This window comes from Streptomyces sp. NPDC031100 (genome assembly GCF_055570785.1).
This window is the reverse complement of sequence record NZ_JBVIGN010000005.1, coordinates 214191-270242: the sequence shown is the minus strand read 5'-3', so window position 1 is coordinate 270242 and position 56052 is coordinate 214191. Positions and strand designations below refer to the sequence as shown.

Annotated in this window: 55 protein-coding genes and 3 pseudogenes (2 of these 58 running past the window's edge); 39 read left to right on the top strand and 19 right to left on the bottom strand. The window is 71.0% G+C overall.

Annotated elements, in window-relative coordinates:
* A protein-coding gene (locus tag ACZ5DS_RS17070) for a DUF1844 domain-containing protein (RefSeq protein ID WP_468238781.1) crosses the window boundary here: on the bottom strand, positions 1 to 223 show its 5' portion. 134 nt of this gene lie to the left of the window's left edge; only the first 223 of its 357 coding nucleotides appear in the window; its start codon is at positions 221 to 223; the stop codon falls past the left edge of the window.
* Between the two features lie 363 nt (positions 224 to 586).
* On the opposite strand from ACZ5DS_RS17070, the gene infC reads away from it, so the two are divergent.
* The 10 genes from infC to ACZ5DS_RS17020 all read left to right on the top strand — a co-directional run bounded on the left by infC (position 587) and on the right by ACZ5DS_RS17020 (position 11299).
* Complete coding sequence (gene infC, locus ACZ5DS_RS17065; protein WP_468238779.1) at positions 587 to 1267, top strand: translation initiation factor IF-3; 681 nt, start codon at positions 587 to 589, stop codon at positions 1265 to 1267.
* Between the two features lie 111 nt (positions 1268 to 1378).
* Positions 1379 to 1573 carry a 50S ribosomal protein L35 gene (rpmI, locus tag ACZ5DS_RS17060; protein WP_004933563.1) on the top strand — a complete coding sequence of 65 codons (195 nt, stop codon included), beginning with the start codon at positions 1379 to 1381 and terminating at the stop codon, positions 1571 to 1573.
* 98 nt (positions 1574 to 1671) lie between these two features.
* A complete protein-coding gene (gene rplT / locus ACZ5DS_RS17055; RefSeq protein ID WP_055492778.1) occupies positions 1672 to 2055 on the top strand; it encodes a 50S ribosomal protein L20 in 384 nt (127 codons plus the stop codon).
* 93 nt (positions 2056 to 2148) lie between these two features.
* Positions 2149 to 3009, top strand: a complete 861-nt coding sequence (locus tag ACZ5DS_RS17050; RefSeq protein WP_468238776.1) for a TrmH family RNA methyltransferase — start codon at positions 2149 to 2151, stop codon at positions 3007 to 3009.
* Positions 3010 to 3059: 50 nt separating this feature from the next.
* On the top strand, positions 3060 to 4202 hold the full coding sequence (locus ACZ5DS_RS17045; RefSeq protein WP_468238774.1) for a sensor histidine kinase: 1143 nt from the start codon (positions 3060 to 3062) through the stop codon (positions 4200 to 4202).
* Between the two features lie 127 nt (positions 4203 to 4329).
* Positions 4330 to 5451 carry a phenylalanine--tRNA ligase subunit alpha gene (pheS, locus tag ACZ5DS_RS17040; protein WP_468238772.1) on the top strand — a complete coding sequence of 374 codons (1122 nt, stop codon included), beginning with the start codon at positions 4330 to 4332 and terminating at the stop codon, positions 5449 to 5451.
* Complete coding sequence (gene pheT / locus ACZ5DS_RS17035) at positions 5451 to 7973, top strand: phenylalanine--tRNA ligase subunit beta (RefSeq protein WP_468238770.1); 2523 nt, start codon at positions 5451 to 5453, stop codon at positions 7971 to 7973. The genes pheS and pheT overlap by 1 nt, the downstream gene beginning before the upstream one ends.
* A gap of 167 nt (positions 7974 to 8140) precedes the next feature.
* Entirely contained in the window at positions 8141 to 9190 is a 1050-nt protein-coding gene (locus ACZ5DS_RS17030) for a PP2C family protein-serine/threonine phosphatase (protein ID WP_468238768.1), read from the top strand.
* Positions 9191 to 9356: 166 nt separating this feature from the next.
* Positions 9357 to 10697: a transcriptional regulator gene (locus ACZ5DS_RS17025; RefSeq protein WP_468238766.1), complete on the top strand. Its 1341-nt coding sequence runs from the start codon at positions 9357 to 9359 to the stop codon at positions 10695 to 10697.
* Between the two features lie 65 nt (positions 10698 to 10762).
* Positions 10763 to 11299: an NUDIX hydrolase gene (locus ACZ5DS_RS17020; protein WP_468238764.1), complete on the top strand. Its 537-nt coding sequence runs from the start codon at positions 10763 to 10765 to the stop codon at positions 11297 to 11299.
* Here ACZ5DS_RS17020 and ACZ5DS_RS17015 read toward each other — a convergent pair.
* Both ACZ5DS_RS17015 and ACZ5DS_RS17010 read right to left on the bottom strand, forming a co-directional pair.
* The gene (locus ACZ5DS_RS17015; RefSeq protein ID WP_468238761.1) at positions 11296 to 11553 is read right to left on the bottom strand and encodes a hypothetical protein; all 258 of its coding nucleotides are present in this window, start codon (positions 11551 to 11553) and stop codon (positions 11296 to 11298) included. The genes ACZ5DS_RS17020 and ACZ5DS_RS17015 overlap by 4 nt on opposite strands.
* A gap of 194 nt (positions 11554 to 11747) precedes the next feature.
* Complete coding sequence (locus tag ACZ5DS_RS17010; RefSeq protein WP_468238759.1) at positions 11748 to 12623, bottom strand: 3-hydroxybutyryl-CoA dehydrogenase; 876 nt, start codon at positions 12621 to 12623, stop codon at positions 11748 to 11750.
* 172 nt (positions 12624 to 12795) lie between these two features.
* Here ACZ5DS_RS17010 and ACZ5DS_RS17005 point away from each other — a divergent pair, with 172 nt between their 5' ends.
* The gene (locus ACZ5DS_RS17005) at positions 12796 to 14058 is read left to right on the top strand and encodes a glycoside hydrolase family 10-like protein (protein ID WP_468238757.1); all 1263 of its coding nucleotides are present in this window, start codon (positions 12796 to 12798) and stop codon (positions 14056 to 14058) included.
* Between the two features lie 2 nt (positions 14059 to 14060).
* On the opposite strand, the gene ACZ5DS_RS17000 is transcribed toward ACZ5DS_RS17005, so the two are convergent.
* Together ACZ5DS_RS17000 and ACZ5DS_RS16995 are read right to left on the bottom strand one after the other, a co-directional pair.
* The gene (locus tag ACZ5DS_RS17000) at positions 14061 to 14258 is read right to left on the bottom strand and encodes a DUF1918 domain-containing protein (RefSeq protein WP_468238754.1); all 198 of its coding nucleotides are present in this window, start codon (positions 14256 to 14258) and stop codon (positions 14061 to 14063) included.
* Positions 14259 to 14274: 16 nt separating this feature from the next.
* The gene (locus ACZ5DS_RS16995) at positions 14275 to 15186 is read right to left on the bottom strand and encodes a DMT family transporter (protein WP_468238752.1); all 912 of its coding nucleotides are present in this window, start codon (positions 15184 to 15186) and stop codon (positions 14275 to 14277) included.
* Between ACZ5DS_RS16995 and ACZ5DS_RS16990 the strand changes: the two genes are divergently transcribed.
* The 3 genes and pseudogenes from ACZ5DS_RS16990 to ACZ5DS_RS16980 all read left to right on the top strand — a co-directional run bounded on the left by ACZ5DS_RS16990 (position 15185) and on the right by ACZ5DS_RS16980 (position 17673).
* Complete coding sequence (locus ACZ5DS_RS16990) at positions 15185 to 16657, top strand: aminotransferase-like domain-containing protein (protein ID WP_468238749.1); 1473 nt, start codon at positions 15185 to 15187, stop codon at positions 16655 to 16657. The two genes, ACZ5DS_RS16995 and ACZ5DS_RS16990, sit on opposite strands and share 2 nt — an antisense overlap.
* Positions 16658 to 16682: 25 nt before the next feature.
* A pseudogene (locus ACZ5DS_RS16985) lies at positions 16683 to 17006 on the top strand (GNAT family N-acetyltransferase); the annotation flags it as partial.
* 73 nt (positions 17007 to 17079) lie between these two features.
* The gene (locus tag ACZ5DS_RS16980) at positions 17080 to 17673 is read left to right on the top strand and encodes a histidine phosphatase family protein (RefSeq protein WP_468238747.1); all 594 of its coding nucleotides are present in this window, start codon (positions 17080 to 17082) and stop codon (positions 17671 to 17673) included.
* Here ACZ5DS_RS16980 and ACZ5DS_RS16975 read toward each other — a convergent pair.
* Positions 17655 to 18098, bottom strand: a complete 444-nt coding sequence (locus ACZ5DS_RS16975) for a DUF6314 family protein (protein WP_468238746.1) — start codon at positions 18096 to 18098, stop codon at positions 17655 to 17657. The genes ACZ5DS_RS16980 and ACZ5DS_RS16975 overlap by 19 nt on opposite strands.
* Before the next feature lie 114 nt (positions 18099 to 18212).
* Here ACZ5DS_RS16975 and ACZ5DS_RS16970 point away from each other — a divergent pair, with 114 nt between their 5' ends.
* The 11 genes from ACZ5DS_RS16970 to ACZ5DS_RS16920 all read left to right on the top strand — a co-directional run bounded on the left by ACZ5DS_RS16970 (position 18213) and on the right by ACZ5DS_RS16920 (position 31556).
* Positions 18213 to 20699, top strand: coding sequence for an alpha-L-arabinofuranosidase C-terminal domain-containing protein (locus tag ACZ5DS_RS16970; protein WP_468238743.1), 2487 nt, complete (start codon positions 18213 to 18215; stop codon positions 20697 to 20699).
* A gap of 274 nt (positions 20700 to 20973) precedes the next feature.
* Positions 20974 to 23775 carry a YfhO family protein gene (locus ACZ5DS_RS16965; protein ID WP_468238741.1) on the top strand — a complete coding sequence of 934 codons (2802 nt, stop codon included), beginning with the start codon at positions 20974 to 20976 and terminating at the stop codon, positions 23773 to 23775.
* A gap of 22 nt (positions 23776 to 23797) precedes the next feature.
* A complete protein-coding gene (locus ACZ5DS_RS16960; RefSeq protein WP_468238738.1) occupies positions 23798 to 24748 on the top strand; it encodes a glycosyltransferase family 2 protein in 951 nt (316 codons plus the stop codon).
* Entirely contained in the window at positions 24745 to 25119 is a 375-nt protein-coding gene (locus tag ACZ5DS_RS16955) for a GtrA family protein (protein WP_468238736.1), read from the top strand. The genes ACZ5DS_RS16960 and ACZ5DS_RS16955 overlap by 4 nt, the downstream gene beginning before the upstream one ends.
* 45 nt (positions 25120 to 25164) lie before the next feature.
* Positions 25165 to 26193 (top strand): N-acetyl-gamma-glutamyl-phosphate reductase, encoded by a 1029-nt coding sequence (gene argC / locus ACZ5DS_RS16950; protein ID WP_468238734.1) that lies wholly within the window; start codon positions 25165 to 25167, stop codon positions 26191 to 26193.
* Between the two features lie 88 nt (positions 26194 to 26281).
* Positions 26282 to 27433 carry a bifunctional glutamate N-acetyltransferase/amino-acid acetyltransferase ArgJ gene (gene argJ / locus ACZ5DS_RS16945; RefSeq protein ID WP_468238732.1) on the top strand — a complete coding sequence of 384 codons (1152 nt, stop codon included), beginning with the start codon at positions 26282 to 26284 and terminating at the stop codon, positions 27431 to 27433.
* Positions 27430 to 28347: an acetylglutamate kinase gene (gene argB, locus ACZ5DS_RS16940; RefSeq protein ID WP_468238730.1), complete on the top strand. Its 918-nt coding sequence runs from the start codon at positions 27430 to 27432 to the stop codon at positions 28345 to 28347. The genes argJ and argB overlap by 4 nt, the downstream gene beginning before the upstream one ends.
* A complete protein-coding gene (locus ACZ5DS_RS16935) occupies positions 28344 to 29561 on the top strand; it encodes an acetylornithine transaminase (protein ID WP_468238728.1) in 1218 nt (405 codons plus the stop codon). The genes argB and ACZ5DS_RS16935 overlap by 4 nt, the downstream gene beginning before the upstream one ends.
* 7 nt (positions 29562 to 29568) lie before the next feature.
* Positions 29569 to 30114 carry an arginine repressor gene (locus ACZ5DS_RS16930; protein WP_468238726.1) on the top strand — a complete coding sequence of 182 codons (546 nt, stop codon included), beginning with the start codon at positions 29569 to 29571 and terminating at the stop codon, positions 30112 to 30114.
* Between the two features lie 97 nt (positions 30115 to 30211).
* Entirely contained in the window at positions 30212 to 30799 is a 588-nt protein-coding gene (locus tag ACZ5DS_RS16925; RefSeq protein ID WP_468238724.1) for an RNA polymerase sigma factor, read from the top strand.
* Positions 30789 to 31556, top strand: coding sequence for a zf-HC2 domain-containing protein (locus ACZ5DS_RS16920; protein ID WP_468238722.1), 768 nt, complete (start codon positions 30789 to 30791; stop codon positions 31554 to 31556). The genes ACZ5DS_RS16925 and ACZ5DS_RS16920 overlap by 11 nt, the downstream gene beginning before the upstream one ends.
* A gap of 286 nt (positions 31557 to 31842) precedes the next feature.
* Here the strand turns inward: ACZ5DS_RS16920 and ACZ5DS_RS16915 are convergent, their stop codons facing one another.
* The 10 genes and pseudogenes from ACZ5DS_RS16915 to ACZ5DS_RS16870 form a co-directional block, all read right to left on the bottom strand.
* Positions 31843 to 32736, bottom strand: a complete 894-nt coding sequence (locus tag ACZ5DS_RS16915) for a serine/threonine-protein kinase (protein ID WP_468238720.1) — start codon at positions 32734 to 32736, stop codon at positions 31843 to 31845.
* Positions 32733 to 34568, bottom strand: a complete 1836-nt coding sequence (locus ACZ5DS_RS16910; RefSeq protein ID WP_468238717.1) for an ABC transporter ATP-binding protein — start codon at positions 34566 to 34568, stop codon at positions 32733 to 32735. Before ACZ5DS_RS16910 ends, ACZ5DS_RS16915 begins: the two co-directional genes overlap by 4 nt.
* Before the next feature lie 74 nt (positions 34569 to 34642).
* Entirely contained in the window at positions 34643 to 34819 is a 177-nt protein-coding gene (locus ACZ5DS_RS16905; RefSeq protein ID WP_468238715.1) for a hypothetical protein, read from the bottom strand.
* Positions 34820 to 34965: 146 nt separating this feature from the next.
* On the bottom strand, positions 34966 to 35706 hold the full coding sequence (locus tag ACZ5DS_RS16900; RefSeq protein WP_468238713.1) for an FAD:protein FMN transferase: 741 nt from the start codon (positions 35704 to 35706) through the stop codon (positions 34966 to 34968).
* Positions 35707 to 35761: 55 nt separating this feature from the next.
* The gene (locus ACZ5DS_RS16895) at positions 35762 to 36532 is read right to left on the bottom strand and encodes an FMN-binding protein (protein ID WP_468238710.1); all 771 of its coding nucleotides are present in this window, start codon (positions 36530 to 36532) and stop codon (positions 35762 to 35764) included.
* A 17-nt stretch (positions 36533 to 36549) separates the two neighbouring features.
* A complete protein-coding gene (locus tag ACZ5DS_RS16890; RefSeq protein ID WP_468238708.1) occupies positions 36550 to 37932 on the bottom strand; it encodes a ferredoxin reductase family protein in 1383 nt (460 codons plus the stop codon).
* Positions 37933 to 37991: 59 nt separating this feature from the next.
* Positions 37992 to 38066 (bottom strand): annotated as a pseudogene (locus tag ACZ5DS_RS16885) (FMN-binding protein); the annotation flags it as partial.
* Between the two features lie 136 nt (positions 38067 to 38202).
* Complete coding sequence (locus ACZ5DS_RS16880) at positions 38203 to 38904, bottom strand: L,D-transpeptidase family protein (RefSeq protein WP_468238705.1); 702 nt, start codon at positions 38902 to 38904, stop codon at positions 38203 to 38205.
* Positions 38905 to 38907: 3 nt separating this feature from the next.
* Positions 38908 to 39495 carry a pyridoxamine 5'-phosphate oxidase family protein gene (locus ACZ5DS_RS16875; protein ID WP_468238702.1) on the bottom strand — a complete coding sequence of 196 codons (588 nt, stop codon included), beginning with the start codon at positions 39493 to 39495 and terminating at the stop codon, positions 38908 to 38910.
* A 120-nt stretch (positions 39496 to 39615) separates the two neighbouring features.
* On the bottom strand, positions 39616 to 40467 hold the full coding sequence (locus tag ACZ5DS_RS16870; RefSeq protein ID WP_468238699.1) for a hypothetical protein: 852 nt from the start codon (positions 40465 to 40467) through the stop codon (positions 39616 to 39618).
* A 168-nt stretch (positions 40468 to 40635) separates the two neighbouring features.
* On the opposite strand from ACZ5DS_RS16870, the gene ACZ5DS_RS16865 reads away from it, so the two are divergent.
* The 6 genes from ACZ5DS_RS16865 to ACZ5DS_RS16840 all read left to right on the top strand — a co-directional run bounded on the left by ACZ5DS_RS16865 (position 40636) and on the right by ACZ5DS_RS16840 (position 47448).
* A complete protein-coding gene (locus tag ACZ5DS_RS16865) occupies positions 40636 to 41829 on the top strand; it encodes an argininosuccinate synthase (protein WP_468238696.1) in 1194 nt (397 codons plus the stop codon).
* Positions 41830 to 41869: 40 nt separating this feature from the next.
* Positions 41870 to 43297 carry an argininosuccinate lyase gene (argH, locus tag ACZ5DS_RS16860; RefSeq protein WP_468238694.1) on the top strand — a complete coding sequence of 476 codons (1428 nt, stop codon included), beginning with the start codon at positions 41870 to 41872 and terminating at the stop codon, positions 43295 to 43297.
* A gap of 58 nt (positions 43298 to 43355) precedes the next feature.
* On the top strand, positions 43356 to 44198 hold the full coding sequence (locus ACZ5DS_RS16855; RefSeq protein ID WP_468238692.1) for a hypothetical protein: 843 nt from the start codon (positions 43356 to 43358) through the stop codon (positions 44196 to 44198).
* A gap of 122 nt (positions 44199 to 44320) precedes the next feature.
* On the top strand, positions 44321 to 45292 hold the full coding sequence (locus ACZ5DS_RS16850) for an aldo/keto reductase (protein ID WP_468238690.1): 972 nt from the start codon (positions 44321 to 44323) through the stop codon (positions 45290 to 45292).
* Positions 45293 to 45376: 84 nt separating this feature from the next.
* Positions 45377 to 45928: a TetR/AcrR family transcriptional regulator gene (locus ACZ5DS_RS16845; protein WP_468238687.1), complete on the top strand. Its 552-nt coding sequence runs from the start codon at positions 45377 to 45379 to the stop codon at positions 45926 to 45928.
* Positions 45925 to 47448, top strand: a complete 1524-nt coding sequence (locus tag ACZ5DS_RS16840; protein WP_468238685.1) for an MFS transporter — start codon at positions 45925 to 45927, stop codon at positions 47446 to 47448. The genes ACZ5DS_RS16845 and ACZ5DS_RS16840 overlap by 4 nt, the downstream gene beginning before the upstream one ends.
* Positions 47449 to 47468: 20 nt before the next feature.
* Here the strand turns inward: ACZ5DS_RS16840 and ACZ5DS_RS16835 are convergent, their stop codons facing one another.
* Positions 47469 to 48140, bottom strand: a complete 672-nt coding sequence (locus ACZ5DS_RS16835) for a lysophospholipid acyltransferase family protein (protein ID WP_468238682.1) — start codon at positions 48138 to 48140, stop codon at positions 47469 to 47471.
* Positions 48141 to 48486: 346 nt separating this feature from the next.
* Here ACZ5DS_RS16835 and ACZ5DS_RS16830 point away from each other — a divergent pair, with 346 nt between their 5' ends.
* From ACZ5DS_RS16830 to ACZ5DS_RS16820, 3 genes are all read left to right on the top strand, one after another.
* Entirely contained in the window at positions 48487 to 49662 is a 1176-nt protein-coding gene (locus ACZ5DS_RS16830; protein ID WP_468238680.1) for a glycerophosphodiester phosphodiesterase, read from the top strand.
* Between the two features lie 101 nt (positions 49663 to 49763).
* On the top strand, positions 49764 to 50270 hold the full coding sequence (locus ACZ5DS_RS16825; protein WP_468238677.1) for an RNA polymerase sigma factor: 507 nt from the start codon (positions 49764 to 49766) through the stop codon (positions 50268 to 50270).
* Positions 50271 to 50315: 45 nt separating this feature from the next.
* Positions 50316 to 50813, top strand: a complete 498-nt coding sequence (locus ACZ5DS_RS16820) for a GNAT family N-acetyltransferase (RefSeq protein ID WP_468238674.1) — start codon at positions 50316 to 50318, stop codon at positions 50811 to 50813.
* Here ACZ5DS_RS16820 and ACZ5DS_RS16815 read toward each other — a convergent pair.
* Together ACZ5DS_RS16815 and ACZ5DS_RS16810 are read right to left on the bottom strand one after the other, a co-directional pair.
* The gene (locus ACZ5DS_RS16815) at positions 50803 to 51243 is read right to left on the bottom strand and encodes a hypothetical protein (protein WP_468238672.1); all 441 of its coding nucleotides are present in this window, start codon (positions 51241 to 51243) and stop codon (positions 50803 to 50805) included. The two genes, ACZ5DS_RS16820 and ACZ5DS_RS16815, sit on opposite strands and share 11 nt — an antisense overlap.
* On the bottom strand, positions 51224 to 51583 hold the full coding sequence (locus ACZ5DS_RS16810; protein ID WP_468238670.1) for a hypothetical protein: 360 nt from the start codon (positions 51581 to 51583) through the stop codon (positions 51224 to 51226). The genes ACZ5DS_RS16815 and ACZ5DS_RS16810 overlap by 20 nt, the downstream gene beginning before the upstream one ends.
* Positions 51584 to 51652: 69 nt before the next feature.
* Here ACZ5DS_RS16810 and ACZ5DS_RS16805 point away from each other — a divergent pair.
* The 5 genes and pseudogenes from ACZ5DS_RS16805 to ACZ5DS_RS16785 form a co-directional block, all read left to right on the top strand.
* Positions 51653 to 52335, top strand: a pseudogene (locus tag ACZ5DS_RS16805) (HAD family hydrolase).
* Positions 52336 to 52705: 370 nt separating this feature from the next.
* A complete protein-coding gene (locus tag ACZ5DS_RS16800) occupies positions 52706 to 53749 on the top strand; it encodes a methionine ABC transporter ATP-binding protein (protein WP_468238667.1) in 1044 nt (347 codons plus the stop codon).
* Positions 53746 to 54486, top strand: coding sequence for a methionine ABC transporter permease (locus ACZ5DS_RS16795; protein WP_468238665.1), 741 nt, complete (start codon positions 53746 to 53748; stop codon positions 54484 to 54486). Before ACZ5DS_RS16800 ends, ACZ5DS_RS16795 begins: the two co-directional genes overlap by 4 nt.
* Positions 54487 to 54555: 69 nt before the next feature.
* Positions 54556 to 55389 (top strand): MetQ/NlpA family ABC transporter substrate-binding protein, encoded by an 834-nt coding sequence (locus ACZ5DS_RS16790; protein ID WP_468238663.1) that lies wholly within the window; start codon positions 54556 to 54558, stop codon positions 55387 to 55389.
* A gap of 142 nt (positions 55390 to 55531) precedes the next feature.
* Positions 55532 to 56052, top strand: the 5' portion of a protein-coding gene (locus ACZ5DS_RS16785) for a GNAT family N-acetyltransferase (RefSeq protein ID WP_468238661.1). Its footprint extends 118 nt past the window's final position; only the first 521 of its 639 coding nucleotides appear in the window; it begins with the start codon at positions 55532 to 55534; the stop codon falls past the right edge of the window.

Here is a 56052-nt window from a genome sequence, read left to right as displayed (position 1 = left end):
TCTCGGTCGCGCTCGCGTCCAGCAGACCGGCGAGCGCGGTCACCAGCTTGCGGGCCTCGTCCAGGTCCTTGTGCTTCTCGCCCTCCTCGGTCAGACCGAGCTTCACGGCCGCGGCGCTCATCAGGTTGACGGCGACCGTCACGATCACCTCGACGGCGGGGACCTCGGCGATGTCCCGGGTCATCGCGTCGAAGTCGGTGTTCTCAGGAGGGGTCTCACTCATGCCCCACACGATAGGCGAGGCCGGACGGGGGGCCTTGAACAGCCCCACGTGGCTTCAATTAGCCGTCCCTCGGCTTTGCTGCTAACCTCGTGTAACGACCGGCTGGACATGACTGTGCCCAGCCCACAAGTGGAGGCTCCGATCTCCCACCTGACCGTCCTCCGGGACGGCGGGTCACCCGGTCAGGCGGCCACCATCGTTCCGTACGGACGATGGAGTCGCCCGAGTCGCGCCCCGCGGTCACCGCGTCGGTGCTCCGGTAGGTATGGGAGCCCCGCCTGTGATCGTCCGGGGCATTTTTTGTGCTTCGGCGCGGTTAGGTCCAAAGAACACAGACGTTACGCGGCTGTCCGCCAGACCGCCGTGTGGTGCTACCGAGGAGGATCCATCAGCGCCGAGCCCCGCATCAACGACCGGATTCGCGTTCCCGAGGTGCGACTTGTCGGTCCCAGTGGCGAGCAGGTCGGCATCGTGCCACTCGCGAAGGCACTGGAGCTTGCCCAGGAGTACGACCTCGACCTCGTCGAGGTAGCGGCGAACGCCCGTCCGCCCGTGTGCAAGCTCATGGACTACGGGAAGTTCAAGTACGAGTCGGCCATGAAGGCCCGTGAGGCGCGCAAGAACCAGGCGCACACGGTCATCAAGGAGATGAAGCTCCGGCCGAAGATCGACCCGCACGACTATGACACCAAGAAGGGTCACGTCGTCCGGTTCCTCAAGCAGGGCGACAAGGTCAAGATCACGATCATGTTCCGTGGTCGCGAGCAGTCCCGGCCGGAACTCGGCTACCGACTGCTGCAGCGTCTTGCGGAGGACGTCCAGGACCTCGGCTTCGTGGAGTCGAACCCGAAGCAGGACGGCCGCAACATGATCATGGTTCTCGGTCCGCACAAGAAGAAGACCGAGGCGATGGCCGAGGCCCGCCAGGCGCAGGAAGCCCGCAAGGCTGAGGCGAAGGCCAACCCCGGCCGCTCGCAGAACGCCGCGGACTCCGAGAACGCCGTGGAGACCGAGGCGCCTGCCGAGGCTTCCGCCGAGGCGTGATCCCGGGGGACGCCAGTCCCCAGGATGTAACCGAAACAAGAACGACGCTCCACCGTGCCCGGTTTTCGTGACCGGGCACCGGAACGCCACCGACGAGGAGAGAACGGCGCTATGCCGAAGAACAAGTCGCACAGCGGTGCCAGCAAGCGCTTCAAGGTCACCGGCTCCGGCAAGGTGCTCCGTGAGCGCGCCGGCAAGCGCCACCTGCTCGAGCACAAGTCGTCCCGCGTGACGCGTCGCCTGACCGGCAACGCCGAGATGGCCCCGGGCGACGCCGCGAAGATCAAGAAGCTTCTCGGCAAGTGACGTCACGGCGCCCTCCGAGCGCCGTACGTCTGGACCGGGACCCAATCGTTTCCGGGTCGTGTGAGTACCCCCACGACCCCGCTACAAGGAGTTAACAAGTGGCACGCGTCAAGCGGGCAGTCAACGCCCACAAGAAGCGCCGGGCGATCCTCGAGCAGGCCTCCGGCTACCGCGGTCAGCGTTCGCGCCTGTACCGCAAGGCCAAGGAGCAGGTCACCCACTCGCTGGTCTACAACTACAACGACCGCAAGAAGCGCAAGGGCGACTTCCGTCAGCTGTGGATCCAGCGCATCAACGCCGCTGCCCGCGCCAACGGCATCACCTACAACCGCTTCATCCAGGGTCTGAAGGCCGCGAACGTCGAGGTCGACCGCAAGATCCTGGCCGAGCTGGCCGTCAACGACGCGGGTGCCTTCGCCGCCCTCGTCGAGGTCGCTCAGAAGGCGCTGCCGGCGGACGTGAACGCGCCCAAGGCTGCGTGACGCTGCGCCGGCCCTAGGCCGACGTGACTGAAGGGACCCGCAGGCTGCGGAAGCCTGCGGGTCCGCTTGTGTTCCGAAGCAGAGGTGACTTTCATGCCCCCCGTCAGCCCCGAGCTGATCTCCCCCCGGTCCGCGCGTGTGAGTGCCGCACGGCGGCTCGCCAAGCGGAACTTCCGGGGCAAGGACCGGCTCTTCCTCGCCGAGGGGCCGCAGGCCGTGCGGGAGGCTGCCGGACACCGGGCCGGCGGGCAGGCGACCCTCGTCGAGCTGTTCGCCACCGTGGAGGCCGCGGAGCGGTACGCCGACATCATCGGGGAGGCCCGCAACGCCGGCGCCCGCGTCCACCTCGCCTCCGAAGAGGTCATCGCCGACATCTCCACCACCGTCACCCCGCAGGGTCTCGTCGGTGTCTGCCGGTTCCTGGACACCCCCTTCGAGGACGTCCTCGCCGCCCGGCCGAAGCTCGTCGCCGTGCTCGCCCACGTCCGCGACCCGGGCAACGCCGGGACCGTGCTGCGCTGCGCCGACGCCGCCGGCGCCGAGGCGGTCGTCCTCACCGACGCCTCCGTCGACCTGTACAACCCCAAGGCCGTACGCGCCTCCGTCGGCTCCCTGTTCCATCTCCCGGTCGCCGTCGGCGTGCCCGTCGAGCGGGCCGTGGCGGGGCTGAAGGACGCCGGGGTGCGGATCCTCGCCGCCGACGGGGCCGGTGACCGCGACCTGGACGAGGAACTGGACAAGGGCACCATGGGCGGGCCGACCGCCTGGGTGTTCGGCAACGAGGCCTGGGGGCTCCCGGAGGAGACCCGCGCCCTCGCCGACGCCGTCGTACGCGTCCCCATCCACGGGAAGGCCGAGAGCCTGAACCTCGCCACGGCCGCCGCCGTATGTCTCTACGCGTCAGCCCGAGCACAGCGCGCCTCCGGAGGGTGCCGAACCGTCACCGAGAGCTAGTAGGGTGGCCAGCTCGGGGCCCTGCGCCGTCTGAGAGGTGGGGTACGGGGATGAGTGTCGGCACGAGCAGCGCGTCCGGCGGGCGGGACGTACGCCCCGCACCCGCGCCCCGGCACGGCGACCGCGTCGACACCGGCCTCGTCGTCGACCCGGACGAGCTGCCCGACGGCCTGGTGGTCGCCGACGACGAGGGCCGCCTCATCTGCTTCAACGCCGCCGCCGAACGCATCACCGCCGTCCGCGCCGCCGACGCCCTCGGGCAGCACCTGGAGAAGGCGCTGCCCCTGGAGGACCTGGAGGGCAGGCGCTGGTGGCAGCTCACCGACCCCTACGGCGGCCTCGCCATCCGGGTACGGCAGCCCGAGCGCAACCTGCTGCTGCCCGGCGGGCGGGAGGTCCTGGTCTCCGCCCGGTACATCCGTGTGGAACCCCTCGGGGCCGTCCGCCGTGTCGTCGTCTGTCTGCGCGACACCGAGGCCCGCCGCCGCACCGAGCGCAGCCACGCCGAGCTGATCGCCACCGTCGCCCACGAGCTGCGCTCGCCGCTGACGTCCGTGAAGGGCTTCACCGCCACGCTCCTCGCCAAGTGGGAACGCTTCACCGACGACCAGAAGCGGCTGATGCTGGAGACCGTCGACGCCGACGCCGACCGCGTCACCCGGCTCATCGCCGAGCTGCTGGACATCTCCCGGATCGACAGCGGGCGGCTGGAGGTCCGGCGTCAGCCCGTCGACATAGGCGCGGCCGTCGGCCGGCACATCCAGGCCTATGTCGCCGCCGGACAGCGCGCCGACCGCTTCCTGCTCCGCATCGAGCAGCCGCTGCCCGCCCTGTGGGCCGACCCCGACAAGGTCGACCAGGTGCTGAGCAATCTGATCGAAAATGCCGTGCGTCACGGCGAGGGAACCGTCACCATTGACGTCACGCCCTCGGCATCCCCGCGCGAAGGCGAGGAAACCGGCACGTCGGTCACGGTGAGCGACGAGGGGCCCGGCATCCCGGAGGAATCCATGAACCGCGTCTTCACCCGCTTCTGGCGGGGCAGCAAGCGCGGCGGCACGGGTCTCGGGCTCTACATCGTCAAGGGCATCGTCGAGGCCCACGGCGGCATCATCACGGTCGGCCGCGCGTCCACCGGCGGCGCCGAGTTCCGATTTACGTTGCCCGTGGCGGCCCCGGCGTATCTCGCCTGACGGCCCACGGGCTCTTCGTACACCTCCGCCCCGTTAGACTCGGCCTTTGGCACCTTTGTGTCCTGCCCGCGGCCCTCCCAGTCGGTGACGGGGACCTTCAGCCAGCCAATCGGAAGCACGGGAAGAGATGTCGGCACCCAATAAGTCGTACGACCCAGTCGAGGTCGAGGCGTTGAAACCGGAAGAGATCGAGCGCATGCAGGGCGAGGCGCTCGCCGCCTTCGCCGCAGCGGGCTCCCTCGACGCGCTCCACGAGGCCAAGGTCGCCCACACCGGCCCCGCCTCCCCGCTGGCCCTTGCCAACCGCGAGATCGGCGCCCTGCCCCCGCACGCCAAGGCCGAGGCCGGCAAGCGCGTCGGCATGGCCCGCGGCGCCGTGAACAAGGCCCTCGCCGCCCGCCAGGGCGAGCTGGAGGCCGAGCGTGACGCACGCGTGCTCGTCGAGGAGGACGTCGACGTCACGCTGCCCCACGACCGCGTGCCGGCCGGCGCCCGCCACCCGCTGACCACGCTCTCGGAGCGCATCGAGGACGTCTTCGTGGCCATGGGCTACGAGGTCGCCGAGGGCCCGCAGGTCGAGGCCGAGTGGTTCAACTTCGACGCCCTCAACATCGGCCCGGACCACCCGGCCCGCGGCGAGGCCGACACGTTCTTCGTGGCGGGCCCCGACGGCGGCACCGAGTCCGGCGTCGTGCTGCGCACCCACACCTCGCCGGTCCAGATCCGCTCCCTGCTGGAGCGCGAGCTGCCGGTCTACGTGATCTGCCCGGGCCGCGTGTACCGCACCGACGAGCTGGACGCCACCCACACCCCGGTCTTCCACCAGGTCGAGCTGCTCGCCGTGGACGAGGGCCTGACCATGACCGACCTCAAGGGCACCCTGGACCACATGGTCCAGGCCCTGTTCGGCGAGGGCATGAAGACCCGGCTGCGGCCGAACTTCTTCCCGTTCACCGAGCCGAGCGCCGAGATGGACATGCTCTGCTACGTCTGCAAGGGCGAGTCCGTCGGCAACCCCGACCGGCCCTGCCGCACCTGCTCCAGCGAGGGCTGGATCGAGCTGGGCGGCTGCGGCATGGTCAACCCCAAGGTGCTGGCCGCCTGCGGCGTGGACCCGGAGAAGTACAGCGGCTTCGCCTTCGGGTTCGGCATCGAGCGGATGCTGATGTTCCGCCACAACGTCGAAGACATGCGAGACATGGTCGAGGGTGACGTCCGGTTCACCCGGCCGTTCGGGATGGAGATCTGATGCGGGTCCCGCTTTCTTGGCTGCGGGAGTACGTCGACCTGCCGGCGACCGAAACCGGCCGTGACGTCCAGGCCAAACTCATTTCGGCAGGCCTCGAGGTCGAGACCGTCGAGCAGCTCGGCGCCGACCTCAAGGGTCCGCTGGTCGTCGGCCAGGTGCTGACCATCGAGGAGCTGACGGAGTTCAAGAAGCCGATCCGCTTCTGCACCGTCGACGTCGGCCAGGCCAACGGCACCGGCGAGCCCCAGGAGATCGTCTGCGGCGCCCGTAACTTCGCCGTCGGCGACAAGGTCGTCGTGGTCCTCCCCGGCGCCACGCTGCCCGGAGGCTTCTCCATCGCCGCCCGCAAGACGTACGGCAAGACGTCCCACGGCATGATCTGCTCCACCGACGAGCTGGGCATGGGCGACGACGGCACCCACGGCATCATCGTGCTGCCGCCGGAGACCGAGGTCGGCAAGGACGCCATCGAGCTGCTGGAGCTGGTCGACGAGGTCCTGGACATCGCCGTCACCGCCAACCGCGGCGACTGCCTGTCCATCCGCGGTGTCGCCCGCGAGACCGCCATCGCCTACGGCCTGCCGCTGCGCGACCCGGCCCTGATCGACGTACCGGCCCCGAACGCCTTCGGCTACCCGGTCCAGGTCTCCGACCCGGCCGGCTGCGACCGCTTCACCGCCCGCACGGTCACCGGCCTCAGCCCCGAGGCGCGCTCCCCGATCTGGCTGCGGCGCCGCCTGCAGAAGGTCGGCATGCGCCCGATCTCGCTCGCCGTCGACGTCACGAACTACGTGATGATGGAGCTGGGCCAGCCCCTGCACGCCTACGACCGCCGGCTGGTCCAGGGCACCATCGGCGTGCGCCGGGCCGAGGAGGGCGAGAAGCTCGTCACCCTCGACGGCGTCGAGCGCAAGCTGCACGCCGAGGACCTGGTCATCACCGACGAGCGCGGCCCGATCGGCCTGGCCGGCGTCATGGGCGGCGCCAACACGGAGATCGCCGACCACGATGCCACCGAGAACGGGGCGAACGCCACGAGCGACGTGGTCATCGAGGCCGCCCACTTCGACGAGGTCGCGATCGCCCGTACGGCCCGCCGTCACAAGCTGTCGTCCGAGGCCTCCCGCCGCTTCGAGCGCGGCGTCGACCCGCAGGCCGCCGCTGCCGCCGCGCAGCGCACCGTGGACCTGCTGGTCCTGCTCGCGGGCGGCACGGCCGAGGCCGGCGTCACGGAGGTCAGCGCGCCTTCCACCCCGCACACGATCACGGTCCCGGCGAACCACCCGGACAAGGTCGCGGGCGTGGACTACGGCCGCGAGACCGTCGTCCGCCGCCTGCAGGAGATCGGCTGCGACGTCTACGGTCAGGACGAGCTGCTCGTCACCGTCCCCTCGTGGCGCCCCGACCTGCTCGAGGCCAACGACCTGGCCGAAGAGGTCATCCGCCTCGAGGGCTACGAGAACCTGCCCTCCACGCTGCCCAAGCTGCCCTCGGGCCGCGGCCTGACCCACCGCCAGCGGCTGCACCGCCGGGTCGGCCGCGCGCTGGCCGGCGCGGGCTACGTCGAGGCGCCGAACTACCCGTTCGTCGGAGAGCAGGTCTTCGACCAGCTCGGCCTGGCGGCCGACGACCCGGCCCGCCGCGTCGTGAAGCTGGTCAACCCGCTCAACGACGAGGAGCCCGCGCTCCGTACGACGCTGCTGCCGGGCCTGCTGGGTGCCCTGCGGCGCAACGACGGGCGGGGCTCGCACGATCTGGCCCTGTTCGAGACGGGCCTGGTCTTCCTGCCGGGTTCGGAGCAGCGCGCTGCCGGGCATCTGCCCGTCGACCGGCGTCCCACCGACGTGGAGATCGCCGGGCTGAACGCCGCGCTGCCCGAGCAGCCGCGCCACGTGGCCGTCGTCCTCGCGGGCGCTCGCGAGCAGGCCGGCTGGTGGGGCAAGGGCCGCCCGGCGGACTGGGCCGACGCGATCGAGGCGGCGCGTGTCGTCGCCCGCGAGGCCGGTGCGGAGCTGGTCGTGCGCAAGGGCCAGTACGGTCCGTGGCACCCCGGCCGCTGCGCCGAGCTGGTGGTCGTCGCCGACGGCACGGAGCAGGTCGTGGGCCATGCGGGAGAACTGCACCCGCGTGTCCTCAAGGCCCTGGGCCTGCCCGAGCGCACCTGCGCGATGGAGCTGAACCTGGACGCCCTGGAGGCGGTGGGCGACGGCGCCCCGCAGGCGCCGAGCATCTCCTCCTTCCCGGTCGCCACGCAGGATGTCGCCCTCGTCGTCGACAAGCCGGTCCCGGCCGCGGAGGTCGAGGCGGCGCTGCGCGAGGGTGCGGGTGAGCTTCTCGAGTCCATCCGGCTGTTCGACGTGTATGTGAACGAGGAGCAGCTGGGTGAGGGCAGGAAGTCGCTGGCGTATGCGCTCCGCTTCCGGGCGGGGGATCGTACGTTGACCGTGGATGAGGCGTCCGCTGCTCGGGATGCTGCCGTTGCCCTGGCCGGCGAGCGGACCGGTGCGGTTTTGAGGGGTTAGGCATGCCGTCTGCTGCATAAATGCAGGTTGGCTGGGGTTGGGTCACTCGTTTGAGTGGGAATCAGAGGTGATCTGGCCCTTCCGGACCATGCCTCTGGACAGAATCGGACCGGCCTTTCGGGGTCGGTCCGTCTGCTCTGTCAGGGCCCACTTGGGGGACCAGAGGCATGATCCGCATCAAGGCACGGGCACCCACCGCTCGGGGCGCCTTATGGCCCACGGTCTGGGGAGCCGTGGCCCTCGCGTACAAGTTCGGCTGCCCGCTCGCCCAGCAGGACGGGCTCGGCGCGCGCATCGTCACCAGCGCCGTGTTCTTCGCGGTCGGCACCGGACTGATATTCCATGTCCGCCATGCCCTGCTGCGCGAGCTGCGGCAGGCCCGCCGGGTCGCCGGTCTCGCCCAGAGCGTGCTGCTACGGCCCCTGCCGCCCCGCCTCGACGGGCTGAACGTGGCGGCCGCCCAGCTGTCCGCCGACCGCGGCGCGGCCATCGGCGGCGATCTGTACGAGGCCGTCGCCACCGAGCACGGCGTCCGGGTGGTGATGGGCGACGTACGCGGTCATGGGCTCGCCGCCCTCGGCACCGTGGCCGCCGTCCTCGGCAGTTTCCGCGAGGCGGCGCACGACGAGGCCGAACTCGCCTGCGTACTCCGGCGGTTGGAGCGGGCCCACGCCCGCCACCTGCGCGAGCGCTCCCGCGCCGAGCACCCGTCGAGCGGGGCTCAGGAGCCCGAGCACCCGGTGGGCGAGGAGTTCGTCACCCTGCTGCTCCTGGAGATCACCCGGGACGGCGAGGTACGCGCGCTCAACTGCGGTCACCCGTGGCCGTACCTGCTCAGCGGCACCCGCGTGGAGCCTTTCACCGGAGGCGACCCGCTCCCGCCCCTGGGCCCGTTCCCGCTCCCCGCGGAGCTGGAGGTGTACCCGTGCGGACAGTTGCCCCCGGGGGACTCCCTGGTCCTCTTCACGGACGGAGCGGAGGACGCCAGGAACGCCCACGGCCGGTTCTTCTCCCTCCCCACAGCACTGCGTGAGGCCGTACGCGATCACCCGGTGACACCCCAGACGGTCCTCCGAACGGTCTTCAGGGCTCTCATGCACCACACAGCCGGCAGACCCACGGACGACGTGGCGGTACTGGTCCTGCGGAACGACCGGGACAGAGCGAGGTCTCACTCCCCACAACACACCGCCAGCGGCCAAGCCGCCGCGTTCTGAGGGGGAGCCGGCGGCTTGGCCGGCCTCTTGCGAGGAATTTCAGTCAACCGGCAGAACACTCTCCGCAACAGCGTGCACACGCTGCGGATGCGCGCACTCCGTTCACACCCCGTGTGAAAGCGGACGCACTACGCTGACGGCACCAGGCCACTCGGGGGGCACTCCCATGCAGCCCAACACTCTGCTCGACGCGATCCTGGACGAGGCGGGGATCTCGCACGCCGGTCTCGCCGCCCATGTCAACCAGGCGGGCCGGAAGCGGGGCCTCGTGCTCCGGTACGAACACACCGCCGTGGCACGGTGGTTGAAGGGCCAGCGGCCACGCGGTCAAGTCCCCGACCTGATCTGCGAGGTGCTGGCCGGACGGCTGCACCGGCCGGTCACCCTGGACGACATCGGCCTCGGGGTCCCCGGCGAGCCGAGCACTCCGCACACCGGCTCGCTCTCCGGCTTCGTGGAGCGCGCCACCGCCCTGTGGCGCTCGGACGAACAGCAGCGCCCGCATCTGCTCGGCGCTCCCGCGGTCACCGGCACCCCCGCGGTGATGCCGGTGTGGGAGTGGGAGAACCCGCCCGAGGACGTGGACGTCTCCCGGGGCGGCCGGCACCGGGTCACCGCGGCCGACATCGAGATGCTGCGCGCCGCCCGCACCCACTACGAGCAGATGTACCGCAAGGCCGGCGGCATCGCGACCCGCACCCGCATCGTCGGCTTCCTCAACGCCGAGGCGGCCCCGCTGCTGCGCGGCAGCTACACCGACGCCACCGGCCGCCAACTGCACCGCGCCACCGGCGGGTTGGTGGCGATCGCGGGCATCTGCGCGTACGACTCCGACGCGCACGGTCTCGCCCAGCGCTACTTCCACCAGGCGCTCAGGCTGGCAAAGGCCAGCGGGGACCGGGGACTCGGGGCCTACGTCATCGCGCTGCTGGTCAACCAGGCGCTGTTCATGAAGGAGTACCGCCAGGCCGTCGCCTTCGCCGAGGCGGCGCTGCGCGCCGCAGGCCCGCACATCACCCCGGCGCTCGCCTCCGACCTGTACGCGATGCAGGCCAAGGCCTACGCCCACCTCGGCGACAGCAGCAGCGCGCTGTCCTGCATCCGCCGCGCCGAGACGGCCGCCGACCGCATCCGGCGCGGGTACGAGCCCGACGAGACCGGCTACGTCCAGCCGGGCCTGGTCAACGTCCAGGTCGCCGAGGCGCTGCTCAGCCTCGGCGAACTCGCCGCCGCCCAGGAGCACGCGGCGGCCGCGGTCGACAATCCCGCCCACGACCGGGGCCGGGTGCACCGGCTGGCCATGCTCAGCACGATCGAACTGCGCCGGGGCAACGCCGACAAGGCCGTGGCCACCGCCGTGCAGATGGCCGAGCAGGCCCGCGGGATGGAGTCCCAGCGGCTGCGCGACAGACTCCGCGCGGTACGCGAGCACCTGGTGCGCTGCGGCTCGGCCGGAACCGCAGAAGCCGCCGAACTCATCGACGGTGCACTGCGCGTACCGCTGTAGGCGCACTGTAGGTACACAGTCCCTGCTGCGATATTGCCACTTACTCGTCGGAAGGTGGCAGAACCGTGCAGTGGACGAAACAGAACGAACAAACTGTGTATGAAAACCGCTGGTTCAGCGTCAACCTCGCAGATGTCGAGCTGCCGGACGGCCGGCATCTCGACCACTTCCTGATCCGGCTGCGGCCGGTCGCCGTCGCCACGGTGGTCAACGAGGCCAATGAAGTCCTGCTTCTGTGGCGCCACCGGTTCATCACCGACAGCTGGGGCTGGGAGCTGGCCGCGGGTGTGGTGGAGGACGGCGAGGACATCGCGAGCGCGGCCGCCAGAGAACTGGAGGAGGAGACCGGCTGGCGGCCGGGACCCCTGCACCACCTGATGAGCGTGGAGCCGTCCAACGGCCTCACCGACGCCCGGCACCACATCTACTGGTCCGAGCGGGGCGAGTACGTCGGACATCCCGTGGACGACTTCGAGTCGGACCGCCGTGAATGGGTCCCGCTCAAAGTCGTCCCCGACCTGATCGCGCGAGGGGAGGTCCCGGCCGCCAACATGGCGGCCGCGTTACTCCTGCTGCACCACCTCAGGCTCGCCGACGGCTAGTGGGCCAGCACCTGCCAGAGCGTCACGAACAGCGCTCCCAGAGCCGTGAGCGCGGCGACCGACGGCAGTGGCCAGCGTGCGTGTTCCAGCGAGCTCATGCGCGTGTGCAGCTCGTCCACTTCCTTGGCGGTCTCCTCGGTGCGGTGGCTCAGCAGGGCGAGTCCTCCCTCGACTCGGGCGTACGCCACATCGAGGCGGCGCCGTAACTCTGCGAGTTCTCCATGGACCACGGGATGCTCCGGATCGGCGGTCACGGGTCCACTCCTTTCCGTAGTCGAACGTTGTTGTTTCCGCATCCCTTGCATGCGCATGAGGAGTCAACTCGGCTGGTGGGCGCGTGGGGAGCGTGTGCGAAGGGCATATGCGTGCCCGGCGCGCACACGGTGTGTGAAACAGATGTGCCCGGCACAGAGTTCGGTGCCGGGCACACAGGTGTCGCGGAGCGTAATCAGCCGTACGTGTAGAAGCCCGAGCCGGTCTTCCGGCCGAGCCGGCCCGCCTCGACCATGCGCTGGAGCAGCGGGGGAGCGGCGTACAGCGGCTCCTTGTACTCGGCGTACATCGAGTTGGCGATGGAGACGACGGTGTCCAGGCCGATCAGGTCGGCCAGCTTCAGCGGGCCCATCGGGTGCGCGCAGCCCATCTCCATGCCGTTGTCGATGTCCTCGCGGCTCGCGATGCCCGACTCGAACATGCGGATCGCGGACAGCAGGTAGGGCACCAGCAGCGCGTTGACGACGAAGCCGGAGCGGTCCTGGGCGCGGATGGCGTGCTTGCCGAGAACCTTCTCGGCGAAGAGCTGCGCGCGGCTGAGCGTGCCCTCGGAGGTGGTGAGCGCCGGGATCAGCTCGACCAGGTTCTGCACCGGGGCCGGGTTGAAGAAGTGGATGCCGACGACCTGGTCCGGGCGCGAGGTGGCGACCGCCAGCTTCACCAGCGGGATGGAGGAGGTGTTGGAGGCCAGGATCGCGTCCGCGCGGGTCACCACCTGGTCGAGCACCTGGAAGATCTCCGTCTTCACCTGCTCGTTCTCCACGACGGCCTCGATCACCAGATCGCGGTCGGCGAACTCGCCGAGGTCGGTGGTGAAGCTGAGACGCGCGAGCGTGGCGTCGCGCTCCTCCTCGCTGATCTTGCCGCGCTGGGCGGCCTTGGACAGGGAGTTGAACAGCCGGGTACGGCCGAACTCCAGGGCCTCGCCGGTGGTCTCGGCGACCTTCACGTCCAGTCCTGCGCGGGCGCACACCTCGGCGATGCCCGCGCCCATCTGGCCGCAGCCCACGACTCCGACGCGCGCAATGTCTCCCGTTGGGATGCCCGTCACATCGTCCCCTTCGCTGGTGTTTCTCCGGCTCGGCAGGACCTCCGGGTTCGGTGCCCTGCTCCGATCGTGCACGTTACCGCCAAGTATCGATGATCGATCGCCCGGGTGGGTGCATCCTGGGGCGCGAAACGATCCGTGACGACACGGATCCGGAGCGTATGGGGGTGTGCAGATGGGTGGACTGTCACGGCGTGCGTTTGCGTTGGCGGCGCTGTCGACGCTGGCGCCGCCGGCGACGGCCCGGAGCGCCGCGGCGGACCAGGGGGCGACCGGCCGGCACCGTCCGGACGGCCGAGGGCCACGCGCGGCCGGCGAGATGCGGGGCATGTGGCTGGCGACCGTGTCCAACCGCGACTGGCCCTCACGGCCCGGCCTGAGCGCCGACGCACAGCGGGGGGAGCTGATCGCCCACCTGGACAGGGCGGTCCGCGACCGGCTCAACACGGTGGTGTTCCAGGTGCGGCCCACGGCGGACACGTTCTGGCCCTCGCCCTACGAGCCCTGGTCCGAGTACCTCACCGGCACGCAGGGCAGGAACCCGGGCTGGGACCCGCTGGGCACCGCGGTCAAGGAGGCCCACGCCCGCGGGCTGCGCCTGCACGCCTGGTTCAACCCGTACCGCATCGCCAACCACACCGACCCCGGCCGGCTGGCCGCCTCGCACCCGGCCCGCAGGCATCCGGACTGGGTGGTGCCGTACGGCGGGAAGCTCTACTACAACCCGGGGCTGCCCGAGGTCCGGGCCTTCGTGCAGCAGGCCGTGCTGGACGCGGTCGACAGGTACCCGGTCGACGCCGTCCACTTCGACGACTACTTCTACCCGTACCCGGTCGCCGGACAGACCTTCGACGACGATGACGCCTACGACGCGTACGGTGGCGACTTCCCCACCCGGGCCGCCTGGCGCCGCGACAACATCGACCAACTGGTCCAGGAGACGGCGGCGGGCATCAAGCGGATCCGGCCCGCCACCCGGTTCGGGATCAGCCCCTTCGGGGTGTGGCGCAACGCCACGACCGATTCCCGCGGCTCGGACACCCGGGCGGGCGTGCAGACGTACGACGATCTGCACGCGGACACCCGCAAATGGGTGCGCAACCACTGGATCGACTACATCGTCCCGCAGCTCTACTGGCACATCGGCTTCGCCGCCGCCGACTACGCGACCCTCGTCGCCTGGTGGGCGGAGGTGGCCAAGGGCACGAAGACGCAGCTGTACATCGGTGAGGCCCTGTACAAGGCCGGGGCCGCGGGGCAGCCGTCGGAGTGGCGGGACCCGGTCGAACTCTCCCGGCACCTCACACTCGCCGCCGGGTATCCGCAGGTGCGCGGGCATGTGTTCTTCGCCGCCCGGGACGTGGCGGCGGATCCGATCGGGGCGATGGCGCGGGTGGTCGCCGACCACTACGGGCAGCCGGCGAAACCACCCCGCTGAGCCTACGAGGGTCGGGTTTCCTTGTGCCGGATCTCGGTGTCGGGGCCGGGGGAGCAGATGCCCTCGTGCCCGTCCTCGAAGCGGACGCGGAACGGCGGCTCGCCCTTCTGGCCCATCACTTCGACGATCTCGCCGATCTTGTCGTGTTGGCCGACCACCCTGCCGTGCTGGACAAACTTGTCGCCCACGCTTGCGCGCATCAGGCCCTCCTCACGGTCACGACCGTTGGGTGACGGCGATGCAGACGAGTACGGCGACGGCGGTCAGCGGAGCGGCCGCCGCGAGGTGCTCGCCCAGCAGCAGCGCCGACCACACCAGTGTGAGCAGCGGCTGGGCCAACTGCAACTGGCTGGCCTTCGGGATCCCGACGGCCGCCATCCCGCGGTACCAGACGACCAGACCGAGGAACTGCGAGACCACCGACACCCACACCACACCCGCCACACCGTGCCCGGTCAGCTGCACCGGCTCGTACGACAGCGCCAGCGCGGCGGCCGGCAGGCTCAGCGGCAGGCACAGCACCAGTGCCCAGCCGATGACCTGCCAGCCGGGCATGACCCGGGCCAGCCGCCCGCCCTCGGTGTACCCGGCCGCGCACACCAGCAGCGCGGCGAACAGAAAGCCGTCGGCGGCGGTGAGCGCGCCGCCGCTCTGGCCGACGGTGAAGGCGAGCACGGCGGCCGCGCCCGCCAGCGCCGCGAGCCAGAACCGCCGGGAGGGCCGGTGGCCCATGCGCAGGGCCGAGCAGACGGCGGTGGTCAGCGGCAGCAGGCCCACCACGACGGCCGCGTGGGACGTGGTCGAGGTCTCAAGGGCGAGCGTGGTCAGCAGCGGGAAGCCGAGCACCACCCCGGCGGCGACGACCGCGAGGCCCGGCAGATGCCGCCGCTCGGGCAGCGGCACCCTGAGAACCAGCAGACACGCTCCCGCGACCAGCGCCGCGAGGACGCTGCGCACGGCCACCAGCGACCAGGGACCGAAGCTCTCCAGGCCCCAGGCGGTGGAGGGGAAGGTGAGGGAGAAGGCGATCACGCCGAGGGCGGCCTGGGCGGTGCCGAGGGACCGGTGCTCGCGCGGAGCGGGGACCGCTATCGCCGTCGGGATAGTAGCGCTACTCTGTGTTCTCATGCATGAGCGTAGCAGTGTCGGTGAACTGGCAGAACAGCTGCGACGGGAACTGGACCGCTACTCACCCGGCGGAAAGCTCCCGTCGAGCCGGGCCCTGGTCGAGCGGTTCCGGGTGAGCCCGGTGACCGTCTCCCGGGCCCTGGCCCAGCTGGCCGCCGAGGGTCTGGTGGTCACCCGGCCCGGCGCCGGCGCCTTCCGTGCACGGCCGCACACCGTCGCCGCGCCCGCCGGGGACACCTCCTGGCAGCAGGTCGCACTGAGCGCCGACGGCGCCGCCGACCTCGTACCGCGCACGGTGGACGCCTCCGGGGTCACCGTCTCGCTCACCACCCCGCCGCCCGGCGTGCTCGAGTTCAACGGCGGCTACCTGCATCCCACGCTGCAGCCCGAGCGGGCCATGGCCGCGGCCCTCGCCCGGGCCGGCCGGCGGCCCGGCGCCTGGGGGAGGCCGCCGCTGGAGGGGCTGCCGGAACTGCGGGAGTGGTTCGCGCGCGGTATCGGCGGGTCCGTCACCGCGGCCGAGGTGCTGATCGCCGCCGGCGGCCAGGCCGCGCTGGCCACGGCCCTGCGGGCGCTGGCCCCGCCCGGCGCACCGGTCCTCGTGGAGTCGCCCACCTACCCGGGCATGCTGGCCCTGGCCCGCGCGGCCGGCCTGCGCCCGGTCCCGGTGCCGCTCGACCCCGACGGCGTACGCCCCGACCTCCTGGCCGACGCCTTCCGCGCCACCGGCGCCCGGGTCTTCGTCTGCCAGCCCCTGTTCCAGAACCCGACCGGCGCGGTCCTCGCCCCCGACCGCCGCGCCGAGGTGCTGCGCATCGCACGGTCGGCCGGCGCGTTCGTCATCGAGGACGACTTCGTACGGCGTCTCGTGCACGCCGACGCAGGCCCGCTGCCCCGCCCGCTGGCCGCCGACGACCCCGACGGCGTCGTCGTCCACGTCGGCTCGCTGACCAAGGCGACCTCGCCCAGCTTCCGGGTGAGCGCGCTGGCCGCCCGCGGTCCGGTACTGGAGCGCCTGCGCGCCATCCAGGTCGTGGACAGCTTCTTCGTCCCCCGGCCGCTCCAGGAGGCCGCCCTGGAACTCGTCGGCTCCCCGGCCTGGCCCCGCCATCTGCGGGCGCTGTCGGCCGAGCTGAAGACCCGCCGCGACACCATGGCGACGGAACTCGCCCGCCACCTCCCCGAGCTCGCCCTGCCCCACATCCCGTCAGGCGGCTACCACCTCTGGCTCCGCCTCTGCGAGGGCACTTCGGGCACCTCCCAGGCTTTCGGCTCCGGGGGAGAGGCGTCCCTGACCGCCGCCGCCCTGCGCGCGGGCGTGGCCCTCACCCCGGGCCGCCCCTACTTCAGCGCCGAGCCTCCCGCTGCCCACCTGCGCCTGAGCTTCGCGGCGGTGGCCGGGACGGGGGAGATCGTGGAGGGGGTACGGCGGTTGCGGGCGGCGTATGACGAGGTGTTCCGGGCAGGCTGACCGGAAAATCCGGTCGACGCCGGTCCGCCCCCGCTGTGATGATCAACGCATGATGGCGTCCTCGATCAACTTCGGGGTGTACGCCACGGTCTCGGGCGAGCAGGTGGCGTACGCGCGCGTGGTGACCGACCGGGCGCTGTTCGCCTGGCTCGCCGACGTCTACGTCGACCCCTCGGTGCGCGGCAAGGGCGTCGGCACGGCCTTCGTCGGCCGCATCCGGGACCATCTGCGGCCCTTCGGCCTGCGCCGCATCCTGCTCGCCACGGAGGATGCGCACGGGGTCTACGAGAAGCTGGGCTTCCGGCCGCTGGACCGTCCGGACCAGTGGCTGGTTCACCCCTTCGAGTAAGCGCTCGCACACCACGGGTAGCTCACAGGCGGCAGACCTTGACCTGCGGACACCCGAGGCACACCATCACCGCATGCCACTTCGGGTGACGTTCGTCGCGGCCGCGCGCAGTTCCCCCCTGCTCGCGGAGCGCTTCGAGGACGACCGGCCGCTGGACCAGGCCGGCTGGGACGAGGTGCAGCGCGTCGCCGGCGACCTGCTGCCGCTGGCGGCGGCCGAGCTGCGCTACTGCTCCCCGACCCCGCGCAGCCGTGCCACCGGCGACGCCCTGGGATACGCGCCGCTGGTCCAGCTCGGCCTGCGCGACTGCGACATGGGCCGCTGGCGCGGGCTGACGCTGGGCGAGGCGATGGCCCGGGAACCGGACGCCGTGGACGCCTGGCTCGCCGACCCGCGCTCGACCCCGCACGGCGGTGAGTCGCTGCTGGCCTTCATCTCCCGGGTCGGCGGCTGGCTGGACACCCGGCCGGTGGACGACGGCGGCCGGATCGTCGCCGTCGCCGAGCCCTCGGTGATCCGCGCCGCCCTGGTGTACGCCCTGAAGGCACCGCCCGCGTCCTACTGGAACATCGACGTCCGCCCGCTGTCGACGACCATGGTGACGGGCCGGGCGGGCCGCTGGAACCTCCGCTTCGACGGCGCGCCGACTCAGCGCACGCGCGCGTAGTCGGTGGTCAGCACCAGGTCCTTGGCCGGTCCGCGCACCCGCCACACCGTGCGCCAGTGGTCGGCGTCCAGGACGGTGAACTCGCCCCGGTAGAGGTCGGCCGAGCAGGGGTGATCGGCGACGTACCGGCCCGTGGTCAGGTCCAGGTCGTGGAAGGGCCGGCCGTCCGCGAACCGCACGTCCGCCGTGCCCGGGGCGGCCCCGGGCAGAAAACGCAGGGTCCGCGTCGCGGGCCGCGCCACTCCCTGCCAGGTGAAGGTCCCCGACTCCTCGTGCAGCAGCCCGCCGCCGTCGAGCGGACTGAAGAGGGCGGCTCCTTCGAAGCGCCCCTCGTCCCCGCCCGACAGGTCGCGCACCGTCCGCTCCACGCGCCAGCTCCCGGCCAGATAGGCCGGCACGTCGGCCACGGGCCAGAACTCGCCCATCATCACCCCTGTCCGCACGCCCCATTGACGTGCTCATACCCCTTCCCTATCTTGCCGTTCGAAGTGCTGACCATTGTCTGATATTTCGAACGAACCACGAGCCGCGGAGTATCCATGTCACGCACCACCCGCACCAGGCTGAGACTCGGCCTCACGGCAAGCGCTTTCCTGCTGGCCGCCACCGCCGTCCCGCCCCCTGCCCACGCCGCCGACGTCACCGACTACTCGATCACCGTCGACCCCTCTGCCCAGGGCGCCCAGATCGACAAGACGATGTACGGCGTCTTCTTCGAGGACATCAACCGCGCCGCCGACGGCGGCCTGTACGCCGAGCTCGTGCAGAACCGGTCCTTCGAGTACTCCACCGACGACAACCGGTCGTACACGCCCCTGACCGCCTGGACGGTCACCGGCACCGCCCAGGTCGTGAACGACGCAGGCCGCCTCGACGACCGCAACCGCGACTACCTCACCCTGGGCGCCGGTTCGTCGGTCACCAACTCCGGCTACAACACCGGCATCGCCGTGCAGGACGGCAAGAAGTACGACTTCTCGGTGTGGGCCCGCGCGGAGGCGGGCACCACCCTCACCGTGTCCCTGCAGGACGCGGGCGGCACACTGGCCGCCGCGCGGCAGATCGCCGTCGGCAAGAGCGGCTGGGCCCGGTACCGGGTCACCTTCACCGCGACCCGCACCAGCACCACCGGCCGCCTCACCGTCGCCTCCTCGGCCGCCGCCGCGCTCGACATGGTCTCCCTCTTCCCGCGCGACACCTACAAGCACGAGCCGAACGGCCTGCGCAAGGACCTCGCCGAGAAGGTCGCCGCCCTGCACCCGGGCTTCGTCCGCTTCCCCGGCGGCTGCCTGGTCAACACCGGCTCCATGCAGGACTACAGCGAGGCCTCCGGCTGGCAGCGGGCGCGCTCCTACCAGTGGAAGGACACCGTCGGCCCGGTCGAGCAGCGGGCGACGAACTCGAACTTCTGGGGCTACAACCAGTCCTACGGCCTCGGCTACTACGAGTACTTCCGCTTCGCCGAGGACATCGGCGCGATGCCCCTGCCCGTCGTCCCGGCCCTGGTGACCGGCTGCGGCCAGAACAAGGCCGTCGTCGACGACGCCCTGCTCAAGCGGCACATCCAGGACACCCTCGACCTCATCGAGTTCGCACGCGGTCCGGCGTCCTCGGCCTGGGGCAAGCTGCGCGCCGAGATGGGGCACCCGAAGCCCTTCCGCCTCACCCACATCGAGGTCGGCAACGAGGAGAACCTGCCGAACGAGTTCTTCGCCCGCTTCCAGCAGTTCCGCGCGGCCATCCAGGCGAAGTACCCGTCCGTGCAGGTCATCTCCAACTCCGGCCCGGACGACTCCGGCGCGACCTTCGACACGGCCTGGAAGCTCAACCGGGACGCCGAGGTCGACCTGGTCGACGAGCACTACTACAACAGCCCGCAGTGGTTCCTGCAGAACAACGACCGCTACGACTCCTACGACCGCAGCGGCCCGAAGGTCTTCCTCGGCGAGTACGCCTCCCAGGGCAACGCCTTCAAGAACGGCCTCGCCGAGGCGGCCTACATGACCGGCCTGGAGCGCAACGCGGACGTCGTCGAGCTCGCCTCCTACGCCCCGCTGTTCGCCAACGAGGACTACGTCCAGTGGCGGCCGGACCTGGTGTGGTTCAACAACCACGCCTCCTGGGGCTCGGCCAACTACGAGGTCCAGAAGCTGTTCATGAACAACGTGGGCAACCGGGTGGTGCCGTCCACGGCCACCACGACCCCGGACGTCAGCGGCCCGATCACCGGCGCCGTCGGCCTGTCCACCTGGAACACCAGCGCCGCCTACGACGACGTGTCGGTAACCGCCGCCGACGGGAGCACCCTGCTCGGCGACGACTTCTCCGGTGACGCCTCGAAGTGGACCCACACGGGCACCGGCAGCTGGAGCATCCAGGACGGCCAGTACGTGCAGGCGAACGACACCGCCGAGAACACCATGGTGCAGGCGGGCGACCCGGCCTGGCACGACTACGACCTGCACGTGAAGGCCACCAAGAAGTCCGGCAAGGAGGGCTTCCTCGTCGCCTTCGGCGTCAAGGACACCGGCACCTACTACTGGTGGAACCTGGGCGGCTGGAACAACACCCAGAGCGCGGTCGAGCAGGCCGTGGACGGCGGCAAGTCCACGCTGATGGCGAAGGCGGGCTCGGTCGAGACGGGCCGCGCCTACGACATCGACATCAAGGTGCGCGGCCGCCAGGTCACCCTCTTCCTCGACGGGCAGCAGTGGGGCAGCTTCACCGACGACCGGCCGGCCGAGCCGTTCCGCCAGGTCGTCACCCGGGACACGAAGACCGGTGAGCTGATCGTCAAGGTCGTCAACGCGCAAGACTCCGCGGCCCGTACGGCGATCGACCTGGGTGGCCCCGAGGTGGCCTCCCGGGCCGAGGTGACCACGCTCGCCGCCGCGCCCGGCGCGGTGAACACCGAGACGTCCACGGCGGTCGCCCCTCAGACGTCCACCTTCACCGGAGTCGCGGGGACGTTCACGTACACCTTCCCGGCGAACTCCGTCACCTTCCTGCGGATCAGGCAGAGGTAGCCACGGCGTCGTCCGCGGGCTGCTGTCCGAGAGGCAGCGGCCCGCTGCTCGATTCACCTTGAAAACACCTTCCGGAAAGCCTGAGTTCTCCTGCCCGTCACGAAATTCACGCGGTGTTTCCCATATTCGGAAGAAGTCGCCTCAGTTTTCGGTGAGCGCACAACCAACGGGAAACGAGTCCCGTCTAAGACGGCGAATCCATGAGGCGTACATTCCGTGGGGGACCGTCAGAAATGCGATGCAACGCGCGGCGACACCCGGACAGGAACAGGGTGTGAAAGAGATATCCCGACCGAGGCGGGCCGCCGCCCTGCTCGCCGCGGCCGTCACGATCACGGCGTTCTGCGCCGGTGACGTCATCGCCCGCAGCTACCCCTTCGGCCCCCGCACCCGCAGCGTCAACGACCTGGGCAACCAGTACGTGCCCTTCCACGCGCACCTGTGGGACCTCCTGCACGGCAGGGCCGACGGCGGTCTCCTCGTCAACTGGCAGTCGGGCTACGGCTCCAGTTTCCTGCCCGACCTCGGCACCTATCTCGGCAGCCCGTTCGCCCTGCTCGTGGCCCTCTTCCCGCGGGACGAGATCGACCTCGCGGTGTACGTGATCACCGTCCTGAAGATCGCGGCGGCCGCGGCCGCCATGGCCTGCCTGCTGCTCGCCCTGCGCCCTAGGGGGTGTCTTCTGGATCATGTCGGCGACGCGGGGTCTGGCACGCCCATCTGCCGCGTTGTCGTCGGTCCCCGACGCTCCGCGTCGACTCCCTCCTCCGCCTTGCAGCTGCACGCACCAGACCCCGCTCAGGTCGGCCGCAACGGGCCGTCGCTTTCCGCCGACCTGATCCAGAAGACACCCCCCGGCCGCTGGTGGGCGGCCGGCCTGCTCGGTGCCTCGTACGCCCTGTGCGGCTGGAGCGTCGCCGACGCCTCCTACAACCCGATGTGGCTCGACGGCCTCATCGCGCTGCCCCTGCTCTGCCTGGTCGGCGAATGGGCCCTCGCCGGACGCCGCCGCCACCTCGGCGTCCTCGTCGTGGCCCTCGCCTGGATCGCGAACTTCTACACCGCCTACATGGCCACGCTCGGCGCCGGCCTGGTGCTGCTGCTCCGTCTGCTGCTGGCGGACCTGCCCCGCCGGCGGGCGCTCGCCGCGGCGGGCCGCGCCGCCCTCACCGTCGCCCTCGGCGTGGGCCTCGCCGCCCCGCTGGTGACGGTGGTCTACTTCGGCACCCAGCACGCCTACCCGGGCCGCGTCCGTCAGTTCGCCCCGGTGGCGAGCGAGGACCTGCTCGCCCGGCTGCTGCCGACGACGTACGGCTTCGGCTCCCCGGCCGTCTACGTGGGCATCACGGCCCTGCTGCTCGCCCTCGCCCTGCCGTTCCACCGGGGGGTCCCCGCCCGGGTGCGCACGGGCTGGACCCTCCTCGTGCTCGCCGTGACCCTGTCGCTGCAGTGGGCGCCGACCCACCTGGTCTGGCACGCCTTCGCCACCCCGCAGGGCAGCCCATACCGCCAGGCCTTCGTGCTCTGCGGACTGCTGGTGATCGCCGCCTGGCACACCCTGTCCTACGGCCCGCCCGACCGGCGCGCGCTCGCGGCGGCCGCCGGGCTCCTCGCCCTCATCACCCTCGTCGCGAGCCGAAGCCACCTGGTCCGGTTCTTCGCCTGGCCGGTACTGCTGCTCGCCACCGTCGGCGCGCTCGGCGGACTGGCCCTGCTGGCCCGCGCCGACGCCGGGCAGCGCTCCCGGCTGGCCGGCCTGGCCGTCGTACTCCTGCTCGGCGCGCAGCTCGGTGAGACCGCCGCCACCTCCGCCGTGGCCACGCGGCTGCGCCTCGCGCACATGGACGACTACCTGCCCTGGGGACAGCGGCAGCAGCGGCAGGCGGAGGCGATCGCCGGCGCCGACGGCTGGCCCCGCTACCGCACCGACCCCGGGCGCGAGCAGACCGTCGGCAACGACCCGATGCTGGTCGGGGGCCAGGGCGCCCAGTACTACAGCAGCGTGACCTCCGACGTCCTCAGCCGGACGCTCACCGCGCTCGGGGACGGCTGGACCTCGCGCGGCCGGAACCTGCAGAGCCTCGACAACGCCGTCACCGACGCCATCTTCTCCGTGGGCGCGCGGGTGCACTCTCCGCCCGACCCGCACCAGAACTGGTTCCCGCAGGACGGCAGCGGGGTGACGGTGTCCCGCCAGGACGTACCGCCCCTGGTGACGGTTCGTTCGACCGGCTCCGCCACTCATGCCGGCCTCTCCGCGTTCGGTCCGTCGCCGTACCGCAACCAGGAACTGCTGCTGGGCACCCGCGTCTACACCGTGCCCCGCCCCACCGTGCGCACCAGCGCAGGGCGGGTGCCGAGCCGCGACGTCGACGACCGGCCCGGCCTGCTCATCGGTGCGCTGCCCTTCGCGACCGCCCCGCACAAGCCGGCCATCACGGCCCGGTGCCCGGCCGGCAGCGAGGTGTACCTGTGGGCGCCGCACCTCTCGGGCACCGCGCGGCTCACCGGTGCCACGGCGCAGGACCCGACCGGGCGGTTCCGCTCCGACCACCCCGTCACCAAGATCGCGCCCATGCAGCGGCTCGGCACGGTGCCGGCCTCCGGCCGCCTGCGGATCGAACTGTCGCCGGACAAGCCGAGCGTCATCCCGGACGGTGCGGTCGGCTGCCTGGACACCGCCCGGCTGCACACCGCGGTCGAACGGCTCAAGGCCACCGGCGCCACCGAGGTGACCGTCTCCGACGGCACCATCCGGGCCGAACTCCCGCCCGGCAGCAGGGGAACCGCCGTCGTCGCGGCCCCCCGGATCGCCGGCTGGCGCTGCGCCGTGGGCGACGGACCGCAGCGGCCCGCGGGGGAGTACCACGGCTTGATCGCCGTCCCCCTCGACGGCACCTCGACCTCGCTGACCTGCACCTTTCATCCGCCGGGCCTGCGCCTGGGCGCGGCCGTCGGGGGTGCTTCGCTCCTCACGCTCGGCCTGCTCGCCACCTTCACCGCCGTCCGCCGCCGACGCGTCCCGGCACCGTCCACGACCACACCGCCACACGAGCGCGTGACCGCCGCACTCTGACCGCGCCCCTGGGGGGACCACCATGCTGATATCGATCGTCGCACCCTGCTACAACGAGCAAGACGTCCTCGAACGCTTCCACGAGCAGATCCAGAAGATCGCGGACGAGCTGCTGCCGCTCGGCCACGACATGGAGTTCGTGTACGTCGACGACGGCAGCCGGGACCGCACACTCGCCGTCCTCAAGCACCTCGCCGAGTGCGACTCCCGGGTGCGGTACGTCTCCTTCAGCCGCAACTTCGGCAAGGAGGCGGCCCTGCTCGCCGGCCTGAGGCACGCCTCGGGCGACTCGGTGGTCGTCATGGACGCCGACCTCCAGCACCCGCCGGCGCTGATCAAGCGGATGGTGGAGCTGCGCGGCCGGGGCTACGACCAGGTCATCGCCAAGCGCACCCGCACCGGCGACGGCCTCGCCCGCACCGTCACCGCCCGCCTGTACTACCGGCTCATCAACCGCATGGTCGACGTCGAACTCGCCGACGGCGTCGGCGACTTCCGCCTGCTGTCGCGCCGCGTGGTGGACGCGATCCTGAACCTGACCGAGTACAACCGCTTCTCCAAGGGCCTGTTCGCCTGGGTCGGCTTCCCGAGCACCACCTTCGAGTACGAGAACGCGGTGCGCGAGGCCGGCAGCAGCTCCTGGTCCTTCCGCAGCCTGCTCAACTACGGCCTCGACGGCCTGCTGTCCTTCAACAACCGGCCGCTGCGCGCCGCCCTGTGGCTGGGCATGGGCCTGCTGCTGTGCGCCGGGCTGTACACCGCCTGGATCGTGGGCGCCGCGCTCGTCAACGGGGTCCAGACACCCGGGTACGTGACCATCATCACCGCCGTCACGGCCCTGGCGGGCGTGCAGATGGTCATGCTGGGGGTCATCGGGGAGTACACGGGCCGCATCTACTACGAGGTGAAGGGGCGCCCGCACTTCCTGGTGAAGGCCACCAACGTGGAACGGACGAAAGACCTCATCCCTTGATCTCGAGACAGATCTTCACCTTCGCGGTGGTCGGTGTCGTCAACACGGCCACCTACTACGGTCTTTACCTATTGTTTCTGACGTGGTTGCCGTATCTTGCCGCGCACATTCTGGCATTTCTGCTCAGCATGATCGGATCCTTTTTCCTGAACGCGCGTTTCACCTATCGGACCCCGCCGACCTGGCGGAAATTCCTGCTGTTCCCGCTGACCAACGCCACCAATTTCCTGATCACCACCGCCGGTGTCTATGTGATCGTCGACGTCCTCCACGCCGGCAGCCGCTTCGCCCCGCTGCTCGCCTCGGCGACGGCGATCCCGGTCACCTTCGTCGTGTCCCGCTGGGTGATGCTCCCCAAGTCGATTGCATAAACGTGCAGCGATACGTATAGTCATGCCATCCAGAGGAGGATGGACATGGCGGTACGTGCGGCGGTGGCCGGAGCGAGCGGATACGCGGGCGGAGAGGTCCTGCGCCTGCTCCTCGCACACCCCGAGGTCGAGATCGGTGCCCTGACCGGCAACTCCAACGCCGGCCAGCGGCTCGGCGCGCTCCAGCCGCATCTGCTGCCGCTGGCCGACCGCGTGCTGACCGAGACCACGGCCGAGGCCCTCGCCGGGCACGACGTCGTCTTCCTGGCGCTGCCGCACGGGCAGTCCGCCGCCGTCGCCGAGCAGCTCGGCCCGGACGTCCTCGTGGTCGACATGGGCGCCGACTTCCGGCTCGAGGACCCGGCCGACTGGGAGCGGTTCTACGGCTCCCCGCACGCCGGCACCTGGCCCTACGGCCTTCCCGAACTTCCGGGCGCCCGCCGCGCGCTGGAGGGGTCCAAGCGCATCGCGGTGCCCGGTTGCTACCCGACCGCCGTCACCCTCGCCCTGTTCCCGGCCTACGCCGCCGGGATCGCCGAGCCGGAGGCCGTGATCGTCGCCGCGTCCGGCACCTCCGGCGCGGGCAAGGCGCCCAAGCCGCACCTGCTCGGCAGCGAGGTCATGGGCTCCATGTCGCCGTACGGCGTCGGCGGCGGCCACCGGCACACGCCCGAGATGATCCAGAACCTCAGCTCGGTCGCCGGGGAGCGGATCGCCGTCTCCTTCACGCCGACCCTCGCGCCGATGCCCCGCGGCATCCTCGCCACCTGCAGCGCCACCGCCAGGGAAGGGGTCACCGGCGAGTCCCTGCGCGCCGCCTACGAGAAGGCCTACGCCGACGAACCGTTCGTCCACCTGCTCCCCGAGGGCCAGTGGCCCGCGACGGCGTCCGTCTACGGTTCCAACGCCGTTCAGGTGCAGGTCGCATACGACGACGCCGTGGGCCGCATCATCGCGATCAGCGCCATCGACAACCTGACCAAGGGCACCGCGGGCGGTGCCGTCCAGAGCATGAACATCGCCCTGGGTCTCGACGAGACCACCGGGCTTTCCACGATCGGAGTCGCGCCGTGAGCGACGCACGTGCAGCCGCCGGGCCGCAGACGACGACGAAAGCCGCACCGCTGCGCTGCACGGGCGGAGAAGCGAACAAGGAGATGCAGTGAGTGTCACGGCAGCCAAGGGGTTCACGGCGGCGGGCATCGCCGCCGGGATCAAGGAGAACGGCAACCCTGACCTGGCCCTCGTGGTCAACAACGGGCCGCGCCGTGCCGCCGCGGGCGTCTTCACCTCCAACCGTGTGAAGGCCGCGCCGGTGCTCTGGTCCGAGCAGGTCCTCAAGGGCGGTCAGGTGTCGGCCGTGGTCCTCAACTCCGGCGGCGCCAACGCCTGCACCGGCCCCAAGGGCTTCCAGGACACCCACGCCACCGCCGAGAAGGCGGCCGAGGTGCTCGGCCGCGGCGCCATCGAGGTCGCCGTCTGCTCCACCGGCCTCATCGGCGTGCTGCTGCCCATGGACAAGGTCCTCGCGGGAGTGGAGACGGCGGCCGGCTCCCTGAGCGAGCACGGCGGCGAGAAGGCCGCCATCGCCATCAAGACCACCGACACCGTCCACAAGACGTCCGTGGTGACCAGGGACGGCTGGACCGTCGGCGGCATGGCCAAGGGCGCGGGCATGCTCGCCCCCGGCCTCGCCACCATGCTGGTCGTGCTCACCACGGACGCGGAGCTGGAGAGCGGCGTACTGGACAGGGCGCTGCGCGCGGCGACGCGCACGACCTTCGACCGCGTCGACTCCGACGGCTGCATGTCCACCAACGACACGGTGCTGCTGCTCGCCTCCGGCTCGGCCGGGGTCACCCCGGAGTACGAGGAGTTCGCCGAGGCCGTACGGCAGGTCTGCGACGACCTCGGGCAGCAGCTGATCCGCGACGCCGAGGGCGCCAGCAAGGACATCAAGGTCGAGGTGATCAACGCCGCGACCGAGGACGACGCCGTCGAGGTGGGCCGCTCCATCGCCCGCAACAACCTCCTCAAGTGCGCGATCCACGGCGAGGACCCCAACTGGGGCCGCGTCCTGTCGGCGATCGGCACCACCAAGGCCGCCTTCGAGCCCGACCAGCTCAATGTCGCCATCAACGGCGTCTGGGTCTGCAAGAACGGCGGCGTCGGAGACGACCGCGAGCTGGTCGACATGCGCTACCGCGAGGTGCACATCGTCGCCGACCTCGCGGCCGGCGGCGAGACCGCCACCATCTGGACCAACGACCTCACCGCCGACTACGTCCACGAGAACAGCGCGTACAGCTCATGACCACTCGCAAGCACACGGCCCTGCCGAAAGCCCAGATCCTCATCGAGGCGCTGCCCTGGCTGACCCGGCACCACGGCAAGATCGTCGTCATCAAGTTCGGCGGCAACGCCATGGTGAACGAGGAGTTGAAGGCCGCCTTCGCCCAGGACGTCGTCTTCCTGCGGCACGCCGGCCTCAAGCCGGTCGTGGTGCACGGCGGCGGCCCCCAGATCAGCGCCGCCCTCGACCGGCACGGCATCGTCAGCGAGTTCAAGGCGGGCCTGCGCGTCACCACCGAGGACGCCATGGACGTCGTACGGATGGTGCTGGCCGGACAGGTGCAGCGCGAGCTGGTCGGCCTGCTCAACCAGCACGGCCCGCTCGCCGTGGGCCTGACCGGCGAGGACGCCCACACCATCACCGCCACCAAGCACCAGCCCGAGATCGACGGCGAGCCGGTCGACATCGGGCGGGTCGGCGAGATCACCGCGATCGACACGGGCGCGATCGAGGCCCTGCTCGCCGACGGCCGCATCCCGGTCGTGTCGTCGATCGCCCGGTCCCAGGACGCCTTCGACAAAGGGGGCCAAGTCTACAACGTCAATGCTGATACGGCGGCTGCGGCACTCGCTGCGGCACTGGGGGCCGAGACCCTCATGGTCCTCACCGACGTCGAGGGCCTCTACGAGGACTGGCCGAACTCCGACGAGGTGATCAGCCGCCTCACCGCTTCCCAGCTGGAGAAGCTGCTGCCGGAGCTGTCCTCCGGCATGGTGCCGAAGATGGAGGGCTGCCTGCACGCCGTGCGCAACGGCGTGACGACCGCCCGAGTCATCGACGGCCGGGTCCAGCACTCGATCCTGCTGGAGATCTTCACCGACGAGGGCATCGGCACGATGGTCGTGCCCGACGGAGCCGAGGGGGAGCAGTCATGACGGGGACCGCGACCAACGCAGAGCTGACCGCGCGCTGGCAGGGCGCGCTCATGAACAACTACGGCACCCCGCGACTGCCCCTCGTCCGCGGCGAGGGCACAAGGCTCTGGGACGCCGACGGCAAGGAGTACCTGGACTTCGTCGGCGGCATCGCGGTCAACGCGCTCGGCCACGCCCACCCGGCCGTCGTCGAGGCGGTGAGCCGGCAGATCGCCTCTCTCGGGCACGTCTCCAACCTGTTCGTCGCCGAACCGCCCGTCGCCCTCGCCGAACGCCTCCTCCAGCTCTTCGGCCGGGACGGCAAGGTCTTCTTCTGCAACTCCGGCGCCGAGGCCAACGAGGGCGCCTTCAAGATCGGCCGGCTGACCGGGCGCACCCACATGGTGGCCACCACGGGCGGCTTCCACGGCCGCACCATGGGCGCCCTCGCGCTCACCGGCCAGCCCGGCAAGCAGGCGCCCTTCCTGCCGCTGCCCGGCGATGTCACCCACGTCCCCTACGGCGACGCCCAGGCACTGGCCGCGGCGGTCACCGAGGAGACGGCCCTCGTGATCATCGAGCCGATCCAGGGCGAGAACGGGGTCGTGGTGCCCCCGGCCGGCTACCTCAAGGCGGCCCGGGCGATCACCGCGGCCACCGGGGCGCTGCTCGTCCTGGACGAGGTGCAGACGGGCATCGGCCGTACCGGGAGCTGGTTCGAGTACCAGGCCCACGAGGGCGTCCTGCCCGACGTGGTCACGCTCGCCAAGGGGCTCGGCGGCGGGCTGCCGCTCGGCGCCACCGTGGCCTTCGGGCGGGCCGCCGACCTGCTCCAGCCCGGCCAGCACGGCACGACCTTCGGCGGCAACCCGGTCGCCTGCGCCGCGGGACTCGCCGTCCTCGACACCATCGCGGCCGAGGGGCTGCTGGAGAACGTGAAACGGCAGAGCGGCGCACTACAGGAGGGAATCGAGGCGCTCGACCACCCGTTGATCGATTATGTCCGGGGTGCGGGCCTCCTCCTGGGTATCGTGCTCACCGGGCCGCACGCACCGCAGGTGCAGCAGGCGGCCCAGGAGGCCGGGTTCCTGGTGAACGCGCCCGCTCCCGACGTCGTACGGATCATGCCGCCGCTGAACCTGACCGACGACGAGACAGGCGCCTTCCTCCGGGCGCTGCCCGGCATCCTCGACGCAGCGAACCCAGCGAATGGGGACGGACGATCCGGAGAATGAGACGACGATGAGCCAGGCGCAGGACCACGAGCAGGGGGCCGGGGCCGGGCCCGCCGTGCCGCAGACCCGCACCGCACGGCACCGCCGGATCGTGGACATCCTCAACCGGCAGCCGGTGCGGTCGCAGAGCCAGCTGGCGAAGCTCCTCGCCGACGACGGGCTGAGCGTCACGCAGGCGACGCTGTCGCGGGACCTCGACGAGCTGAACGCGGTCAAGATCCGCAACACCGACGGCGAGCTGATCTACGCGGTGCCCAGCGAGGGCGGCTTCCGCACGCCGCGCGCTCCGCTCGGGGAGTCGGCGAAGGAGGAGCGGATGCGGCGCCTGTCCCAGGAGCTGCTGATCTCCGCGGAGGCCTCCGCCAACCTGGTGGTCCTGCGCACTCCGCCCGGGGCAGCGCAGTTCCTCGCCTCGGCCATCGACCAGGCCGAGCTGCACGACATCCTGGGCACCATCGCCGGTGACGACACCCTGCTGCTGATCAGCCGGGAACCGACCGGGGGACAGGCCCTCGCGGACCATCTGCTGCGGCTGGCGCAGAACGGACACTGACCCGCATGCGGGGCCCGGCCCGCCGACGGAGAATGGGAATGTGATCTTCCGCGGTGAGCGGGCAATCCCCTGGCGGCGGCCGACCGTATCCAAAGGTGTGTCGGGTTCCCGGTTCCCCGTGGGCCGCCTCCCGGACGAGGCTCTGCTGTCCGGGCTGGCCACCGGTGATCCGGAACTCGCGGTCACCTTCGTACGGAGGTTCCAGCACCGGGTCTTCGGTGTCGCGATGGCTGTCACCGGAGACCCGCAGCTGGCCGAGGACATCGCCCAGCAGACGTTCGAGCGTGCGTGGCGTCATGCCCAGATCTACGACTCGCGCCGCGGTTCGGTCATGACCTGGCTGACGACCATCGCGCACAACCTCGCCATCGACGCCGTCCGTGCACGGCGGTCGGATCCGGTGGCACCCGAGGATCTCGACGCCCTCCTGGGTGTCGTCACCGAGACCCCCGAGCAGTGGGCGCTTGCCGAGGAGGCCTCGTCCCAGCTCCGGGCCGCGGTGGCGCGGCTGCCGCGGGAACAGGCCCGTGCGCTGGTGATGGCAGGGATCTATGGAATGACGGCCCAGCAGATCGCCGACTCGGAGCACATTCCGCTGGGCACGGCCAAGACACGGATCAGGGCTGCGATGGCGAAACTGCGGACCACGCTCGCCTCTCCGAAGCGAGGCGACCATGTCGAGTGACGTGAACTGCGACAAGGTGCGGGAGATCGGCGCCGAACTCGCGCTGGGCGTGCTGCCCGGGCGCGAGCGGGCCGAGGCGGTCGCGCATCTGGACGGGTGCGCGGACTGCCGGGAGTACGTCGAGCAGTTGACCCTCGTCGGCGACGGCCTGATCGGCCTGCTGCCGGACCGTGAGCCGCCGCCCGGGTTCGAGACCCGCGTGGCGCGCGACCTGGCCCGGGCGGCGGCGCACGAGGGGCGCCCCGGGCGCGCGTCCGGCCTCGCGCATCAGGGCCTGCGCGATCACGCCCGCCGGGCCCGGCTGCGGATCGCCTCGGTCGCGGTCGCCTTCGCCGTCGCCTGCGGGTTCGCCGGCTGGGCGATCGGCACCGCAGTCGAGGAGGTCACGGCCTCGCCGCCCGCCGCCGTCGTGAGTGAACCGGTACTGGTCGGAGACCTGATCTCGGCCGGAGGCGGCGCGGAGCCCGTCGGCGAGATCTACGCCCACCCCGGGCACCCCGGCTGGGTCTTCATGACCGTCGCACTCACCGGCCCCGGCACCCCGTACAGCGGCAGGGTCACCTGCCTCCTCGAGCGCTCCGACGGCTCGACGGTCCGCGCCGGCGACTTCGAGCTGCGGGGCGGACACGGCCAGTGGGGCGCCTCGACTCCCATCGACCCCGCGGCACTCTCCGGCGTCCGCCTGGTGTCCGCCGACGGCACCGTCCTCGCCTCGGCCCCGCTGGAGACGGGCCACGTCGTGACCCCGAAGGACTGAACACAGGGCCGGCCCTCAGGGGCGGGAGGCGAGGTGCCGCGGGCCGGGCAGCACGGTCTCCAGGGCGGCGGCCAGTTCGGTGACCGTGGGCCGGGACGGCGCGTCGGCGTGGAGGCAGCTGTCGACGGTGGAGGGTGGGCGGCAGGCGTCGACGGGAGGTGATCGGCGGGGCGCTCCGCTTCCAGCTGGAGGTACCGGGCATCCGGGGCGGTGTCACTGTCGGTCTCGTCCCTGGCGTAGGGCTCGGCTGCCCTCTCGCCACGAGCGAACCCGGCGCCGGCCCGTCTCAGTGGGGGGACGCGGGGTGCCGTGGGCCGCCGGGCAGCGCGGTCTCCAGGGTGGCGGCCAGTTCGGTGACCGTGGGCCGGGACGGCGCGTCGGCGTGGAGGCAGCTGTCGACGGTGGCGGCCAGGGAGGGTGGCAGGCGTCGACGGGAGGTGATCGGCGGGGCGCTCCGCTCCAGCTGGAGGTACCGGGCGTCCGGGGCGGTGTCACTGTCGGTCTCGTCCCCTGCGTAGGAGTCGGCCGGCCTCTCGCCGCAGTGGAACGGCAGCTCGCCGCAGGCGACCTCGTACAGGGTGATGCCGATGCCCCACACGTCGGCGGCTGCTGTCAGCGGTCCGCCGCGGGCCTGCTCGGGGGCGAGATAGCAGCACGTGCCCACGCCCGCGGGCGCACGCCCGGGCGGCCGCGCGACGCTCAGGTCCAGCACCTTCGCATGACCGCGCTCCACCACCACGTTGGACGGCTTGAGGTCCAGATGCAGCAGGCCCTGTCCATGGAGGTAGTGGACCGCCGAACACAGCTGGACGCCGAGGAGCGCCACGTCGGCGGCGGACGGCCGCCGCCGCAACCGGTGCAGGAGGTGGGACAGCGTCTCCCCGGTCAGGGTCTCCAGGACCACGAGCGGCTCGGGCGAAGCGAAGGCCGCGTACCCGCGCACCAGGTGCGGATGGCTGAAGCCGCACAGCCAGCGGCCCTCCCGCAGCAGCCGCTCGCGCAGCCGGGACTCCCCCCGGCGGTCGGGACGCACCGTCTTCACCACGCAGCGGCAGGCCCGTTCCTCGCTCCAGGCGTCGTAGACGTCGAGCCAGCCGGTGCGCGTCAGATGCGCCAGGACCTCGTAGCCCGGGACCGGTCTCGCTCCCGGTGCCAGGGGCGGGGGCGCCTCGGCGCTCACGACCGCACCTTCCCCGGGGCCGCGGACCTGGTCGCGCTGTTCAGACGGTGCAGCCGGGCGTAGGTCCCGTCGCGGCCGAGCAGCTCGTCGTGGGCGCCGTGCTCGACGACCCGGCCGTGGTCGAGGACCACGATGCGGGTGGCGTCACGGACGGTCAGCAGGTTGTGGGAGATGACGACGGTCGTCCGCCCCGCCATGAGCCGGCGCAGCGGGTCCATGATCCGCCGGCCCGACCGGACGTCGAGCCCGGTGGTCGGTTCGTCGAGCAGCAGCACGGGCGCGTCCCTGATCATCGCGCGGGCGATCGCCAGGCGCTGGCACTGTCCGCCGGACAGCGTCCGGCCGCGCTGGCCGACCAGCGTGTCGTAGCCCTCCGGGAGCGCCTCGATGAACTCGTGCGCGTCCGCGGCGCGCGCCGCCGCGACGATGTCCGCCTCCGTCGCCTCCGGCCGGCCGTAGGCGATGTTGTCCCGCACGGTGCCGTGGAAGACGAGCGTCTCCTGCAGCACCACCGCGACGCTCTCCCGTACGTCGGACAGGCGCAGGGTGCGCAGGTCGGTCCCGTCGAGGCGGACCGCTCCCCGGTCGGGGTCGTAGAAGCGCAGCTGCAGCTTCGCGACCGTCGACTTGCCGGCCCCGCTGGCCCCGACCAGCGCCAGCGTCTCGCCGGGCGCCACGCGGAAGGACACGTCCGACAAAGCCCAGGAGGAGGCACCGGGATAGCGGAACCAGACGCCGTCGAACTCCACCTCGCCCCGCGCCCGGCCGATCCGCCGGGCACCCGGGGCCTCGGCCACCTGCGGCCGCTGGTCCAGCAGCTCGATGATCCGCTCGGCCGAGGCGGACGCCGCGTAGAAGGTGGTGCCGAGGTGGGACAGGCTGCGGACGGGGCTGTAGAGCTTGCCGATCAGCGCCAGGAAGACCAGCAGCCCGCCCAGGGTGAGTTCGCCCTGGGCCAGCTTCCAGGTGCCGAGGCCCATGACCGCGAGACCGCCGGTCACCTCGATGATCTCCACGACGGGTCCGTAGACCGCCCGGATCCGCGCCGAGGCCATCGCCGCCCGGAACCTGCCGGTGTTCTCCCGGTCGAACCGGCGCGCCTCCCACCCCTGCCGGTTGTACGCCTGCACCAGGGCGACGTTGCCCAGCGACTCCTCGGCGACCGCGCTGATCGATCCGCTACGGCGCCTGCGCTCCCGCGAGGCCTCCTTGATCAGCCCCGAGAAGTGCCGCGCGGCCCCCCAGAACAGCGGCACGATCACGAGCGCGAACAGGGTCAGGTCCCACTGCAGGTAGAACAGCAGGCCGAGGAAGACGCCCAGGCGGACCACGTAGTAGAGGGCGTCCGCCACTCCCGAGAGCAGGAACGTCTCGACCGCGTCGACGTCGCCGGTCACCCGCGACAGCACGTCCCCGAGCCGTCGGCGTTCGAAGAAGCCGAGCGACAGCCCCTGGACGTGCCGGAACACGTCGGAGCGCAGCGAGAGCAGGAAACGTTCGCCGACCCAGGTCGACGTCACGTCGTCGGCGAACCCCAGGATGCCGGAGCAGACGACGAGACCCAGATAGGCCGGTGCGATCCACAGGAAGGGTCTGAGATCCCGGGGGACGAGCACGTCGTCCACGACGATCTTGAAGAGCCAGACCTCGGTCGCGTCGACGACGGGCCCGAGCACGCTGAAGAGGACGACGGGCACGAGCCAGCGCCGGCCACCGCGGGTGTACGGCCAGAACCGGCGGAACACCTCACGCGGGGCCACCGCGGGCGCGGCCGCGACCACGGCGTCGGACGTCTCGTCCACCGCCGTCAGCCGCCGCAGGAACTGCGCCATGGCATGCATTCCTCGGGGTGCGGCGAAGCGGACCGGGTCCTTGCGTCGCCGGTCCGCTCAGCCTCCGTGTGCGATCAGTGGCCGCTGTGGCCGTGGCGGTCGCCGTGGCCGTGGTCGTGGCCGTGACGGTCGCCGTGGTCATGACGGTCGCCGTGGTCGTGACGGTGCCCGTGCCGTGAAGTGTCGTGGTCCGACGAGTCCTTGCCGTGGTCCCCGTGCTTCGCCGGCATCAGGCTGCTGAAGATAGCCATATGGATCCTCCTGAAACTAGCTTCACAGGGGATACGGCTCAGCGCGGAATCGGGATCGCGTTCCGGTTGAAAATCGAATTTCCGTGCAAACGTACGGAAATGCCTGCGCAGGCGTACAGAAATCACCGCGCGAGAAAACGACCTGGTCAGCCCAGCCGCGCGGCCAGCCCCCCGGTGCACCGCACCTCGTCGCCCGCGGTGATCAGCAGGCCCTCGACGTCCGGCAGCGACTCCAGCCAGGCCAGCCCCGCCCGCGACCCCATCGCGAACGCCGCCGTGGCCCAGCAGTCCACCCAGGTCAGCCGGGGCCCCACCACGGTCACGGCGACCAGGTCCGTCACCGCAGACCTGCCGGTCCGCGGATCCACGATGTGCGCACCGCGCTCCGCCGTACCGGAAGTGGCCACCGACAGCTCGTCCACCCCGGCCGCCGAGATCACCGCCGCCAGCCCGCCCGGCCGCAGGGGATCGGCCACCCCCACCCGCCACGGCCGCTGCGGCTCCGGCGCGCCCAGCATCTGGACGTCACCGCCGCCGTTCACGCTGACCCCGCACACCCCGTCGACCGCGGCCAGCAGCCGCGCCGCCCGCTCCGCCGACCAGCCCTTCACGATCCCGGTCGGGTCCAGCGAGCCCCGGTACCGGGTGCTGAACCAGCCCTCGCTCGCCCGCTCCGCCTCGGCCGCGAGCTCCAGCACCTCGGCCACCTCGGGGGCACACTGCGCCACGGCCAGCTCGCCCCGGGCCAGCCGGGACACCTCGCTGTCCTCGCGGTACGTGGAGAAGAGCGCGTCGACCCGGTGCAGGTCCGCGACCGCCTCCCGAAGGGCCTGCCGTACCGCATCGGGTTCCCCGCCGCGCACGTCGAAGGAGAAGACGGTCCCCATGACCTCCTCCGCATGACGCACCGCGGCGGGAGCTTCAGCCGGCTCGGCCACCGCGTCAGCCACCGGCCTGGTCCAGCGCCGACTGCAGCGACTGCTGGTAGCCGGTGCTGGTGTAGGTGGCGCCGGAGACCGCGTCGATGGTCGCGTTCCCGGCCGCGACGGCCTCCTGGTTGAGCTTGGGCACGGCGAGGTCGGTCTTCTGGTCGCTGAGGCCGCCCTTGGGCGCCTGCACCGCCTCGGCCTTGGTGATCTTGCCGCCCGCGACCGTGATCCGCACCTGCACCGGGCCGTACTGCGTCTGGGCGACCTTGCCGGTGACGGTACGCGCCCCAGCCTGACCCGAGCCGGACGAGCCGGACGAACCGGAGGAGCCCGCCGAGGAGGCCTTCACCTTGTCCAGCGCCGACTGCAGGGATTTCCTGTACCCCGTGCTCGTGTACGTCGCCCCGGACACCGCGTCGATCTGCGCACTCTGCGCCGCGACGGCCTCCTGGTTGAGTTTGGGCACGGCGAGGGCGGTCTTCTGGTCGCTGAGGCCGCCCTTGGGCGCCTGCACCGCCTCCGCCTTGGTGATCTTGCCGCCCGCGACGGTCAGCCGTACCTGCACGACCCCGTACTCGGTCTGTGCCGCGTCACCGGTCACCGTGCCGGACCCGGCTCCGCCCTGCGGCGCCTCCTGCCCCGCCGCCGTCTGCTGCGATGCCGCGCCCGCCGCCGACGCCGCGGCCGGATCCGACGCGGGCTTCAGCGACAGCAGCAGCACGACGCCGGACACGGTGGCCGCGGTGGCCAGCACGACGCGCCGTAGGGGGTGGCTCTTCCTCATCGCTTTACAGCTCCCGCTCACATCTCGAACGACTCGTGGTGGATACGGCGCGCGGGGACTCCCGCGCCGCGCAGTGCCTCGTACACCGACTGCGCGAACCCGGGCGGGCCGCACATGAAGACATCGTGGCGCTCGATGTCCGGGATCTTCCGCTGGAGGTTCTCCGCGGAGATGTCCGGCCGCTCGCCGTCGGGGCTGTTGACCGCGTACATCAGCCGGGCGCCCCGCTCGTCGGCGATCGTGGCCAGCTCGTCCCACAGCGCCAGGTCCTGGGTGGTGTTGGCCCGGTAGAGCAGGGTGATGTCACCGGCCGCCCCGGGCAGCGTCTCGAACAGCGCCCGCATCGGCGTGATGCCGACCCCGCCCGCCACCAGCAGCACCTTGCCCTTGCTGCGCCGCTGCGCCGTCATCGCGCCGTACGGGCCCTCCGCCCACACCCGGGTGCCGGGCGTCAGCTCGCGCAGCCGGGCGCTGTGGTCGCCGATCGCCTTCACCGTGATCCGCAGCATGTCGGGGCGGGGCGCCGCCGACAGCGAGTACGGGTGCGAGCTGAACCGCATCCCGGGCGCGAGGAACCGCCAGCGGAAGAAGTGGCCCGCCTCCGCGCCCATCCGGTGCAGCTTCCGCCCGCCGATCAGCACGGACACGATGCCCGGCGTCTCCTCGATCACCGCCTCGACGCGCATGCGGTGACGGAGGTTCAGCCGGATCGGGGTGAGGATCCGGTACCAGAACACGAGCGCGGTGACGCTGCCGTAGAGCCCGTACCAGAAGGTCTTGGCGGACGGCTCGACCGCGAAGTCGTTGCCGGAGGTGATCTGGTGCCAGAACGTCAGGAACACCGCCGCGTACGTGAGCAGGTGGACGTGGTACCAGGTGTCGTACGGCAGCCTGCGGCGGACCGGGCCGATCGACGTCAGGCCGATGACCACGAACAGGCCGGTGCCGATGGCGGCCTTGCCCATGTCCGGGAGCTGGTTGATGGAGTCGATGGTCTGCTGGACGATGTCGCCGAGCGACTTGCCCGCCTGGAGCGCGTACCCCCACATGGTGAGGAAGACGTGCGCCACGACCAGGCTGAGCGTGTACCGGCCGCTCATCGCGTGCCAGCGGGCCACCCGGTCGGAGCCGACGCGCCTCTCCAGCGCCGGTACGCGCGCCATCTGGAGGACGACCAGCGCCATCAGATAGCCGGCCAGCAGGCCGGTGATGCGGCCCGCGTTCAGGATCTTGCTGTTGTCGTCGGCGATGGACGAGGTGTTGTGCCACCAGAGCCACAGCACGGCCGCCGCGCCCGCCGCGACCGCGAGCAGCAGCGGAACGGCCGGGGAGCGGCGCGGGCGGATGCGGCGCATCGTCTGGCGGCGGGCGGCACGTCCGCCTGCGAGCGTGGTGGTCACGGTTCCTCCGTGGGGACTTGACCCTTGGCCCACAGATACGTGCCGGATGCGGTATGTGTTCAGAGCCCTGCGGAGTCGAGGGCGGACTGGAGTGACCGGCGGTAACCGTCGCTGGTGTACGTCGCTCCCGACACCTGCACCGGCGACACCGTCCAGACCCGGTGGGGACCGGTCCAGGTGGTGTGGGCCAACCTGTTGGCCAACGCGCGTTTGCACACCTGTCGGCACCAGGGTCTACGACGTTCACGGTGCGGTTGCCCCTGGGGGAGGTCAATAACGCGTGAGGGCCGTGGCCCCGTCCACCGTGCCGATCGCGATGTGCGGCCTCCTGCCGGGGTCCGCCCACTTCAGGATCCGCTGCATGGCCTCCTCGGGCACGGACACACAACCGGCCGTCGCCGCCTGTCCGTTCACGTGCAGGAAGATCCCGGCCCCCCGCCCGCGCACGGGCTGGTCGTAGTTGAACCCGATGACGAGCCCGTACGCGTACTGGGGATCGTAGGAGATCAGTTCCTCGGACTCCGAGGCACGGCAGTCGGCCGGCAGAGGGTCCACCCAGCGGTTGTAGGAGGCGGAGTCGTTGTCCTCGCACCACCAGGAAGTCTTCTTCACCACCCGGTAGCTGACGCGCGTGCCGGCAGGCGCCGCCTTGATCCCGAAGGCGAAGGGGAAGCCGTACAGCCCGGTCGGGGTCGTGTTCGTCCCCTGCACCCGTGCGCCCCCCTCCACCAGCCCGTTCGACCCGAACCGGGCCGCCGCGGACCCGGTCGCCGTCCACTGGCCGTCCCGCAGGTCCCACCAGGTGACCGTGCCGGACGTCGAGTCGGTGGCCGGTGCCTGGGCCGTGATGAGCTGGGTGCCGCCGCCGGTGTCCGCCATCTGAGCGGGCAACGGGACCGGCGCGCGGTCGGGTGCGAGGGCGAGGCCGCAGACGGACGCGGACACGAGGGCGAGGGCGACAGCGGGGCGCATGCCTCAGAAGCTAGACGGCGGGAGCGGCAACGGCAGCCCGGGTAGGCCATCCAGGCTCGTCGCGATGTGCTCCTTCTTCGTGAAGTACTCGCTCAGCGAGGCGTCGTCCTCGCGTGCGAAGCGCTTTCCGTGCAGGTCGCGGTCCTCCTCGTAGGCCATGTAGGGGACCGCGTAGCCGCAGCTGTCGCGCACCAGGTCGGCGTGGACGACGATGACCGCGCGCAGCCCGTGCAGGCTCGGGTCGATCTCCGGGAAATGGGTGAGCAGTTCCTCGAAGCGCGGGTCGTCCCGGAAGACCGCCTCGCCCCGGCCGTGCACCCGCACGATGTTCGGCGGCCCCTGGAAGGCGCACCACATGAGCGTGATCCGCCCGTTCTCCCGCAGGTGCGCGATGGTCTCGGCGTTGGACCCGGCGAAGTCGAGGTATGCCAGGGTGAGTTCGTCGAGCACCGCGAAGGAGCCCGTGAGGCCCTTGGGGGAGAGGTTCACCGTGCCGTCGCCGGCGAGCGGCGCGGTCGCCGTGAAGAAGACGGGCTGTTCCTCGATGAACGTCCGGAGTCTGCCGTCTATGCGCTCATAAGTCTTTCCCATGCCGACCGATTATCGACGAAATTCGTTCGACTGTCTAAGGAATTCCGGATCCGTTGGGTCGTCTCCACCGTGGCCGCCCCGGCCGGCGCATCGGCGGGGCGGCCACGGCTGCCTGTCAGCTCACTTGGTGAGCGTGCAGGCGGCCAGCGAGTCCAGGCCGGTCGGCTTGGCCGAGGTGCGGCCGATGGCGATGGCGATGCGGTCGATGGTCGAGACGCGCTTGTCCTTCAGCGGGCCGAGGATCGCGTTGTTGACGAAGTTCGGCCCGCCCTGGCCGACGGTGTCGGCGAGCCGTGTGCCGGCCTCCTGGATCTGCTTCTGGAGGAGGGCGAGGTTGCGGTCGACCTCGGCCTTCGCGGAGGCCGGTACGGCCGGCAGCCGGGAAGCCACGTCCGGGCAGGTGATCGTGCCCGCCGCGGTGCTCCCGCCGGCCGCGGCCCCGCCGCCCGACTGCTGGTTCGCCGCGGTGCTCGGGGCGGCGGTGGCGGACCCCTGGCCGCCCGCGTTCGCGCCCCCGGTCCCGCCCGCGTTCAGGGTGCACGGTGCCAGCGCGTCCAGCCCGGTCGGCCTGGTCCCCTTGCGGCCGATGGCGATGGCGATGCGGTCGATGGTGGAGACGCGCTTGTCCTTGAGGGGGCCGAGGATCGCGTTCTGCACGAAGTTGGGTCCGCCCTGCCCCACGGTGTTCTTCAGTCGCGTGCTGGCCTCCCGGACCTGGGTCTGGAGGAGGGCGAGGTTGCGGTCGACCTCGGCCTGGGCGGAGGCCGGAATCGCGGGCAGCTTCGACTTCACGTCGGGGCAGGTGATGGTGCCGGGGCTCGCGAGGGTGCGGGCGTCGGTGGCGCCGTTGCTCCTGGCGGGCGTACCGGCAAGGGCGGAACCGGCGATCACCGCGCCGGAGAGCACCACGGCGGCAGCGCCGCCGATGATCGCCACGCGACGCTTGTTGTACTTCGGAAGTGCCCTGGACATGCGACTGCCTCACTTGGGTCAGGAGTGGGTTGTGATCAACGCGGCGCCAGCGTTCGGTGGGGAGTACGGGAAAGCGGTTGCTGTTGTTCAAGCGATCCGAGAATTGACGAATCATGCAGTGCTCTGCATACTCATGCATGTCAGTGATTGCAGTGTGAGGAGAAACCCGTGACCGAGCGCGTCGTACTCGCCTACTCGGGCGGTCTGGACACCTCCGTCGCCATCGGCTGGATCGCCGAGGAGACGGGCGCCGAGGTCATCGCCGTCGCGGTGGACGTCGGCCAGGGCGGAGAGGACCTGGACGTCATCCGCAAGCGCGCCCTCGCCTGCGGTGCCGTCGAGGCCGAGGTCGCCGACGCCAAGGACGAGTTCGCCGACGAGTACTGCCTCCCGGCGATCAAGGCCAACGCCCTCTACATGGACCGCTACCCGCTGGTCTCCGCCCTCTCCCGGCCGACGATCGTCAAGCACCTCGTCGCCGCCGCCCAGAAGCACGGCGCGACCACGGTCGCCCACGGCTGCACCGGCAAGGGCAACGACCAGGTCCGCTTCGAGGCCGGCATCGTCGCCCTCGCCCCCGACCTGAAGTGCATCGCCCCGGTCCGCGACTACGCGATGACCCGCGACAAGGCGATCGCTTTCTGCGAGGAGAAGCAGCTTCCGATCGCCACCACCAAGAAGTCCCCGTACTCCATCGACCAGAACGTCTTCGGGCGCGCGGTCGAGACGGGCTTCCTGGAGGACATCTGGAACGCCCCGATCGAGGACATCTACGAGTACACGCAGAACCCGGCCGTGGCGCGCGAGGCCGACGAGGTGATCATCACCTTCAAGGAGGGCGTCCCGGTCGCGATCGACGGCAAGCCGGTCACCGTCCTCCAGGCGATCCAGCAGCTCAACGAGCGCGCCGGCGCCCAGGGCATCGGCCGGATCGACATGGTCGAGGACCGCCTCGTCGGCATCAAGTCCCGCGAGGTGTACGAGGCCCCGGGCGCGATCGCGCTCATCACTGCCCACCAGGAGCTGGAGAACGTCACCGTCGAGCGCGAGCTGGCCCGCTACAAGCGGCAGGTCGACCAGCGCTGGGGCGAACTGGTCTACGACGGCCAGTGGTTCTCCCCGCTCAAGCGCGCCCTGGAGGGCTTCGTCGACGAGGCCAACCAGCACGTGACCGGCGACATCCGGATGACCCTGCACGGCGGCCGCGCGGTCGTCACCGGCCGGCGTTCCGAGTCGTCCCTGTACGACTTCAACCTCGCCACCTACGACACCGGCGACACCTTCGACCAGGCCGCGGCCAAGGGCTTCATCGACATCTACAGCCTGTCGTCGAAGATCGCCGCCAAGCGTGACCTCGCGTAGCCACGGTTCCGTCCATCCACTCTCTCTAGGAGCAGCGCAAGTGAGCAGCAACAGCGGTGACGTACGGCTCTGGGGCGGCCGTTTCGCCGACGGTCCCGCCGAGGCCCTGGCGAAGCTGTCCGCGTCCGTCCACTTCGACTGGCGGCTCGCGCCCTACGACATCGCCGGTTCGCGTGCCCACGCGCGCGTGCTACACAAGGCGGGCCTGCTCACCGAGGACGAGCTGACGCGCATGGTCGCGGGCCTCGACCAGCTGGAAGCGGACGTCGCCGCCGGCTCCTTCGTGGGCACGATCGCCGATGAGGACGTCCACACGGCCCTGGAGCGCGGCCTGCTGGAGCGCCTCGGCCCGGACCTGGGCGGCAAGCTGCGCGCCGGCCGGTCGAGGAACGACCAGGTGGCGACCCTCTTCCGGATGTACCTGCGGGACCACGCCCGGATCATCGGCGGCCTGATCGCCGACCTCCAGGACGCGCTGATCGGCCTCGCCGAGGCCCACCCGGACGTGGCGATGCCCGGCCGCACCCACCTGCAGCACGCCCAGCCGGTGCTCTTCGCCCACCACGTCCTGGCCCACGTCCAGTCGCTGTCCCGGGACGCCGAGCGGCTGCGCCAGTGGGACGAGCGCACGGCCGTGTCGCCGTACGGCTCCGGCGCCCTCGCGGGCTCCTCCCTCGGCCTGGACCCGGAGGCGGTCGCCGAGGACCTCGGCTTCGAGCACGGCAGCGTCGGCAACTCCATCGACGGCACGGCCTCCCGTGACTTCGTCGCCGAGTTCGCCTTCATCACCGCGATGATCGGCGTGAACCTCTCCCGGATCTCCGAGGAGATCATCATCTGGAACACGAAGGAGTTCTCCTTCGTGACCCTGCACGACGCGTTCTCCACGGGCTCGTCGATCATGCCGCAGAAGAAGAACCCGGACATCGCGGAGCTGGCGCGCGGCAAGTCGGGCCGCCTGATCGGCAACCTGACCGGTCTCATGGCCACGCTCAAGGCGCTGCCCCTCGCCTACAACCGCGACCTCCAGGAGGACAAGGAGCCGGTCTTCGACTCCTGCGACCAGCTGGAGGTCCTGCTCCCCGCCTTCACCGGCATGATCGCCACCCTCACGGTCAACCGCGAGCGCATGGAGGAGCTGGCCCCGGCCGGCTTCTCGCTCGCCACCGACATCGCCGAGTGGCTGGTCAAGCAGGGCGTGCCGTTCCGCGTGGCCCACGAGGTCGCGGGGGAGTGCGTGAAGGTCGCGGAGGCGGACGGCAAGGAGCTGGACGAGCTGACCGACGAGCAGTTCGCGAAGATCTCCGCCCACCTGACCCCCGAGGTCCGCACGGTCCTCAACGTCCCCGGCGCCCTCGCCTCCCGGGGCGGCCGCGGCGGTACGGCACCCAGCGCGGTCGCCGTCCAGCTCACCGAGGTCAAGGCGGACGTGGCGGCCCAGCACGCCTGGGCAGACGCCAAGAAGTGACAAGACCCCGCGCGTGAACCCCCGCCTCCCCGGGCAGACAGGGAGGCGGGGGGAAACCATGGAGAACAACGCGCCGGGGAGCCGTCGGCTGCTGAGCAGATTCCGCGCCGCCCTGGCTCTGTGCGTCCTGCTCGCGGGCCTGAGCCTGGCCCTGCTGTCCAACGGCCGCGACGGTTTCGGCTGGACCGTCCTCAACGAACTCGCTCTCTTCGCGGCGGCCGGTGTCGCCGTCCCCTTCTACTACGACCTGTTCCTGCGGGACGCCGAGCGGCAGACGTTCCTTCAGGAGCTGGGCGGGGTCATCGACGAGCGACTGACCACCGGTGACGGCGGGCGCGGCCTGACCGTCCACGCCCACGGACGGCCCGCGCCCACGGAGAAGGCCGCGTTCCTCGAAGGGGCACAGACGGAGATCATCGAGATCGGTGTCGCCCTGCGCAGCCTGACCAGCCTGTTCGTCTCCCGACCCGAGCGCGACTTCACCGACCCCGTGCGCCGGCTGCTGAGCCAGGGCGTGCGGATCACCTATCTGGTGGCCGATCCGGAGTCGGCCCTGACCGTCGAGTACGCCCGCAGCATCGGCGACCCCGGCCTGCCGGACCGGGCAGCGCAGTCCGCCCGTCAACTGGCCGGAGTCGCCCGGGACTTCAGGGCGGAGGGCCACGCCGGACAAATGACCGTCCTCTTCACCCGGCACCTGCCCACCTGCTACGTCTCCCTCGTCGACCCCGACTCCGCATCGGGCCGCTGCCGTACCTCGCACTACCTGCCGGGGGTGCGGCGAGCCGACTCACCCGTGCTCGACATCGCCCGGACGGGCCAACCCGAACTGTTCGACCGCTACGTGACGTACGTACGGCGCGCTCTGGACGAGAGCAGACCGGTCGACGCGGCCGCCTGACCGCCGTGTCCGCCCGCACCCTGGGGGTTACGTTGGTCATGAGCCATAAGAGCCTGTGTCATGGCCCCGGCCGGGCGGGGCCATGACACAGGCTCCACGGAGCCGACCGAACGGAGCCCGCGATGCCCTTCGCCCGTCTCGCGCACGCCACGACGCCGACCTGCCACATCGGCCTCGGCCTGGCCGCCGTCGGCCGCCCCGGCTACATCAACCTGGGCCGCGAGGAGGACCTCCCGCCGGTCCGCAGCGTCGACGCCCTGCGCGACCGCACCCATGACCTGCTCGACGCCGCCTACGCCCAGGGCGTGCGCTACTTCGACGCCGCCCGCTCCTACGGCCGCTCCGAGGAGTTCCTCGCCGACTGGCTGAACGCCCGACCGGACATCGACGACGTGGTCGTCGGCAGCAAGTGGGGCTACACCTACACCGCCGGCTGGTCCGCCGATGCAGAACAGCACGAGGTCAAGGACCACAGCCTGGCGGCTTACGAGCGGCAGCGCGCCGAGACCGACGCACTCCTCGGCGACCGGCTCGACCTCTACCAGATCCACTCGGTGACCCCGGACAGCCCCGCCCTCACCGACAAGGAACTCCACGCCAAGCTCGCCGAGGCCGCCGCCGGGGGCCTCAGCATCGGCTTCTCCACCAGCGGCCCCGCCCAGGCCGACGCGATCCGTGCCGCCCTCCAGGTGACGGTCGACGGCGAGCCCCTCTTCCGTACCGTCCAGTCGACGTACAACGCCCTGGAGACCTCGGCGGCACCCGCACTCGCCGAGGCGCACGACGCCGGACTGACGGTCATCGTCAAGGAGGGCATGGCCAACGGCCGGCTCGCCGCGCCGCACGCCCCGGACGTGCTGAAGGCCGTCGCCGAGGAGACGGACCTCGGCTGTGACGCCGTCGCCCTCGCCCTGATCCTGCGCCAGCCCTGGGCCGGTGTCGTCCTCTCCGGTGCCGCGACCGTCACCCAGCTCGCCTCCAACCTCCACGCGCCCGCGGTGGACCTGGACGCGGACCAGCTGACCCGCCTCGCCACGCTCGTGGAGGACCCGGGCACTTACTGGGAGCGGCGCGGACAGCTGCCCTGGCACTGACCGATCACCTCCGCCGACCAGCGACTATGAGTCGCGCATGCCTATGGTGAGACAAAAATGTCTCACATGGGCTATGGTTGTCTCATGGCCTTGGATCGTGACCACGTGCTGCGCAGCGCAGCCGCCCTGCTGACCCGTAAGTCCACGGCGACCATGGACGAGGTGGCCAAGGCCGCCGGGATCAGCCGGGCCACGCTGCACCGCCACTTCGCCGGGCGCGACGCGCTCGTACGGGCGCTGGAGGCGCTCGGCATCGCGGAGTGCGAGGCGGCCCTGGACACGGCCCGCCTGGACGAGGGTCCGGCGGGCGAGGCCGTACGCCGCCTGGTCCGGGCGATCGAACCCTCGGCCGGCCTGCTCGCCTTCCTCTACACCGAGAACCAGCTGTTCGAGGGCGAGCAGCAGAACCAGGGCTGGGCCCGGATCGACGAGCGCCTCACGGCCCTGTTCCGGCGCGGCCAGGAGAGCGGCGAGTTCCGTATCGACCTCACCCCGGCCTGGCTCAGCGAGGCGCTGTACGGCCTGCTGGCCTCCGGCGCCTGGGCGGTCTCGGAAGGCCGCGTCGCCGCCAAGGACTTCACCCACATGATCGTCGAGCTGTTGCTCGGCGGCGCACTACGAAGAGAGGAATCATGACCAGCACCCTGCAGCCGGCTCGCGTGGCGGAGGTGGGGAAGCGTCAGGGCCGCTGGCTCGCGCTCTCCGTCCTCGTCCTGGCCGTGCTGCTGGTGGCCGTCGACGCCACCGTCCTCGGCCTAGCGACCCCGTACATCAGCGAAGACCTGGGACCCTCCGGCACCCAGCTGCTGTGGATCGGCGACGTCTACTCCTTCGTCATCGCCGGTCTGCTGGTCTCCATGGGCAGCCTCGGCGACCGCATCGGCCGCAAGCGCATCCTGCTCGTCGGCGCGACCGCGTTCGGCGCGATCTCCGTCCTCAACGCCTACGCCACGACACCCGAGCTGATGATCCTGGCGCGGGCCCTGCTCGGCGTCGCGGGCGCGACCCTGATGCCCGCCACCCTCGCCCTGATCCGCAACCTCTTCCACGACCCGCGTGAGCGCAGCCTCGCCGTCGGCATCTGGGGCGCCACCGCCTCCGCCGGCACCGCGGTCGGCCCCATCGCGGGCGGCTTCCTGCTGGAACACTTCTGGTGGGGCTCGGTCTTCCTGATCAACCTGCCGGTGATGGCGGTCCTGGTGCTCGTCGGCATCCGCACGCTGCCCGAGTCCCGCAACCCGAACCCCGGCCCCTGGGACCTGATCAGCGTCGTTCTGTCGCTCGTCGGCATGATCGCCCTGGTCTACGCGGTCAAGGAGGCCGCCACCCACGGCTTCACCTGGCCCACGCTCGGCGCGGCCCTGCTGGGCGCGACGGCTCTCTACAGCTTCGTGCACCGCCAGCTCACCATGCCGACCCCGCTGCTCGACATGCGCCTGTTCCGGCGCCGCGGCTTCAGCGGAGCCGTGCTCGCCGACCTGCTGACCGTGCTGGGCATGTCCGGCCTGGTGTTCTTCCTCTCCCAGTACCTGCAACTCGTCCAGGGCAGGCGCCCGTTCGAGGCGGGCCTGGCCGAACTGCCCGCCGCCGTCGGCGCGGTGGCGGCCGGACTGGTCGCGGGCCGCGCGGCCCGCCGCTTCTCGGTACGGGCCGTCGTCTCGGGCGGCCTGGCGGCGGTCGGTGTGGCCCTGGCCGTGCTGACGACGGTGAGCCGGTCCACCGGATACCCGCTCCTCGGCGCCGCGCTCCTGGTCGTCGGCATCGGCGCCGGCTTCTCCTTCACGGTGACGGCCGACGTGATCCTGTCCAGCGTGCCCAAGGACCAGGCGGGTGCCGCCTCCGCGGTCTCCGAGACGGCGTACGAACTGGGCGCGGCCCTCGGCATCGCCCTGCTCGGCTCGATCGTGACCGGCGTCTACCGCGACTTCACCGGCCCGACCGGAACCCCGGCAACGGCCCACGAGTCACTGGGAGCGGCGGTGGAGGCATCGAAGACCATGCCCCCGCACACGGCGGAGACCATGCTGGAAGCGGCCCGCACCTCTTTCGTCCACGGCCTGCAACTGGCCTCGGGCGCAGGAGCGGCAGTCCTACTGGCAACGGCAGCGGCAGCATGGTTCTTGCTGAAGAACCAGAAACTGGAAAACGCCGGGTAACAGGAGTCGCCCTACAGCGCTCAGGCAGCCTTGGCCTTCGTGGCGTACATATCCACGTACTCCTGCCCGGACAGCCGCATGACCTCAGCCATCACGGAATCGGTCACAGCCCGCAGCACATAGCGGTCACGGTCCATCCCGTCGTACCGCGAGAACTCCATCGCCTCGCCGAACCGCACCGTCACGCGCCCGGGCCGCGGCATCCCCGCCCCGCCCGGCTGCAGCTTGTCCGTGCCGATCATCGCGAAGGGGACCACCGGCGCGCCCGTCATCAGCGTGAGGCGGGCGATGCCGGTGCGGCCGCGGTAGAGGCGGCCGTCGGGAGACCGCGTGCCCTCCGGGTAGATGCCGAAGATCTTGCCCTCTTCCAGGATGCGGCGGCCGGTCATGAGCGCCGCCACACCTCCGCGACCACCGTCACGGTCCACCGGGATCATGCCGACGCCGGTGAAGAACCAGGCCATGAGCCGGCCCTTGAAGCTCTTGCCGGTGACGTACTCGTCCTTGCCGATGAAGTAGACCTGACGGTCGCAGACCAGGGGCAGGATCATCGAGTCGATGAAGGTCAGGTGATTTCCGGCCAGAATGACCGGGCCGTCCCCGGGGATGTGCTCCGCGCCCTCCACCTGTGGGCGGAACATCAGGCGCATGATCGGTCCGAGCACTGCCTTGATGAGCGCGAAGCGGGACAACGGGTCCTCCGATGTCGAGGGAAGCGATATGTGTCTGTGCAGGTGAGGACATTACTCGCGGCTCCGGGGGAAGCGCACATCGGGGAGGCCCGGTTCACCGAGGTCTTACGTACTGTTGACGCTGGTTTACCTGCGGTGACCTGGCGGTGCCCGTTCGTGACGCCCGGCGACGGTGTGACGGACATCGCGCCGAGCCCGCACCGGCCGATGCCGACGGGCCGTCACATCTCGCCCCGCACCAGCCATGCGGAGTCACCCGCGTGTTCGAGCCGAGGACTCCCGTCCGTCATGTGGACGCCCCTACGATCGGCGCGCACAGAAGCGGCAGGACAGCAGGAGGGCGCTCATGGACAGCGACCAGGCGAACGAGCAGACGCAGGGCACGGCACGACGGGCGCTCCTCGGCGCGGCGGTGCTCGGCGTGGGCGGTGCGGTCCTCGGACTGCCCGGAACCGCCCGGGCGGCCGACACCCGGACGGCCGGAGTCGGTGGCCGCGGGCTGAAGAGCCTGCCGAAGCCGACGATCATCGGCCACCGGGGCGCCAGCGGCTACCGCCCCGAGCACACCTTCGGCTCGTACAACCTGGCCCTCGACCTCGGCGCCGACGTCGTCGAGGCGGGCGACCTGGTGCCCACCAAGGACGGACACCTCGTCTGCCGGCACGAGCCGGAGATAGGCGGCACCACGGACGTCGCCTCGCACCCCGAGTTCGCCGACCGCAAGACCACCAAGGTCCTCGACGGCGTCTCCATCACCGGCTGGTTCACCGAGGACTTCACGCTCGCCGAGCTGAAGACGCTGCGCGCCGTCGAGCGCATCCCGGCCAACCGTCCGCACAACACCCTCTACAACGGGCGCTGGGAGATCCCCACGTTCGAAGAGGTCCTGAAGTGGCAGGACGAGCAGACCCGCAAGCGCGGCAAGCAGGTCTGGATCTACCCCGAGACCAAACACCCCACCTACTTCCGCAACCTGGGCCTGGGCCTGGAGGAGCGGGTGGCGAAGCTGCTGCGCAAGTACGGCAAGGACGGCCGGAACTCGCCGGTCATCCTGCAGTCCTTCGAGCCGAGCAGCATCCAGAAGCTGAACCAGCTGGTCGACAACCCGCTCGTCGTCCTGCTCTCCTCGGCCACCAGCCGCCCCTACGACTTCGTCGAGGCGGGCGACCCGCGCACGGTCGCCGACCTGATCACGCCCAAGGGCCTGAGGGAGATCGCCGGCTACGCGCAGGGCATCGGCCCGACGCTGGACCTGATCATCCCCAAGAACGCCGACGGCACCCTGGCCAAGCCGACCACGCTGGTCGCCGACGCGCACAAGGTGGGTCTGGTCCTGCACCCGTACACCATGCGCAACGAGAACCCGTTCCTCCCGGCCGAGTACCGCAAGGGCACGAACGCGGACGCCTACGGCGACGTCTTCGGCGCCTTCAAGACGTACTTCGCGACCGGCATCGACGGCGTCTTCACCGACAACGCCGACACCGGCCTGCTGGCCCGCGCCGACTTCCTGGCCGGCTGAGCCTCCCGCCGTCGTCAACGGCAGGACCGCACGGCACCCCTTTAGGGGTGACTCCGTGCCGCCCCGGAAACCTGTCACCGGGGCGGCGCGTCGTTCCGCATATGACGCACGACTTGGTAGCCGCCCTGCGCCCGCTGCTCACCGCCGAGGCCTCCGCCGAGGCATATGCGTCAGGGAGTGAGCCGGGCGACCTGGAGCAGGCGGTCTGGCTCCGCCTCCTGGAACGCCTGGAGGCCGAGGGGCCGCCGCACGATCCGCAGGGCTGGCTGCGCAAGGCCGTCCGCGCCGAGGCCCGCCGCAGCCGTCGCACCACTCGCCTCGAACGCCCGTACGGCAGCGAGCCGGTCGACGACGCCCGCCCCGGGCCCGAGCAACTCGCCCTCACCGCAGCCCGGTACCGCGCCCTGCGCGACGCGGTCCGCCGGCTGCCCGGCCGCTGCCCCCGTCTCCTGGAGGCGCTGCTCTCTCCGAAGGACCTGACATACCGGGAGATCGCGGGGGAGTTGGGTATCTCACAGGGCAGCCTTGGCCCGGAACGCTCCAGATGTCTGGGATGTCTACGGCGTTTGCTCACTCCGGAGGTTGCGGCCCGCGAAGCGCGGGGATAGGAGTGAGGAACGACAGGCGATCAGGTGAGCGGGAGGCATGCGCACATGGGCATGAGCGTGACCATCTCGGTGGCGACCGAACGGGATGCGGAGCAGATCTTCCAGCTCCAGTACCTGTGCTTCCAGAGCGAGGCGGCGTTGTACGGCAACTACCGCATCGACCCGCTCGTCGAGAGCCTCGACTCGGTCCGTCAGGAGGTCGCCGCCGACTGCGTCTTCGTGGCCCGCCTCGGCGACGAGCTGGTCGGCTCGGTGCGCGGCAAGGTGACCGAGGACGGCGCGGCCGCCATCGGCAAGCTCTGTGTCCACCCGCGCCTACAGGGCCACGGCATCGGCGCGAGGCTGCTGCGCGCGGCTGAAGCGGCGCTGGCACAGGAGCGGGGTGCCACCAGGTTCCGTCTCCACACCGGCCACCGCAGCGAGGGCAACCTCCGGCTGTACCGCCGCGTCGGCTACCAGGCGGTGGGCAGGTCCAAGGGTGCGGACGGCGTTGAGCTGATCGTCCTGGAGAAGCCGGCGGGGACGTACGCCACTACGGCGTGACGGTGTTGCGAGCCTTCCTCAGCCAGTACATGGCCGACAGCGGCAGCAACACCGGAATGAAGACGTACCCCATCCCGTAGTCCGACCACACGGTCGCGTCCGGGAAGGCCGAGCGGTCCACCAGGGTCCACGTACCCACGATCAGCACGCCCGCGAGCTCGGCGGCACAGCAGAACAGTGCCGCCCTGCGGGCCGTCTCCCCGCCGCGGATCAGGGTGTAGGTGATGAACCCGTACACCACGCCCGCCACCGCCGACAGCGAGTACGCCAGCGGGGCCCGGTCGAACTCCGTCGCGATCTGGTACGCCGAGCGCGACACCGCGCCGACCACCATCACGCCGTAGAACCAGACGAGCAGCAGGCCCGGCCCGCCGATCAATCGGGTCGGCTTCTCCTCGGCCGCCGTCACCTCAGCCTCCCCAGATGTCATAGAGACGCACCTCCAGCACGGCCAGCACCACACCGCCGGCGGCCGCCGTGACCGAACCCCAACGCGTGCGCTCGGACAGCGACATGAGCCCGGCCGCCGGCACGCACGCGAACGCGCCCAGCAGATACGCCACGAAGAGCGTCGTGCCCTGCTCCGGCTTCTCGCCCCGCGCCAGCTGCACGATCCCGATGACCAGCTGGGTCACCGCCAACAGCGACACCACGGCCATGCCGATGAGGTGCCAGTCCTTGGTCGGCTGGTCCCGGTAGGCGGCCCAGCCGCACCAGGCGGCGAGCAGCAGCGCGGCGACCGCGGTCACCAGCGTCAGGGCATTGAGCATGCGGTGACCTTATTACGCCCGTATCGGCCCGACGCCGCCGACCCCGTCGTACACCGTAGGGTCTAGACCATGACGATCCACGCGCACGCCCTCCTGTTCGACAACGACGGCACCCTCGTCTCCTCCCTCGACTCGGTCGAGCGCTGCTGGACGCTCCCCCACGCCTGAAGGGCGCGGGGGGACCCCCACGGCGACGGGAGTACGGGATCACGGCCGAGGAGTTCGGGCGCGTGGAACTGCACGGGCGGCCCGCGGCCGAGATGGTTGCCGACCTGCTGCCCGCCCGCCTGGTGCCGGAGGCGGTCGCCCGGGTCGAACAGCTGGAGGTGGAGGACGTACCCGACGGGGGCGTGCACCTGCTGCCCGGGACGCGGGACCTGCTGGACTCGCTCCCCGCCGAGTCCTGGGCCGTCGTCACCTCCGCCACCCGGCGGCTCGCCGAGGCCCGGCTCGACGCCGTCGGTATCCGGCCCAAGACGCTGATCGCCGCCGACGACATCACCCGCGGCAAGCCCGACCCCGAGCCCTACCTGCTCGCCGCCCGGCAGCTGGGCGTGGACCCGGCCCGCTGTGTCGTCTTCGAGGACGCGCCCGCCGGCCTCCAGGCGGGCCGGGCGGCCGGCATGACCACCGTGGCGTTGGCCACAACCCACCGGGCCGAGGACTTGGACGCCGACCTGGTGGTGAAGGACCTGTCGGCCTTGTCCGTGCTGGTCACCGACGGGGGAGTGGAGATCTCCGTCCGCTCCTGAGCACTGTCCGCCGCTGTCCAGCATGCGGACAGCGGCGGCCGGTCAGCACTGTAGGTCTGGTTTACTGATCGCATGACCACGACGAGCAGCCGCACCCTTGCGACCGAGGCGACCATGACGCCCGGTGCTCGTTGTATGTGTCGAATGTGCGCCTTCTAGAGGGCCCCTGCACCACCTGAGCCTCGCGCCCCGAAGCGAGACGCCGTGGCACGTCCGTACGTCGTCGTAGGACGTACGTGACCGACGCCGCCCCGCGCACATGTTCTCCCCGGTTCCAGCGCCAGCGCGAGATCCGTGCCGCGTCCCTGAACGAATGCACCCGTGCCCGGGCACACCCACGCCCGCGCACTCGACAGTGACGGAAACCCCAGTGATCACCACCTCGGGCCTCACCAAGGTCTACCGCTCCCGCGGCCGTGAGGTCACCGCCCTCGACGGCGTCGATCTCCACGTCCGCGAAGGCGAGGTCTACGGCGTCATCGGCCATTCCGGCGCCGGAAAGTCCTCGCTCATCCGCTGCGTCAACCTCCTCGAACGTCCGACATCCGGGACGGTCACCGTCGACGGACAGGACCTCACCGCGCTCGCCGGACGCGGCAGCCGCGCCGGCCGGGAACTCCGGCAGGCGCGCAGCCGGATCGGCATGGTCTTCCAGCACTTCAACCTGCTGTCCTCGCGGACCGTGCAGGACAACGTCGAGCTGCCCCTGGAGATCCTCGGCAAGTCCGGGAAGGAACGGTCCCGCAAGGCGCTCGAACTCCTCGACCTGGTCGGCCTCGCCGACAAGGCCAAGGCCTACCCCGCCCAGCTCTCCGGCGGCCAGAAGCAGCGCGTCGGCATCGCCCGCGCCCTCGCCGGCGACCCCAAGGTGCTGCTCTCCGACGAGGCCACCAGCGCCCTCGACCCGGAGACCACCCGCTCCATCCTCCAGCTGCTGCGCGACCTGAACCGGCAGCTGGGCCTGACCGTCCTGCTCATCACGCACGAGATGGACGTCGTGAAGTCGGTCTGCGACTCCGCCGCCCTGATGGAGGGGGGCCGGATCGTGGAGTCCGGCACGGTCAGCGAGCTGCTGGCCACCCCGGGCTCCGAGCTGGCCGCCGCGCTGTTCCCGGTGGGCGGCGAGGCCTCCGGCACCGACCGGACCGTCCTCGACGTCACCTTCCACGGCGAGGCCGCCACCCAGCCGGTCATCTCCCAGCTCGCGCGCACCTACAACATCGACATCTCGATCCTCGGCGCCGCCATCGACACCGTCGGCGGCCTGCAGATCGGCCGCATGCGCATCGAACTGCCCGGCCGCTACGAGGACAACGTGGTGCCCGTCGGCTTCCTGCGCGAGCAGGGCCTGCAGATCGATGTCGTCGGCCCCCAGGGCCAGGAGCCCCTGCTGGTGAAGGAAGGTGCGAAGTGACCTGGTCCGAGATGCAGCCGCTGCTGTCCCAGGCGTGTAGCGAGACGTTCACCATGGTGGCCTGGTCCACCCTGATCGCCGTCGCCGCCGGCCTTCCGCTCGGCATCCTCCTCGTCCTCACCGACCGGGGCGGCCTGCTGCAGAACGTCGTCGCGAACAAGGTGATCGGCCAGGTCGTGAACGTCGGCCGGTCGATGCCGTTCATCATCCTGATGGTCGCGCTGATGAGCTTCACCCGCTGGGTCACCGGGACGACGATCGGCACCACCGCCGCCATCGTGCCGCTCGCCATCGGCGGCATCCCGTTCTTCGCCCGCCTCGTTGAGACGGCTGTCCGCGAAGTGGACAACGGTCTGGTCGAGGCCGTGCAGGCCATGGGCGGCAACTCCTGGACGATCGTCCGCAAGGTACTCGTCCCCGAGGCCCTGCCCTCGCTGATCGCCAGCACGACCACCACGATCATCGCCCTGATCGGCTACTCCGCCATGGCCGGCACGGTCGGCGGCGGCGGCCTCGGCGACCTCGCCGTCCGCTACGGCTACCAGCGCTTCGAGACCGAGCTGATGTGGATCACCGTCGCGATCCTCGCCGTCGTCATCTCCCTCATCCAGTTCGCCGGCGACTACGCGGCCCGCTCCCTGCACCACCGCGGCGCCCGCTCCGGCCCCGCGCCCAGGCTGCGCCTGCTGAAGGCCGCCGAGGAGCCCGCGGCGGCCGACGTCACCAAGGTCGCCTGAGGCCCCACCCCAAAGACTCCCCGTACACCCATCACGGGGTCGCACCACCCTTAAGGAAAGGCACTTTTCGTGCGTAACACCGCCAAGCTCACCACCGCCGTCCTCGCCGCCGGAGCCCTCACCCTCGGGCTCACCGCCTGCGGCTCCGACAAGGACTCCGCCGGCTCCTCCGACTACAGCGGCCCGCTGGTCGTCGCCGCGAGCCCGACCCCGCACGCCGAGATCCTGAACTTCGTCGAGAAGAACCTGGCGAAGAAGGCGGGCCTCGACCTCGAGGTCAAGGAGTTCACCGACTACATCACGCCGAACACGGCGACCGAGGACGGCTCGGTCGATGCCAACTACTTCCAGAACCAGCCGTACCTGGACGACTTCAACAAGAAGCGCGGCACCCACATCGTGCCCGTCGTCACGGTGCACCTGGAGCCGCTCGGCCTCTACTCCCACAAGGTGAAGAGCGTCGACGCCCTCAAGAGCGGTGCGACCGTCGCCGTCCCGAACGACGCCGTCAACGAGGCCCGCGCCCTGAAGCTGCTGGCCGCCAAGGGGCTCATCACCCTCAAGGACGGCGCCGGCTCCGAGGCGACCCCGCAGGACATCACCAAGAACCCCAAGAACCTTAACTTCAAGGAGGTCGAGGCGGCCCAGACCGCGCGCTCCCTGGACGACGTGGACGCGGCCGTGATCAACGGCAACTACGCCATCTCCTCCGGCATCAAGCCCGCCAAGGAGGCCCTCGTCCTGGAGTCCGCGAAGAACAGCCCGTACGGCAACTTCCTCGCGGTGAAGAAGGGCAACGAGAAGGACCCGCGCGTGAAGAAGCTCGCGGGGCTCCTCACCTCGCCCGAGGTCAAGAAGTTCATCGAGGACACGTACCAGGGCTCCGTCATCCCCTCTTTCTGACGGGGCGTATACCGCGTATCGCCACGCACGGGGTCCACTCCCTCACCGGGGGTGGGCCCCCTCGTGCCGTTCAGTGGTTTCATGCTGCATGCTGGGCAGTTCAGCGGGAACTGAAGGTTTTTCAATGGTTACGGAGCGGCGCATGACTGGCACCTTTCCCAACGTCTCCATCAGCACGGAGCGGTTGGTCCTGCGCCCTTTCGAGGAGTCGGACATCGAGGCGTTGGCCGAGATGATGAACGACGAGCTCGTCACCGCCTGGACCTCCGCGCCCCACCCCTACACCGAGGCCGAGGCACGGAAGTGGATCACCGAGCTCGCCCCCGCCGAGCGGACCGAGGGCCGCGGCATCGTCTTCGCGGTCGACGAGTTCCTCACCCAGCGCCTCGTCGGTATCGTGCACCTGCAGAACACGAACTGGCGCGTCCGATCCAGTGAGATCGCCTATGCCGTCGCCCCCTGGGCCCGCGGCGAGGGCTACGCCTCCGAGGCGGCGCTCGCCACCGCCCAGTGGCTCTTCCACGACCAGAAGTTCGAGCGGCTGGAACTGCGCACCGCCGCCGACAACACCGCCTCTCAGCAGGTGGCGCAGAAGATCGGCTGTATCAGCGAGGGCGTCCTGCGCAACGCCTGGATAGCGCGCACCAGGTCCGGGGACGGGAC

Excerpts from the sequence above, each read along its gene's own strand:
- rpmI (WP_004933563.1), top strand. The coding sequence starts at position 1,379 with ATGCCGAAGAACAAGTCGCACAGCGGTGCCAGCAAGCGCTTCAAGGTC.
- ACZ5DS_RS17050 (WP_468238776.1), top strand. The coding sequence starts at position 2,149 with ATGCCCCCCGTCAGCCCCGAGCTGATCTCCCCCCGGTCCGCGCGTGTG.
- ACZ5DS_RS17045 (WP_468238774.1), top strand. The coding sequence starts at position 3,060 with ATGAGTGTCGGCACGAGCAGCGCGTCCGGCGGGCGGGACGTACGCCCC.
- pheS (WP_468238772.1), top strand. The coding sequence starts at position 4,330 with ATGTCGGCACCCAATAAGTCGTACGACCCAGTCGAGGTCGAGGCGTTG.
- pheT (WP_468238770.1), top strand. The coding sequence starts at position 5,451 with ATGCGGGTCCCGCTTTCTTGGCTGCGGGAGTACGTCGACCTGCCGGCG.
- ACZ5DS_RS17030 (WP_468238768.1), top strand. The coding sequence starts at position 8,141 with ATGATCCGCATCAAGGCACGGGCACCCACCGCTCGGGGCGCCTTATGG.
- ACZ5DS_RS17025 (WP_468238766.1), top strand. The coding sequence starts at position 9,357 with ATGCAGCCCAACACTCTGCTCGACGCGATCCTGGACGAGGCGGGGATC.
- ACZ5DS_RS17005 (WP_468238757.1), top strand. The coding sequence starts at position 12,796 with ATGGGTGGACTGTCACGGCGTGCGTTTGCGTTGGCGGCGCTGTCGACG.
- ACZ5DS_RS17000 (WP_468238754.1), bottom strand. The coding sequence starts at position 14,258 with ATGCGCGCAAGCGTGGGCGACAAGTTTGTCCAGCACGGCAGGGTGGTC.
- ACZ5DS_RS16990 (WP_468238749.1), top strand. The coding sequence starts at position 15,185 with ATGCATGAGCGTAGCAGTGTCGGTGAACTGGCAGAACAGCTGCGACGG.
- ACZ5DS_RS16995 (WP_468238752.1), bottom strand. The coding sequence starts at position 15,186 with ATGAGAACACAGAGTAGCGCTACTATCCCGACGGCGATAGCGGTCCCC.
- ACZ5DS_RS16980 (WP_468238747.1), top strand. The coding sequence starts at position 17,080 with ATGCCACTTCGGGTGACGTTCGTCGCGGCCGCGCGCAGTTCCCCCCTG.
- ACZ5DS_RS16975 (WP_468238746.1), bottom strand. The coding sequence starts at position 18,098 with ATGGGCGAGTTCTGGCCCGTGGCCGACGTGCCGGCCTATCTGGCCGGG.
- ACZ5DS_RS16970 (WP_468238743.1), top strand. The coding sequence starts at position 18,213 with ATGTCACGCACCACCCGCACCAGGCTGAGACTCGGCCTCACGGCAAGC.
- ACZ5DS_RS16960 (WP_468238738.1), top strand. The coding sequence starts at position 23,798 with ATGCTGATATCGATCGTCGCACCCTGCTACAACGAGCAAGACGTCCTC.
- argC (WP_468238734.1), top strand. The coding sequence starts at position 25,165 with ATGGCGGTACGTGCGGCGGTGGCCGGAGCGAGCGGATACGCGGGCGGA.
- argB (WP_468238730.1), top strand. The coding sequence starts at position 27,430 with ATGACCACTCGCAAGCACACGGCCCTGCCGAAAGCCCAGATCCTCATC.
- ACZ5DS_RS16935 (WP_468238728.1), top strand. The coding sequence starts at position 28,344 with ATGACGGGGACCGCGACCAACGCAGAGCTGACCGCGCGCTGGCAGGGC.
- ACZ5DS_RS16930 (WP_468238726.1), top strand. The coding sequence starts at position 29,569 with ATGAGCCAGGCGCAGGACCACGAGCAGGGGGCCGGGGCCGGGCCCGCC.
- ACZ5DS_RS16920 (WP_468238722.1), top strand. The coding sequence starts at position 30,789 with ATGTCGAGTGACGTGAACTGCGACAAGGTGCGGGAGATCGGCGCCGAA.
- ACZ5DS_RS16910 (WP_468238717.1), bottom strand. The coding sequence starts at position 34,568 with ATGGCGCAGTTCCTGCGGCGGCTGACGGCGGTGGACGAGACGTCCGAC.
- ACZ5DS_RS16905 (WP_468238715.1), bottom strand. The coding sequence starts at position 34,819 with ATGGCTATCTTCAGCAGCCTGATGCCGGCGAAGCACGGGGACCACGGC.
- ACZ5DS_RS16900 (WP_468238713.1), bottom strand. The coding sequence starts at position 35,706 with ATGGGGACCGTCTTCTCCTTCGACGTGCGCGGCGGGGAACCCGATGCG.
- ACZ5DS_RS16895 (WP_468238710.1), bottom strand. The coding sequence starts at position 36,532 with ATGAGGAAGAGCCACCCCCTACGGCGCGTCGTGCTGGCCACCGCGGCC.
- ACZ5DS_RS16880 (WP_468238705.1), bottom strand. The coding sequence starts at position 38,904 with ATGCGCCCCGCTGTCGCCCTCGCCCTCGTGTCCGCGTCCGTCTGCGGC.
- ACZ5DS_RS16875 (WP_468238702.1), bottom strand. The coding sequence starts at position 39,495 with ATGGGAAAGACTTATGAGCGCATAGACGGCAGACTCCGGACGTTCATC.
- ACZ5DS_RS16870 (WP_468238699.1), bottom strand. The coding sequence starts at position 40,467 with ATGTCCAGGGCACTTCCGAAGTACAACAAGCGTCGCGTGGCGATCATC.
- ACZ5DS_RS16855 (WP_468238692.1), top strand. The coding sequence starts at position 43,356 with ATGGAGAACAACGCGCCGGGGAGCCGTCGGCTGCTGAGCAGATTCCGC.
- ACZ5DS_RS16850 (WP_468238690.1), top strand. The coding sequence starts at position 44,321 with ATGCCCTTCGCCCGTCTCGCGCACGCCACGACGCCGACCTGCCACATC.
- ACZ5DS_RS16845 (WP_468238687.1), top strand. The coding sequence starts at position 45,377 with ATGGCCTTGGATCGTGACCACGTGCTGCGCAGCGCAGCCGCCCTGCTG.
- ACZ5DS_RS16840 (WP_468238685.1), top strand. The coding sequence starts at position 45,925 with ATGACCAGCACCCTGCAGCCGGCTCGCGTGGCGGAGGTGGGGAAGCGT.
- ACZ5DS_RS16830 (WP_468238680.1), top strand. The coding sequence starts at position 48,487 with ATGGACAGCGACCAGGCGAACGAGCAGACGCAGGGCACGGCACGACGG.
- ACZ5DS_RS16825 (WP_468238677.1), top strand. The coding sequence starts at position 49,764 with ATGACGCACGACTTGGTAGCCGCCCTGCGCCCGCTGCTCACCGCCGAG.
- ACZ5DS_RS16820 (WP_468238674.1), top strand. The coding sequence starts at position 50,316 with ATGGGCATGAGCGTGACCATCTCGGTGGCGACCGAACGGGATGCGGAG.
- ACZ5DS_RS16815 (WP_468238672.1), bottom strand. The coding sequence starts at position 51,243 with ATGACATCTGGGGAGGCTGAGGTGACGGCGGCCGAGGAGAAGCCGACC.
- ACZ5DS_RS16810 (WP_468238670.1), bottom strand. The coding sequence starts at position 51,583 with ATGCTCAATGCCCTGACGCTGGTGACCGCGGTCGCCGCGCTGCTGCTC.